This is a genomic window from Methyloversatilis thermotolerans (assembly GCF_000372885.1).
Lineage (GTDB): Bacteria > Pseudomonadota > Gammaproteobacteria > Burkholderiales > Rhodocyclaceae > Methyloversatilis > Methyloversatilis thermotolerans.
In genome coordinates this window covers 2,004,820-2,060,354 of record NZ_KB889967.1, presented here as the reverse complement: position 1 = coordinate 2,060,354, position 55,535 = coordinate 2,004,820, and the positions used below count along the sequence as shown (strand labels likewise).

Sequence of the window (55,535 nt, the reverse complement as noted above, 5' to 3'; positions counted from 1 at the left end):
TCGAGCGCTCGCTGGTCGAGCGCGCGATGCTGCTGGTGGCCAGTCTGGCGCCGGCCTCCGAGTACGGTCTTTTCGCCGGCAGCATAGACATCCTCCAGTCGCTGGCCGATGCTGCGTTGCGCGAGCGCGATGTCGATGGCCTGCTCGTGATGGATGGCGATCGCGTCGTGCTTGCGCGGGCGGGTCGCGTCGACACGACGGCGACTGCAGGGCTGGATGCATTGACCGGCCCGGCGCTGGTCGGCAGCTCCGAGACTCATTACCTGTTCGCTGCGCCGGTCCTCAGCGCGCAGGTGGCGCCGGACCTGCTGCTCGACGACGATACGGCCGGTGCCGGTCCAACCCGGCTGGGTCTCGTGCTGTTGCAGATGTCGCGCCTGGAAACGGTGCGGGCGCGCCGGCAACTGGTGCTCAGCGCGGCCTTCATCACGCTGGGTGGCCTCGTGCTGGCAGCCGTACTGGCGCGATTGCTGTCCGATGGGGTCACGTCGCCGATAAGACAGCTCGCCGACACGGTGCGCCGCATCGAGCAGGGCGATTTCTCGGCCAGGGCACGCACCGGCGCACGCGGCATCCTGCAGGGGCTGGAGGATGGCATCAACCGCATGGCGGTCACGCTCAGTGGCGCGCGCGCCGAACTCGAACAGCGTGTGCAGGTGGCGACCGCCGAACTGCAGGCGCAGAAAGAAAGAGCGGAGCAGGCCAGTCGCGCCAAGACGCAGTTCGTCGATGCGCTGCTGCATGACCTGAGCCAGCCATTGATGGCCATGGGACTGGATATCCGCACCTTGAAGCTCAGGCTGCAAGACGATGAAAGCGCCGGTCTGCTGACTCGGCTCGAACGGTCTTCCCTGAAGCTCGAGAACATGCGCGATGTGCTGCTGGACGTGGCCCGCCTGGAAAGCGGTGCGACCCAGCCGCGTATCGCGGATTTTCCTCTCGGCCGCCTGTTCGACAGCCTGCGTCTGACTTTCGAAGGGCAAGCGGCGGAAAAGGGCCTGAGGCTCGCCTTCCATCCGACATCGGCGTGGTGCCGGTCGGATCCTCTGTTGCTCGAGCGCGTGCTGGCCAACCTGGTGTCCAATGCGCTGCGCTACACGGTGCGTGGCACCGTGCTGGTGGGCGCCCGCCGCATCGCCGTCGATCGCGTGCTCATCGAGGTGCGCGACAGCGGTCAGGGCATTCCGTCGGACCGGATCAACGATGTGTTCGAGGAATTCGTGCGCCTGCCGGGTGTGGATACGGGTGCGGCGGGCCGCGGCATGGGACTGGGGCTGGCCATCGTGAAGCGACTGTGTGCGCTGCTCGGTCATCCGCTTGCGGTCCGCTCGCGTCCCGGTGTGGGATCGACGTTCAGCGTCGGCGTTCCACGCGCCCGGGCACCGGAAGTGGCCCCGGTACAGGACGAGTTGCCGGGGCTGCAACGACTGCGTGGGCGGCGGGTGGCGCTGATCGACGATGACGCCGCACTGCTGCATTCGTTGCGCGGCCTGTTGCAGCAACTGGGCATCGATGTCGTGTCCGGCGAGTCGCCGGACTTCGTGCTGCGCCAGTTGCGCCAGGCCGGCGCGCCCGCGTTCATCCTGAGCGACTATCAGCTCGGCGACGGCAATGACGGTCTGGCGGCGGTGCACTCGCTCAGACGCGAGTTCGGCGAGCACCTGCCGGCAATCATCATGACCGGACTGGCGGCGACCCGGGAGCTTGAAATCAAGCTCGAGACGCACGGCATTCCGCTGGTCGCGAAGCCCGTGCGGCCGGTGGTGCTGGATGCGGTGGTGGGCAGCCTGCTGGATGCCGCAGACCCCCCGTTCTGACGCTGCGCGGCCAAAGTCAGCGGCGCGCAGTGCGGCCGGGCAGGCGCACACCCATCTGCGACAGGGCGAACACGGCCTGGGTGCGGTTCTTCACGCCGAGCAGACGCAATATGGTGGAAATGTGCGTCTTGGCGGTGCCATCGGAAATGCCCAGTTCACGGCAAATGAGCTTGTTCGGCATGCCCTCGATCATCAGCGTGAGCACCTCGATCTGGCGCGGCGTCAGACCGATGTCGGCCGGATCCTGTATCGTCGGGTGTCCGGCCAGTCCGGGGCCGCCATCCTCGAGCACCTGGTGCGGCACGTAGATGCCGCCCTTGAGCACCAGTTGCAGGGCACTGATCAGGATGGCAGTGGTCGAACTTTTCGAAATGAAGCCCATCGCACCCTGGTCGATGGCGGTTGTGATGGTCTGTCTGTCATCCTGGGCGGAAATGACCACCACGGGCACGTCGGGGAATTCCTCGCGCAACTGACCGAGCAGCGAGGTGCCCTCGGCATCCGGAAGATTGAGGTCGAGCATGACGATGTCGGGGCGCAGTCCGGCGCGCAGCATGGCCAGCGCGCGCGCCGCCAGCATCGCGCAGCGGATGTCGGGGTTGTTGTCGATTTCGGTCAAGACGCTGCGCAAGCCCTCGACCACGAGCGGCTGGTCTTCGACGATCATTACCTGCATGGCGGGCGATCCTGCTGATGGGATACGCCCGGGATTCTATCTTCGATGGCACGCGCGGATGCAGGCGCATGCCGGGAGCACTTGCTTTGGATCAGGCACTGATACTGTTCGGACATGGTTCGCGCGATCCCGAATGGGCGCGCCCGCTGCGCGAGGTCGCGGCACGTATTGCGGCGCGTCCGGGCAGCCCTCGCGTGGAACTGGCATTTCTCGAGTTCCTCGAACCCGGCCTCGAGCCGGCCTGCGCCGCGCTCGCGGAGGCGGGGGTGCGACGGATTGTCGTGGTGCCGATGTTCATCGCGCAGAGCGGGCATGTGCGCCGCGACCTGCCGGAACAGATCGAAGCGGTCAGGCGCCGGCATCCGCATCTGCTCGTCGAACTGGCGACCGCGGTCGGCGAGGACGTACGCGTGCAGGAAGCGATGGCCGACGTGGCGCTCGCTGCGCTCACCGCGCCCTGAGCCGGAACTGGCGCGCTCAAGCCGGGTGGCTGCCGCGCCGTTAGCTGAGCCAGAGCAGGACAAGCTCTGCCGGCCACCGGTTTTTCCACATTCAGGCAGCCCCGCGCGAGGTGACCCCCTTCATGCCCTCAGGCCAGTCAACTCCAGTCCGACTGCTCGTTGTCGATGATGAGCCGCTCAATCTGGAAATCATCGTCGAATATCTGGACGGTCAGGGCTACGAACTGACGCTTGCGCATGACGGCGAGGAGGCATGGCGGCTGCTCGAGAATCCGGCCAGCAAGTTCGATCTGCTGGTGCTGGACCGCATGATGCCGCGACTCGATGGCATGGAAGTGATCCGGCGCATGCATCGTGTGCCGCATCTGAGCGGATTGCCGGTCATCATGCAGACGGCGGCCGCCACCCCGGATCAGGTGAGGGAAGGTCTTGAGGCGGGCGTCCGCTACTACCTGACCAAACCTTACGAGCCGGATGCCCTGCTCGCCATCATCAAGTCGGCGCTCGAAGACGTGCGTCGCACGCGGGACGTGCAGTTGCGTGTGTATGGTCTGCGTCAGGCGCTGTGCAGCGTGATCCGGGCCGAATTCGAGTTCTCCACGCTGCAACAGGCGAACGACCTTGCGTCGCTGGCTTCACTGGTTGCACCCGAACCGGAGAATGTGGTGATGGGCTTGAGCGAGTTGCTCATCAACGCCGTGGAGCATGGCAATCTCGGCATCAGCTACGCGGAAAAGTCGCGCCTCAAGCTGGAAGATGGCTGGGAGCGCGAGGTCGAGCGCAGGTTGTGCACTCCGCCGTATGCGGGCCGGCGCGCGCGGCTGGTGGTCGAACGCGATGTGCGCGAACTGCGCTACACGGTGTGCGATCAGGGTGAGGGCTTCGATTTCGAGCGCTACCTGGATTTCGATCCATCGCGTGCCTTCGATCCGAATGGTCGAGGCATCGCCATGGCGCGGCGACTGTGCTTCGGACGGCTGGAATATCGCGGTTGCGGCAATGTCGTCGTCGCGGCCGTGGCGCTGGATGACTGAGCCATGATGCCATCCGACGGACGCGGGACGACGAACCCGGCGCTGACGCGAGAGGGCGCAGCCATGACGGTGCTGGTGGTCGACGACACGCTGGTCGGTCGGGCCACCGTGAGTGCCCTGGTCCGTCGGCTCGGTCATCACAGTCTGGAAGCCTCCGATGGCGCAGAGGCGCTGAAGGTGTTCCTGACCGAGCGACCGGATGTCGTGCTGATGGATGTCGTGATGCCCGGCATGGACGGGCTGGAAGCGACACGCGCCTTGAGGCAGCTCACCGCCGACACCTTGCTGCCCATACTCCTGCTGTCCGCCCGTGGCGATGACCGGGACATGATTGCCGGGCTGGAGGCGGGGGCGGACGATTACCTCACCAAGCCGATCAATTTCTCCATCCTGGCGGCGAAGCTGCGCAACTGTGAACGGCAGTTGTCCATGCACGCGAGGCTGTCCCAGTTCCGCGCCGAACACGAGGCCGAGCTCGAACTGGCCAGACGCGTGATCGACCGGCATGTGCAGGGCAAGGCGGACGAGGACGCGCGGGTGCGCCACACGGTCATTCCGACGGCAAACCTGTCCGGCGACGTGGTGGCGGTTGCCCGCTCGCCCGATGGGGCGCTGTATGCGCTGCTTGCCGACGCCACGGGCCATGGGCTGGCGGCCGCCATCAGCGCACTGCCGGTGCTGCAGGTGTTCTTCGGTGTGGCGCGCAAGGGCTTGCCGCTGGGGCTGATGGCTGCGGAAATGAACCGGCATCTGCTGTCTACGCTTCCGGTCGGGCGTTTTGTTGCCGCCACGCTGTTGCGCGTGAGCAGGGGGGAAGGCGAGATATGGGTGGGTGGCACGCCCGAGGCGCTGCTTCTCGATGAGGATGGCGGCGTCCTGATGCGCTTTACCTCCACCAACCTGCCGCTGGGCATTCTTGACGAGGGACATCAATCGCTGCCGGTGACGCGCGTCGTCTGGCCACCGGGCGCCCAGCTCGTGCTCTGTTCGGATGGTCTGCTCGAGGCCCGCTCCAGGAATGGACTGTGCTTCGGGCGGTCATGCCTGGAGCAGGTGCTCGGCAGCACATCCCGTGCGCAACGCCACGATGCGGTGCGCGAAGCTCTTTCCATGCATCTGCAAGGTGCATGCGCACACGACGACGTGTCGCTCATGACCATAGATCTGGACGGATAGGGCCGCCGCCGCCGCTTGGCGCGTCATGGCACGGTGATTGCGTGACGAGCCTCCGGAATTGTCCTGCCCACTCTTCATGTCCGTACTGACCGTCATTGTTGTCGATGAATCGCGCAAACGTGCCGCAGAAATGTGCGCCGGTCTGGCCTGTGCCGGCTATCAGGTAGCGGCTGTGCTGTCCAGCGCCTACGATCTGCAGACCAAGGTCGAGCAGCTCAAGCCGGATGTCATCCTGATCCAGACCGATTCGCCGTCGCGCGACACGCTGGAGAACATGGCGGTCATGGATCGCACCATGCCGCGACCGGTCGTGGTCTTTTCCAATGACGCCGACACCAAGACGATACGACGCGCGATGAAGGCGGGCGTGTCGGCCTATGTCGTGGACGGGCTGGAAGCCAAGCGACTCAAGCCGGTGATCGACGTCGCGATTGCCCGCTTCGAGGAGCACCAGGAGCTGCGCAAGGCGCGTGACGAAGCGCGTCAGAAGCTCAACGACCGCATCGTGATCGACCGTGCCAAGGGCATCCTGATGAAATTGCGCGGCATTGACGAGGACGCGGCCTATCACACACTGCGCAAGCTGGCGATGGAGCGCGGCAAGACGATTGCGGCGGTGTCCGAGGATTTCATCGCCACCGCCCGCCTGCTCGGCTGAGCATCGCGTCGCGCATCCGGCCGCGGTGCCGGGCCGGGCCGGCCTCCTCATGAAGACGCATTTGCGCGCATGCTGCGCCGGGCCCTCCCCGATATTGTTGTGTCGACTTGGTGCGCTGCACGGCCCGACTCGCACCGCGCGAGTGCGGACGTGGCCGGTCACCGGTCCGTTCTTTCAGTGAACCATCTCGTCAAGTCATTGATGAAAAAGGACTTGAGTGCGTGTGGGTGCGCTTGGCACGGGCTGTGCTAAGCCTTGGTCAAGGCGCAACAACGACGTTGATGCCAGTGAGGCGGGAAGCCTCCCTCAAGGGACAAGGGTGTCCATCCGACCGGCTTCCGGCCGCGGATGACACCCTTTTTTCATTCTGGAACCCCGATCATGAAATTTCGGAGAACACAATGTCCGAGCATACGAAGCCGACTGTCGACGCCGTCGAGCCTGACGCGATGCGTCGCAACCTTCTCAGACAGGGCGCGGCCCTGGGTGTGGGGGCATCGCTGATGAGCATGGTACCTCCTGGCGTGCGCAGCGCCGCCTGGGCTGCGGGATCCGACGCACCCGAGAAGAAGGAAGTGCGGATAGGCTTCATTCCTCTGACCGATTGTTCCAGCGTGGTGATGGCCGCAGTCGAGAAGTTCGACGAGAAGTACGGCATCAAGATCATTCCGTCGAAGGAAGCCTCGTGGGCGGCGGTGCGCGACAAGCTGGTCAACGGTGAGCTGGATGCCGCGCATGTGCTGTACGGATTGATCTACGGCGTGCATCTCGGCATAGGCGGGCCGAAGAAGGACATGGCCAACCTGATGACCATCAACAACAATGGCCAGGGCATATCTCTTTCCGCTCAGATGCGCGAGAAGGGCGCAGTGGACGGCGCGTCGCTGAAGAAGGTGGTGGCGGCCAGCCCGGCCGGTACCTATACCTTCGCGCAGACCTTCCCCACCGGTACCCACGCCATGTGGCTGTACTACTGGCTGGCTGCAAACGACATCAATCCGTTCACCGATGTGAAAAGCATCGTGGTGCCGCCGCCCCAGATGATCGCCAACTGCCGGGTCGGCAACATGCACGGCTTCTGCGTCGGTGAACCGTGGAACCAGCGCGGCATCGTCGACAAGGTGAGCTTTTCGGTGGCGTCCTCGCAGGACGTTTGGGTCGATCATCCGGAGAAGGTGCTGGGGACCACCGCCGAATGGGTGGCGAAGTATCCGAATACCGCGCGTGCCATGACCGCCGCCGTTCTGGAAGCGAGCCGCTGGATCGATGCCTCGCTGGCCAATCGCCGCAAGACGGCCGAAACGGTGGCCGCCAAGTCCTATATCAATACCGACATGGACGTGATTCTCGGCCGCATGCTGGGCCGCTACGAGAACGGTCTGGGCAAGACCTGGGACGACAAGAACTACATGAAGTTCTTCAACGACGGCGCGGTGAACTTCCCCTACCTGTCGGATGGCATGTGGTTCCTCACCCAGCATCGCCGCTGGGGGCTGCTCAAGGGCGACGTGGACTACCTGGCGGTCGCGCGGGCGATCAACCGCATCGACGTGTACAAGCAGGCGGCCGCTGCGGTCGGCGTCGCATTGCCGAAGAGCGAACTGCGCACGTCCACGCTGATGGACGGATCGGTGTGGGACGGCAAGGACCCGAAGAAGTACGCGGCAAGCTTCAGGATTTCCGTCGCGTGAAGGTCCGGGACGCGGCCGCGTGCTGCGTCCGATCGCACTGAAAGGAGCTCCACATGAATGCAGCAAGCATTACCTCGGACAAGATCATGACCATGACGTCCAAGCCAGTTCCCGCCACGCCCGCAGTGGCCAGGAAGATATCCGCTCCCGCGGAACCATCCCGTTCCGGCGGCATCGTCCTGTCGTCGGTGATGCTCACCGTGTTCAAGAGCGTATTCCCGCCGCTCGTCGGCATCTGTCTGCTGCTTGCCGTGTGGGCCTTGCTGGCGGCCGAAGGCGGCAGCATTCCCGGGCCGCTGGCGGTGTGGGAGGCGGCCAAGGTGCTGTTCGCAGATCCGTTCTACAACAACGGACCGAACGACATGGGCATAGGCTGGAACGTGCTGTCGTCGCTGCAGCGCGTCGGCATCGGTTTCGGCTTTGCCGCCCTGGTGGGCATTCCGCTCGGTTTCGTGATCGGCCGCTTCGCCTTCATGAACCGCATGTTCGAACCCATCATTTCGTTGCTGCGCCCGGTCAGCCCGCTGGCCTGGCTGCCCATCGGTCTGCTGGTGTTCAAGCAGGCGGATCCGGCGGCGACGTGGACCATCTTCATCTGCTCGATCTGGCCGATGATCATCAACACCGCGGTCGGCGTGCAGCGCGTGCCGCAGGACTACATGAACGTGGCCCGCGTGCTCGACCTCGACGAGTGGAAGATCGTCACCAGGATCCTGTTTCCTTCGGTGCTGCCCTACATGCTCACCGGCATCCGGCTGTCCATCGGCACCGCCTGGCTGGTCATCGTCGCGGCGGAAATGCTGACCGGCGGCGTGGGCATCGGCTTCTGGGTGTGGGACGAGTGGAACAACCTGAAGGTGGAACACATCATCATCGCCATCTTCGTCATCGGCATCGTCGGCCTGCTGCTCGAACAGGCACTGCTTCTGCTGGCACGCCGCTTCTCGTACGGCAACAGCTGATTCCACGTCGGATTGATGCGACCGGTGCAATGCACCGGTGCGCGAGGGAGAGATTCATGAACAAGACCATGGTCAAGGTGGACAAGGCCGGCATGACCTTCGATACCAAGAAGGGCAAGTTCGTTGCGCTGCGCGACATCGACCTGTCGATATCGGAAGGCGAATTCGTGACGCTGATCGGCCATTCCGGTTGCGGCAAGTCGACGCTGCTCAACCTGATCGCCGGCCTCGCGCTGCCGACCTCGGGCAACCTGATCTGCGACGGTCGCGAAATCGCCGGGCCCGGGCCGGAGCGCGCAGTCGTATTCCAGAATCATTCGCTGTTGCCCTGGCTCACCTGTCTTGAGAACGTACTGCTCGCGGTCGAACGCGTGTTCGGCAAGAAGGAAGGCAAGCCGAAACTGCGTGCCCGCGCCGAGGCGGCGCTGGAAATGGTCCACATGGATCACGCCCTGCACAAGTATCCGCACGAGATTTCAGGCGGCATGAAGCAGCGGGTGGGCATTGCCCGCGCCTTCGCGATGGAGCCGAAGATCCTGCTGATGGACGAGCCCTTCGGCGCACTCGATGCGCTGACCCGCGCCAGCCTTCAGGACGAACTGAATGGCGTCATGGAAAAGACCGGCGCAACCGTGGTGATGGTGACCCACGACGTCGATGAAGCCGTGCTGCTGTCCGACCGCATCGTCATGATGACCAATGGCCCGGCGGCCACGATAGGTGAAATCCTCGACGTGAAGCTGGCGCGCCCGCGCGACCGGCTGGCGCTCGCGCACGACACGGATTTCGTCGAATACCGGGCAGCCCTGCTCGAGTTCCTCTACCAGAAGCAGGTTCGCAAGGCGGCCTGACCGGTCCGCTGTAGCGAGCCTTACGCAGTTCGCTGCGGGACGGCGCTCGTCCCGACAAAGGAATGCGGGCCTGCTCTGGATGGCCCGTATGGATGACTTCAGCACGGAGGGCGGCATGCGATGAACGGCCCCATGCCTGCGGATGACATGGCGACGGACGTAGTCTCCTGTACGCGATCCGGTGCGCGGCTACGGGTGGTGGTCGGCTGCGGACCGGTCGGACTGCGCATGGCGCATGAGCTGTGCGCGCGCGATCCATCGTGTCGCGTCGTGGTGTACGGCGACGAGCTGCATGCGCCCTACAATCGCGTGAAGCTGTCGTCCTGGCTGGCAGGAGAGATCGGCTACGACGCGCTGTCGACCGAGGTCGTGCTGCCACCGCCGGAACTGTGCGAGTTGCGTCTGGGCCGGCGCATTGTGGCGATCGACAGGGCGGCGCGCACGGTGACCGACTCGACCGGCGCCGAGCAGTCCTACGACCGGCTCGTCCTGGCGACCGGTTCCCGTCCACGGGTGCCCGACACGCCGGGCATGAAGTTGCCGGGCGTATTTACCTTCCGCGATTTCGGTGACGCGCAGAGCCTGTTCGCGCGACAGGTGCGCAGTCGTCACACGGTGGTGCTGGGGGGTGGTCTGCTCGGCATCGAAACCGCGCGCGCCATGCGTCGGCTGAATACCGACGTCACCTTGATCGATCACGCTGAAGTGCTCATGTCGCGGCAGCTCGATGCGGCTGCTGCGGGGGTGCTGCGCCAACACGTCGAGCGCGCCGGCATCCGCGTGAAGCTGAACGATCCGGTAATGGAAATCTGCGGCGACAGCCGGGTGAGCGGGGTACGTCTGCTCGGCGGCGAGCGCATCGACTGCGACACCGTGGTACTGGCGACCGGCATCGTGCCGCATATCGAACTTGCGCGCAGCGCCGGTATCGCGGTCGGGCGCGGCATCCGGGTCGACGATGCGCTGCGCACGTCCGATCCGAACGTGTTCGCGGTGGGTGAATGCGCGGAGCACCGCGGCATCGTGTACGGACTGGTGGCGCCCGGTTACGAACAGGCCGCGGTAGCCGCGCACGTGATCGCCGGCGGTGACGCCCGCTACACCGGCAGTGTGTCTACGACACGGCTCAAGGTGCTCGGCATACCGGTGATGAGCGTCGGAACGGTGGCGGCGGACCCGCGCGACTTCAGTCGCCAGGTGCGTTACCGCGCCGGCGATGGCAACAGCGCGCGGACGCTGGTGACGAGGCGCGGTCGCCTCGTCGGCGCGCTGGGTGTCGGACCCTGGCCGCAGGCGCGACGCGTGCAGGAGGCGGTCGGTGCGCAGCGCCGCATCTGGCCCTGGCAACTGTGGCGCTTCCGCCGCGATGGCCATCTGTGGTCTGACGACGGTGCGGACAGCGTTCTGAACTGGCCGCCGGTCGCCGTGGTGTGCAACTGCACCGGCGTCACCCGCGGTCAGCTCGATCGGGCGGTGGCCGGAGGCTGCAGGTCGGTCGGCGAACTTGCCGCCTGTACCGGTGCATCGACGGTGTGCGGGTCCTGCAAGCCGCAACTGGCAGAACTGCTGGGCGGCAGCGCCGCGCTCGAACCGGAGCGCGATGCGCGCGTGCTGTGGGGCGGCGGTTTCGTCGCCCTGATTCTGGCCCTGCTCGTCTGGCTGCCGCTCGACGTACCGTATCCGGACACGGCGCAGCTCACCGTGCACTGGGACCGCCTGTGGCGCGACAGCTTCTACAAGCAGGTGAGCGGCTTCACGCTGCTGGGCATGGCCGTCGTGCTCGCGGTGCTCGGGCTGCGCAAGCGACTTCCCGTGCTCAGGCGTCTCGGCGACTACAGCATCTGGCGCGCCATCCACATCGTATTCGGCGTGGCCGTGCTCGTCGCGCTCGTGGTGCATAGCGGCGGGCGCATGGGCAGCAACCTGAACCTGTGGCTGTCGATGTCCATGGCGGGCGCTGCGGTCGCCGGCACCCTGGCCAGCATGGGCATCGCGCGCAGTCACGAGCGCGCGCATCCGCTGCGCGCCTGGAGGCGCTTGGCGACCTGGGCACACATCCTCCTGCTGTGGCCGCTGCCGGTGCTGCTCGGCTTCCACATCCTCACGAGCTACTGGTACTGACGATGGCAAGGACGTTCACGCGCAACGCATGGCTCTGGCTGCTGTGGTTCGGCCTGAGCGCCCTGTCCACCTGGGCCCTGTGGCTGGGCATGCAGCTGAAAGAAGATGCTCCGCCGCCGCCGGCTGGCTTCCTGCGCACCGCCTTCCTGCCCGGTCAGACTTCGCACGGCCATCACCAGATCGAAATGGCCTGTTCCACCTGTCATGGCAGCGAGGCGTTCTCGGCCGCCGACGTGATGCAGGACGCGTGTACGCAGTGCCATGCGGCGGAACTGAAAGCGGCGGACGATTCTCATCCCCGCAGCAAGTTCACGGATCCGCGCAATGCGGAGCGCGCCGCGCGTCTGGATGCCGCGCACTGCGTCACCTGTCACGTCGAGCACAAACCGGATATCACGCATGCCATGGGGGTGACCCTGCCCAAGGACTTCTGCTCCATCTGCCACGATGACATTGCAGAAGAGCGTCCGAGCCATGCCGGGCTGGGATTCGATACCTGCGCCAGCAGCGGCTGCCACAACTTCCACGACAACCGGGCGCTGTACGAGGACTTTCTGACCAAGCACGCGGGCAAGCCGGATCTGCTGGAAACGCGCACGGTGCCTGAACGCGACTGGAAAACCGTGATCGAGGAGCTGTACGAAAGCTATCCGATCGACCGCTTCCCGAAGCAGGTGCTGACCCAGGCGGACGCGCCGGCCGGCAAGGGCAGCGCACAGGTGCATCGCGACTGGCTTGAAACAGGGCATGCCCAGGCTGGCGTGAACTGTTCCGGCTGCCACATGGTGCCGCCTGCCAAGGGCGAGCCGCCGGCATGGACGGACAAGCCGGATCACACCGTCTGTTCGACCTGCCACAAGCAGGAAGTAAAGACCTTCCTCGAAGGCAAGCATGGCATGCGCCTGGCCGCGGGGATGACGGCCATGACTCCGGCACAGGCACTCATACCGATGAAGTCCGATGCGCAGCAGGAGGGCATCGGCTGCGCCACCTGCCACGGCGCGCACCGCTTCGATCCGGTCAAGGCCGCCACCGCAGGCTGTCTGGCCTGCCATGCGGACAAGCACAGCAAGGCCTTCGCGGCCTCACCGCATGCAGCTCTGGCGAAGAGGGAAGCGGCCGGGGAACTGCCAGCAGGCAGTGGCGTCACCTGCGCCACCTGTCATATGCCGCGACTGGAACATCGCACCGACGATGTGCGCCACATGAGCGTGCAGCACAACCAGAACGACACGCTCAGGCCATCGGAAAAGATGCTGCGGCCGGTGTGCATGAACTGCCACAGCCTGCAGTTCTCGCTCGATGCGCTGGCCGATCCGGCGCTCAAGGACAGCAATTTCAAGGGCAAGCCCTCGGTGCATGTAAGCAGCATCGAGTGGGCGCTGAAGGATGCCGAGCGCGCCGAAGCCGAACGCAGGGCGGCGCGCAGGGAGGGCGACGAGTGAGCACGCTCGCCCACAGCTTTCGTTTCACCCCGTCAACAGCCAAAGGAGCTCTGCCATGAAAGTGATTCCCGTACTTGCCCTCGGCTCTGCCGTCGCGTTCTCCGCCAGCACCGCGTCGGCCCAGGATGCCACCGCGAGCTGGAGCTACAAGGACATTGCCGATGCGCTTCACCTCATCATGGAATCGGATCGCACGGTCTATACCCGCCTGATCGTCAACCGCCTGCAGAACGAGGACAAGGTGATCAAGGCCAGCGAGCACTGGAAGGACGACAAGGCGCTGGTGCTGCCGGCGCAGATGTTCCGCTATGGCTCGGAAATGGTGGCGGAGAAGGGCGCGGCCTTCACCTATTCGCTGCTGTCCGAATGGCCGATCAACAAACAGAATGCGGCCAAGACCGACGTGGAGAAGGCCGGGCTGGCCGAGGTCGGCAAGACCGGCAAACCCTACTACAAGGAAGAGACGCTGGGCGGCAAGAAGTACTTCACCGCGGTCTATCCGGACAAGGCCATCGCCAAGGCCTGTGTGAGCTGCCACAACGATCACAAGGACACGCCGCGTCGCGACTTCAAGATGGGCGACGTGATGGGCGGTGTGGTGCTGCGCCTGCCGATGAAGTAACGCCGTCATGAACGGGGCAATCCGATCCACAGCCGGTCTGCTGTTCGTCGCTGGTGGTACCTGCGCCTTTGCAGCCGGTGGCGCCGGCAACTGGCCCGAGTACGACGACGAACACCTGAAGGCCGGACGCGAGGTGTGGCTGGGCACGTGCAGGGAATGCCACGCCAATTCGATGTCCGATGCCCCCCAGGTGAAGGACCCGCAGGCCTGGAAGCCACGTGTGGCGAAGGGCGCGGCGGTGCTTCACGAACACGCGCTGAACGGATTCGAAGGTCCTTCGGGTACCGAAATGCCCGCGCGTGGAGGAAATACGTCGCTGACCGATGCCGAGGTGAAATCGGCGGTCGATTACATGTTGAGAATGGTCGCGCCCTGAGCGCGATCGATCCGGACAGGGAAGGGGTAAGGAAATGAATGCACAGCAGATCGAACTGTTGAAATCGTCGTGGGCCAAGGTGGTCCCGATCAAGGACACCGCGGCCGAACTTTTCTACGGCAAGCTGTTCGAGATGGACCCGGCGGTAAAGCCGCTGTTCAAGGGCGACATGAAGGAGCAGGGACGCAAGCTCATGGCTGCCATCAATACCGTGGTGAACGGTGTGGATAAACTCGACACCATGGTGCCCATCCTGCAGGACATGGGCCGTCGCCACGTCGCCTATGGCGTCAAGGATGCACACTACGACACGGTCGGTGCGGCGCTGCTGTGGACGCTGGAGAAAGGGCTTGGGGAGGCCTTTACGCCCGAGGTGAAGGACGTATGGGCGGGCGCGTATGGCGTGATCGCCGGCGTGATGAAGGAGGCGGCCGCAAGCGCCTGATGCAGGGGCAAGACGGACATCCGCGCAGGCCGGCGGATGTCCGTCGCTGCACCTCCGCGCTCCGCCATCGCCCGTCGCAATGCGAGGGCGAGAGGGCTACGCAGGCGGTCACTGTTCCTTTCGCCACGGACTCCGCTACCATCCGCCGGGAGATGCGTGTGCCGGCGCACCGATCGCGTGCTGTTCCGATGCGCTCGCGAGGCTTTCTCGGTCACGAGCGCGCGCGTCCCGACACGAACTTCTCTGCGGGGGATACAGGTGCAGATTTCGCGCGTGCTTCTGGTTGACGACGATGACGAGCTGTCATCGATGCTGGGCGACTATGTCGAGCTCGAAGGCTTCGCCGTAGAGCGTGCCGGCGACGGAGAGTCCGCTCTCGCCAGACTGTCCGGCGGGCAGGTGGATATCGTCGTGCTCGACGTGATGATGCCGGGCATGTCCGGTATCGAAGTGCTGCGGCGCCTGCGGACTTTTTCCGGCGTGCCGGTGCTGATGCTGACGGCCCGTGGTGATGACATCGACTGCGTGCTGGCGCTCGAACTCGGTGCGGACGATTACGTGCAGAAGCCATGCACGCCGCGCGAACTGGTGGCCCGGCTCAAGGCCATCCTGCGGCGCATGTCGCCCGCACAGAGGGTGGCCGGCGCAACCGACGACGCGTTGATGGTGGGTGCGCTCGTGGTGTGGCCGCAACGCAGGGTGGCCGAATACGGACACACCGTGCTGGCGCTGACCAGCTCCGAGTACGGCCTGATCGAGGCGCTTGCCCGTCATGCCGGAAACGTGGTGTCCAAGAACGATCTTTCCTTGATGGCGCTCGGACGGCCGATGGGACCTTACGACCGCAATATCGACGTGCATATCAGCGCAATCCGGCAGAAGCTCTCGCCACTCACAGGGGGGCGGCCGCTGATTCAGACCGTGCGCGGCGTGGGTTACCAGCTGGTGCGCGAGTAGGCGCGTGGGCAGGCTGTTCTGGAAGCTGTTCCTGTCCTTCCTGCTGGCGGGCCTGCTGGCAGGTGGCTTGATGGCGCTGGCCTTTTCCTTGTTGCGCGGGCAGGCGGGAGGGCAGGGGCGACCGCCGCCCAGCCCGCGCTTCGCTACCGAGGTGATCCACCAGATCGTGGTGTCCGGAGAGACGGAAGCGGCGGCGCGCGTGCTCGCCGGGTGGCGGGCGCGGGGCGGGGCCGTGCCCCTGGTGCTGGCCCCGGACGGACATGAGTTGCTGGGACGAACCGTGTCCGATGAACAGCGCGCCGACGGCATTCCGGTGCAGCTCGCCGATGGACTGTGGACCGTGGTGTCGCCCTCACGCGATGCACGACCGCCTCGGGCCGATGGCGGACCACCGGTGGAGGGCTTGCCGCCCCCGCCGCGCGGCCTGCCCATGCCCCCCCCGCCGGTGATGGAAATTGTCGGCCTGTTGATCGCTGCACTGGCGACCAGCGCCGGGCTCGCCGCCTATCTGGCGCGACCGGCACGGCATCTGAGCCGGGCATTCGATGCCATCGCCAGCGGTGATCTGTCGGTGCGCACCGCGCCGCTCATGGGGCGGCGGCGGGACGAGATCGCCGACCTCGGTCGTGGCTTCGACCGCATGGCCGAGCGCTTACAGTCTCTGCTCGGCGCCCAGCGCAGCCTGCTGCACGACGTGTCGCACGAACTGCGCTCGCCTCTTGCGCGCATGGCTGCGGCCATCGGTCTTGCGCGCCAGGACCCGGCACGGCGGGATGAAATGTTCGAGCGGGTCGAGCGTGACATGATGCAGCTCGATGCACTGGTGGGCGAACTGCTTGGCCTGTCCCGACTCGAGCACGACGCCGAGCACACCGTGTCGCAGCCAGTATGCGTTGCCGACGTGCTGCGGGAGCGCGTGGACGACGCGCGTTTCGAAGCGGCCGCACGCCTGATCGCCCTGGAGCTTTCGATTGCGCCCGCTGCCTCGACGGGCAGCGTGACCGGACATCGTGCGCTGATCGCTCGCGCCATCGACAATGTGCTGCGCAATGCGATCAAGTTCTCTCCGGATCGGGGCACCGTGACGGTGGCGCTGCTGAGTGCCGGTGACACGCTGCATCTTTCGGTGCGTGACCATGGCCCCGGTGTGCCGACTGTCGCGCTGCAGCGCATATTCGATCCTTTCGTGCGCATCCAGCCCTCGACCCGTGACGGCACGGGTCTGGGCCTGTCCATTTCCCGCCGTGCCGTCGAGGCGCACGGCGGGCGCATCACCGCCTGCCTGCCTGCCGGGGGCGGACTGCAGATCGACATACTGCTGCGCACCGACGCGTGACGCATCTTTACACGCACGCCTGCGGCAGCTTTTGCCTGCACACCCTCGTGCTTCAGCGTAATTCCCGGTGCACCAGGGCATGCGCGCATGCCCCCCACCGGCGAATGCTGCCGCTTCGTATCGCGGTGTTCGGGCCGCGTCCCGGCCGCGCCGGCATGTGTAAAGAAATGGCCGTGCAGCGGACCGGATTCTTTACGTGGATTGCCGAGCTTTTACGTTTTCCGGCCGCGTGGATCGGGCGTGCCGGCCGATAACTTGCCATGTGAGCCAAGGCGTACACAGCCGTGCACGCCCAACCTACTTGGGGAGTGATCTCATGAGCATTTCAGGCATAGGCAGCAGCATCGCGTCGTCGATGTACTCCAGCCAGGCTGCCTCGCGTTCGCAGAAGCCCGATGCAGCGAATATGGCCTCCGAGCTTTTCGCGATGCTGGATACCAGCGGCAAGGGCTATATCGAAGCCAGTGACCTGTCGTCCGCGCTCGAGTCTTCGGACAGCGCGGGTTCGGCGGAATCCCTGTTCAGCACCATGGACGCGGACAGCGACGGCAAGGTGACCGAACAGGAACTGAGCAGCCTGCTGCAGAAGGTGGCCGAGCAGCTCGAGGACAGCTTCGGCGCGGCGCGCGTCGGCGAGGCCATGGGCAACCGTCCGCCGCCGCCACCGCCCGGCGGCATGGGCGGTGCGCAGGGCGAGGACGAAGGTCTGACCGTGGACCAGTTGAGCACCATGGCCGAAGAGGCCGAGGCGTCCGGCAACACGACCATGGCCAGCGAGCTGTCGTCACTGGCGGAATCCTTCGAAGAGGCGGATGCCAATCAGGACGGCAAGGTCACCTTCCAGGAGGCACAGGCCTATCGTGAAAGCCAGAGCAGCGAATCCGGCGATGCCGCATCCAGCCGTCCGGCACCGCCGGACGACGCGCAGCGTGAGGAACGCATGCTGGCACGCGTGCTGGAAATGCTGAAACAGTACAGCGGCAATGAAAGCAGCAACGACAGCAGCGCCGCCACGCTGTCGGTGAGCGCCTGAGCAGGGTGACCGCGTCCCGCGCCGATGGCGGGACGCGGCATGCAGGGCGGTACGGGTGGCGACCGCATGCGCGTGGCCGCCTGAGCGCTCGCGCCATCCATGAACGTTCATCCATATCGCGCATACTGCCGTGCGTAATGGAGGAAGGCGAACGGAAGGGGAGGGATGGATGATTCATTGCGTGCTGGTCGATGACGATGCGCAACTGCGTGAATCGGTCGGCGGATACCTGCGGGACTTTGCAATGCGGGTGACGGTGCTTGCCGACGGGCGCCGTCTGCTTGCGCTGCTGGAGCGTGAGCGCGTCGACGTGGTGCTGCTCGACTGCATGCTGCCCGGCGAGGATGGCTTCAACCTGTGTCGTGCCTTGCGGTCCTCATTCGCGGTGCCGGTCATCATGCTGAGCGCGCGCGGCGATCCGGTGAGCCGCGTGCTCGGTCTGGAACTTGGTGCGGATGACTACATCACGAAGCCATTCGATCCGCGTGAACTGGTGGCACGCATTCATGCGCGCGTTCGCCGGGTTCGCCACGGCACCGGCTCGGCGCTCGACGCCGTGGAACAGCATGTGCGGTTCGCCGGCTGGACCTTCGACCGCATGCGTCGCGAGCTGCGCTCTCCCGCGGGTGTGCAGGTCAGCCTGTCGGCCGCCGAGTTTCGTCTGCTGAGTGCTTTTGTCGAGCGCCCCGGACGCGTGCTGAGTCGCGAACAACTGCTCGAACTGACCCGGGCTCCGGGCATTGATGTCAGTGATCGCAGCATCGATCTGTCGGTATCGCGCCTGCGTCAGAAACTGGGCGATGCGGCGCGCGATGGCGGGCTCATCCGCACCGTGCGCGGCGAGGGGTATCTGTTCGACGGCGCGGGCGGCGCATGAGCTTGAGGGAAAGGCTGCCGGATACGCTCTTCCTGCGCTTCTTCGCCCTGATGTGGCTGGGACTGGCAGGCAGCCATCTTGTTGCCTATGCCGCATTCGACCTGATCCGGCCGGGAAACATGGCGCCGCGTCCTCCTCCATCTGCCGCGGCGACCGATTCGGTCGCCGCACGCCCGGTCCCTCCCGGGCCGGATCGCCCACCCGATGGCGAGCGCATGCGTGCTGCGCATCTGCCGCCCCTGCCGTCGCTGCCGCCCTGGTCGTCGCCTGATGCGGACGAGCACCGCCCGCCTGGTCGCTCAGGTGCGGCGCCGGGTCTTCCGCTCGATGCGCTGCTCACCGATTATGCGATCCGCGTGTTGCTGATCGGTCTCGTGGCCTGGTACGGCGCACGCTGGCTGACACGACCGATGCACGAACTGGCGGCCGCGGCGGATGCGCTGAACGATGAGGGGGCATTGCAGGATGAACTGACGCGACTGGACGAGAGACGAGGCAGTCGCGAGGTAAGACGCGTGGCGCGTGTATTCAATCGCATGGTAGATCGCATCCACAGCCAGCTCAGACAGCGAAGGCTGCTCACCGCGGCGCTATCGCACGATGTAAGGACGCCGCTTGCGCGCATGCGCATGCGCGCCGAACAGTTGCAGGATGCCGACATGGCGGCGCGTTTCGCCGCCGACATCGGCGAGATCGATCGCCTGTTGCAGGATGCGCTGGAGGCCCTTTCGCCTGCGGTCGGTGCCTTTACGGTGGTCGATCTCGATGCGCTCATGCAGGCCGCCTGTGACGACGCGGTCGAACAGGGATTGCCGGTGAGTTGCCGCGGCATTCCGGTGGCCATCTCAAGCGAACCGGTCGCGCTGCGTCGCATCCTCGACAATCTGGTTGGCAATGCGCTGCGCTACGGCCACTGCGCAAGGCTTTCGCTGACGCGCGCAGCCGATGGCGAAGTGGGCCTGCATGTCGATGATGACGGTCCGGGCATACCCGAGGCCGACCTGAAGAGGGTGTGTGAACCCTTCCTGCGCCTGGAGGACTCGCGCAGCCGTGACACCGGCGGCAGCGGGCTCGGTCTGTACATCGCGCGCGAGATGGCGTGCCGCATCGGCGCCCGCCTGTCACTGAGCAACCGGGCGGGTGGCGGGTTGCGAGCCAGCATTCTCTGGGAGCCGCACTCGGCGCGCCCGCATTGACCTCGGGTCACTCAAGGGCGCAGCGTGCCGGCGACCCCGGATCAACGCATCGTCGCCCTTCTCGTCCGTCCGGCGGTCAGTGGGCGGGCAGCGAGCGCTGAGCGCATCAATTCCGGGGGCTTCCCGGCTGCTGCACCCGTGGTTCGCCCGGCCCTGCGTGCCCGGGCGACCGCCTCAGGCCGGCGGCTGTCCGGGTGGCGTGCCGCCTCCGCCAGGTGGCATGTCGCCACCACCGGGCGGCGTGCCACCACCGCCGCCGCTGCCTGTTTCCGTACTGGTGCAGCGAGCGGCACTGTCGATCAGGATGTTGAAGCTGCCGGTGACGTACTTTTCCGCGCGCGTCAGTTTCAGATGCAGCGAATCGCCGGCCAGGGCGCCCGAGGTACAGCTGTTGTCGCCGGTGAATACCTGATCGATGTCATTCGTGTAGCTCGTGGCGCCCTTGGTGGTGTAAGGCGCGAGCGTGGTGTAGATGGTGTTGCTCAGTTCATCGTCAAGTGCGAACTGGGTGGTGAACTCGAGCGTGGTGTCGGTGCCGGAGAACTGGCGAACCTTGGCGTGGATGTGTGGCGCGCGCGGCAGATACCAGCCCGGATAGATGGTCCGGAATTTCACCTTGCCCTGGCGGTCGGTCACCTGGTAGCCGCGCAGGAAGTTCTGGCCGGTGGCATCGGTTCCCTGCTGTGCCGCCGAGACGTCCGAATACACACCCAGCGCGTTGCAGTGCCAGATGTCGACATAGGCACCGGTCAGTGGCTTTACCACCCCGGTGTCGGTATCGAGTTCGGACACCGTGATCGTGAGCAGCATGAGCAGTCCGTCCTGCACCAAGCCGGTCGATGTACTCGAGCGGATGTCGGAGCGGTTCAGCAGTTCGTCGATGAAGTAGGGGCCTTCGGTCACCTCCACGGTCGAGGTGTCTCCGGCTGCAGCCCGTACCAGCGGGCTGGCCATCATCAGTGCGCCGGTGGCGGCGCCGTTGCGCAGCAGCAATCGGCGCGCGGCATCGATCTTGTTCGTCATGTCAGTCCCTTCATGTTTTACCGGAAGCGGCGGCGAGCGACGCCGGCCAGCGTTGTCATGCCGACCAGCATGAGGGCGGCGGAGGAAGGTTCGGGTACGGCGACCGTGCTGACCGCGAAGCGGACCGGGTACAGGCTGCCTTCGGTGAACCAGGTGTCGCCCGCATCGTCGCTGCTTGCCAGCACGCCGTCGTAGCTGCCGTCGGCGGACCATGACCAGTCCGCCGATCCGGGACTGCTCAGCACCAGCCAGTAAGTGGTATGAGCGGAGAGAGATACGCTGGCGAGCGTGAAGTCGGTGCTGTCGTCGTCGCTGGCGCTCAGACTGAAGGTGGCGAGGGCGGAAGACGGGATGAGATCGCTGCCGTAGCTGTCGCCATAGCTCGAATACAGACTCAACTGCGGTGTTCCGCTCACATTGCTCAGCGCGAGCGACGCCAGCAATCCGGTGCCTGCGTACGCGACATCTCCGGTCTGGAAGCTGATGGCCAGCCAGTCGCTGGCACTGACGCTCAAGCTTGCGCCGGACGCCGTGGCATCAAGGGTGTTGGCGAGTGTGTCGGCCTGCGCGGCTTCGGCGCTGGCCATCAGGGCGAATGCACACGCCAGCGCGTTCAGCGCCGGTCGTTTGCGACGATATGGTTCGGGCAGCATGGACTCTCCTTGAGCGGATCGGTTGGAAGAGTCGCGGCGCGCGTCAGCCGGAACGCACCGTGACTGTACGCAAGCCTGGGTCAGCCGTTTGTCCGGGGTGTGCCTGTTTCGTGTCGGCGCCGACACATGCGTAAACCGATGTAGCCGTGCCGCGTGCTGCGCACTCGATGAGCGGTACCTGAAACTGCACCGGCGGACACGGCGCGCGCGGGCGTGGCGGGACGGTATCCCGATTCACGCAGAAATGTCTGCGCCGATGTTGACGCGTACGGCAATAAGATTAGAATGCGAATCGTTCGCATTTGGATGGATGATTGATGCGGGCGGTCATCATCGTCGCGGCCCTGGCTGAAACGATGATGTCATCAAGGATTGCCTCCCAGCGACCAGAAAAGGCCAGGCCGGCACAAGACGACAACACTCATGGGTCTGTTGACAGCCCATGTGCCGGCAGTCCCCGTCGATACGGGGGCGTGCGGGCGCCGGCGCATGCGCTGTCAGCAGATCCCGCGGAGACAACCATGACTCACATTCCTCTCGTACGTTCGCTGCTCGTCACTGCACTGCTCGCGGCTTCCGCCGCGTCACAGGCCAGCACCACCCATGCGCAGTTCATCGATCCGGCATCCTCGCTGTCCTTCGACGGATGGAACGAACTGAACCGCAACCGCACCGGCGGCGCGCTGACCAGCGATGAACTGGCGGCCGGAACCGGTTCCAATGTCGCCGGTTCGGGCGATGCGGTATTCACGCTGGTGAGCGGAGATCACTATCCGGCTGGCTTCGGACTGTATGGCGGGGCATCGACGTTCACCTTCACCGACACGACGGTCGATGCGCTCGCCGGCACGCTGGTGTTCCAGGGCATCATCAACAACTTCAGCGGGACCGATTTCAGCCTCACGCTCAGCTACAACGGTGGCAGCCAGTCCATCGCCGGCACGCTCGCCGAAAGTGTGCTCACCGGTGGCGCGAGCGACTATTTCCGCAATGAGTGGGATCTGTCGTCGCTGGGCGTTGCGGTCACCGATTACACGCTGACTTTCGGTATCGGCTTCTCGCAGATGCTGGCATTCCAGATCGACCAGGTTGCCGCGGTGCCGGAACCTGAAGTGCATGCCCTGATGCTGGCCGGTCTGGCGCTGGTGGCCTACCGCGCACGCCGTCGTTTCATGGTTTGACCCTGCGGCTGGCGGGCTCTGCCGCAGCGGTGCCCGCCGCGGCGCGTTCCGGCGCACGCCGGAGCGCGCACGATGTGCTCACAGACTGCGTATCCTGCGCAGCAGCGCGGTGGTCGAACGTTCATGCTCGAACGCGATGGATTCCACCCGACCGCCGCGCGCCAGCACTTCATGCGCACCGACGATATGCTCGACCGGCCAGTCGCCGCCCTTGACCAGCACATCGGGCGCGCAGGCGACGATGAGATCGAGCGGCGTGTCCGCGTCGAACCAGGTGACCAGACTCACCGATTCCAGAGCCGCTATGACCGCGGCACGGTCCTCCAGCGCATTGACCGGGCGGTCCTCACCCTTGCCCTGGCGTCTGACCGATGCATCGGTGTTCAGCGCGACGATGAGCGAAGCGCCCAGCGCGCGTGCCTGTGCCAGGCAGGTGACGTGACCGCGGTGCAGGATGTCGAAACAGCCATTCGTGAACACCACCGGCCCCGGCAGCGCCGCGCGTCGGGCGGGCAGCTCGTCGGGCGGGCACAGCCTGGATTCGAACGAAGGCGTGCCGCCCCGCATCAGGCGGCACCCGCGTACTGCTTGCGGAAACGGTTCAGGTCGCCCACCGTCTTGAAGGTTTCGCCGAACAGCGAGCTCAGGTTGCGCAGGATGCCACCCACCACGCGCGCCTCGCAGTCCTTGTCGAAGCGGATCTGCTGGTCCAGCCAGTGCTCCAGCCAGTCCGGATCGGGCAGGCGCGACTGCACGGTGTCGCGCGGATAGAGCTGCTTGTTCACATGCAGATTGGTCGGATGCAGGGGCTTGCCGGCACGCCCGCTCGCGGCCATCAGCATGCCGATCTTGCTGAAGGCGGCGCGCGCGGCGTCTCCCGCCTGTTCGATCGCTCGTTTCATGTACTTCAGATACGCACCGCCGTGGCGGGCCTCATCACGCGACAGCAGGTCGTAGATGTGCTTGATCACCGGTTCCGTATGCCATTCCGCCGCGCGGCGGTACCACTGGGTCAGGCGCACCTCGCCGCAGAAATGCAGCATCAGGGTTTCCAGCGCCGGAGCGGGATCGAACTCGAAGCGCACCTCGTGCAACTCGGCTTCGGTGGGGGCCATGTCGGGCCGGAAGCGCTGCAGGTATTCCATCAGCACCAGGGCGTGCTTCTGTTCCTCGTAGAACCAGATGGACATGAAGGCAGAGAAATCCGAGTCATTGCGGTTGTCGCGCAGGAACATTTCGGTGGCGGGCAGCGCCGACCACTCGGTGATGGCATTCATCTTGATGGTGAGTGCCTGTTCGTCGGACAGCAGCGATGCGTCGAAACTGTCCCAGGGCACGTCGCGTGACATGTCCCAGCGTGCGGACTCGAGCGACTTGAACAGTTCTGGGTAGAGCATTGGGGGGCGGCTCCTGAGTAAAGGCGCATTGTACGCATGCGGACGACACGCCGATGACAGGGGAAGAAAAGGTACGGGCGCGATTGGATCACGCTGCGCGCCGATGCGATCGATGGAACAGCGGGGAATTCGTGCGCCTGCTTGCAGCCGGCGGAATCCGGTCAGGTGGCCGCGCCGTTCGCGACGCGCCAGGCGGCGACGGCCGGCACGACATCGTCTATGGAACGGATGATCTGAATGCCGGTTTCGCTGCGCAATTTGTCGCGCGCGCCGGCGCCTCCGACCCAGATCGCGACACTTTCCGGCAGCAACTGGCGCAAAGTGCGCACGCCCGCTATCGCCTGCCGGACCGGGAAGGCCGCACTGAAGGACAGCGCCACGATGTCCGCGCCCACGGTGGCGGCCGAGGTCCTGATGTCGGCAAGGGGCATGCGCGGCCCGAGCGAACAGCACTGTACGCCCTCGGTGAGCAGCATCACCTCGGCCATGATGAGACCGAGCGCATGTTCCTCTTCCGGCAATGTGGTGAGCAGCACGCGCGGCGACCGGACCGGACGGGGATAGCTCGAAAGCGCGCCGCGCAGGAAATTCTGCACCTGCTCGGTGTAGAAGTGTTCGTCCGGTACGCCCAGCTCGCCGCGCATCCAGGCTTCCCCGATATCCACATTCAGTGGTGCGATCAGGCCGGTCACCAGACCCTGCAGCCCCTGGTCGAGCAGGGTGCGCTGGAATACGGCGCGCAGGCCGTCAACGTCGTGGCGGCGGATGGCTTCCAGCGTTTCTCCGGACAGCAGCGCAGGTACCCGTGCGCTCCGCTCGGCATCGACGATGGCCTGAAGTTCCGAGTGGCTCGCCGACAGCAATTTGCCTGGCCGCCAGCCCTGATCGATCAATCTACGGATCAGGCGCAAGCGGTTCACGTCCTCCTGGGTGTACAGACGCTCGCCGGCTTCATCCCGCGCCGGCTTGGGAAAACCATAGCGACGCTCCCAGACGCGCAACGTGTCCTTTGCCAGTCCGGTTTCGCGTTCGACTGCGCTGATGTTGAGGAGACCAAGTCCGGTGACGCTCACCTTTGTTTTGTCCTGGACAAATTGTTGACTTGAACACTTTCGGACTCTAGATTACGGACTTGGTCCTGTTTTGTCCAGGACAAAAGGGGAGTCATCACATGAGTACCCGTTTCCTTCCGCTCGCCTGCCTGAGTCCGGCGCTCACCCTTTCGTGCGTGGTGGCCCACGCCGCCGTATCGTCGTCGGAAGATGCGGTCGACCGCACGCATGCGCCTCCGGCGCTGCAGGCGCCGGCCGCGCCGGCGGCGAGCGGTGCGACAGCCACCCTGATCGCATTGCACCGCGCGGTCACCGGCCCCTATTTCGTCGTTCCGGCTCACGCCTCCGCGTCATCCCGCTGCTGCGAGCCCAGCCGTGCGTCGCGCTGATTGCAGGCAGCTCATCAGCGCCCTTCTGCTGACACTGCTGCCGGTGTCCACGTCCCTGTCCGCCGAGAATTGCCCGGCACTGCTCGACCGCAGCATCCCCGGTCTGCTGGATGGCAAGCCGCGCTCGCTGTGCGAGTACAAGGGCCGCGTGCTGCTGGTGGTGAACACGGCAAGCCGGTGCGGTTTCACCGGGCAGTACGCCGGCCTGGAAAAGCTGCAGGAAACGTACGGGAAGCGCGGCCTCACGGTGCTCGGTTTCCCGTCCAACGACTTTGCAAACCAGGAGCCCGGCAGCGACAGGGAAATCGCCGAGTTCTGCAGCATGACTTATGGCGTGAAGTTTCCGATGTTCAGCAAGACTTCGGTCAGGGGCGCGCAGCGTCACCCCTTTTACGTCGATCTGGTGAAGGCGACCGGTTCCGAGCCGGGGTGGAATTTCCACAAGTATCTGATCGGGCGCGACGGCCGCACGGTCACCGCCTTTTCCAGCATCGTGTCGCCGGATTCGAAGGTGCTGGTGCGCGAGATCGAAGCCGCTCTGGCAGGGAGCTCGCAATGACGCCATGGGCTCAGCGGTCGAGGAAGCGTTCATGAAGATTGCGGTGGTCGGCGCCGGCATTTCCGGTCTGTCCGCGGCCTGGCTGCTGTCACGCGATCACAGCGTGACCCTGTTCGAGCAGGAAGAGCGGCTGGGCGGGCATTCCAACACGCTGGATGTCGAGCTGGACGGTATCGGTCATCCGGTCGACACCGGCTTCATCGCGTTCAACCGGGTGACCTATCCGCATCTGTGCGGGCTGTTCGGCCATCTGGGCATTCCGATCGCCGACAGTGACATGTCATTCGGCGTGAGCCTGCAGCACCCGGACGTCGAATGGGCCGGCACCAATCTCGCCACCGTGTTCGCGCAACCGGCCAATCTGGCGCGTCCGCGGTTCTGGCGCATGCTGCAGGACATCATGCGCTTCAACAGTCAGGTCACTGCGATGGCGGCCGAGGGGCGCGCAGAGGAGGTGTCCCTGGGCGAATTCCTGACCCGGCACGCATACAGCGAGGCATTCCGCGACTGGTATCTGCTGCCTATGGCCGCCGCGATCTGGTCCTGCCCGACCCGCACCATGCTCGCGTATCCGGTCGCCACTTTTGCGCGCTTCTGCCACAACCACGGCCTGTTGCGCGTGAATGACCGGCCGCAATGGCTCACCGTGCGCGGCGGTTCGCGCGAATACGTGAAGCGCATCGCGGCGCAGCTCGCCGATGTCCGCCGCGGCGCACCGGTGCGCGCTGTCCAGCGCGGCGCAGAGGGCGTGCTGGTGGCCGCGGGCGATGAGCGCGAGCGCTTCGACCAGGTGGTGCTCGCCTGCCACTCGGACCAGGCGCTTGCGCTGCTGGCAGACCATGCAACGCACGACGAGCGAGGCATCCTTTCGGCGATCCGCTATCAGCCCAACCACGCGGTGCTGCACACCGATACCGCCTTGCTGCCGCGCAATCGCCGCGTCTGGTCGTCATGGAACTACCTCGCCGGTCGCGGAGCGCCGGATCAGCGACCGGTCAGCGTGTCCTACCTGATGAACAAGCTGCAGCCGCTGCCGTTCAGGCAACCGGTCATCGTGTCGCTGAATCCTTTCATCGAGCCGGCACAGGAGCGCGTGATCGCACGTATGGACTACGATCATCCGGTGTTCGACCGGCCGGCCATCGATGCGCAGGCGCGGCTGGGCGATATCCAGGGACGCGACCGGATATGGTTCTGCGGCGCCTGGACCGGATACGGATTCCACGAGGACGGACTGTCGTCGGCAGTGCGCGTGGCGCAGGCGCTGGGTGCCAGCGTGCCGTGGGGCAGGGCGGCGGAGATGGTCGCGGCATGAACGCCTCCGGCGTGGACATATGCCGGGGTGCGGTGATGCATGCGCGATCCGCGCCGGTACGCACCCGCTTCGCCTACCGGCTGTTCTTCCTGCGCATCAGGCTGGAGCATCTCGGCAGCATGCCTGTGCCGATGCTGGCCGTGAATCGCTGGGCGCCGATGTCCTTCCATTACCGTGATCATGGCGCGCGCGACGGCAGTCACCCGCTGCCCTGGATACGCGGCGTGCTGCAGCGTGAAGGTCTGGCGTGCGCCGACGGCGATGTGGTGCTGCAGACGCTGCCGCGGCTGTTCGGCTATGTGTTCAACCCGGTGAGCTTCTGGTTCTGTCATGACCGTGCCGGCGCACTGCGCGCCGTGCTGTGCGAGGTGAGCAACACCTTCGGCGAGCGGCACAATTATCTGGTTGCTCATCCGGACGGGCGGCCGATCGCGCCGGGCGAATGGATGGAAACCCGCAAGGTGTTCCACGTCTCGCCCTTCTTTCCGGTCAGCGGACGCTATCGATTCCGCTTCCAGCAGAGAGGGGCATTTCATGCCGTGGCGATCGACTACCATGACGGCGAGCAGGCCGGACTGGTCACTCGACTGTCCGGCCGCGCCCGGCCGCTGACCCGTCGCAGCGCCGTCGCAGCTCTGCTCGCGCACCCGCTGATGACGCTTGCTGTCATCGCGCGCATCCATGTGCAGGCTTTCCATCTGTGGCGCGCGCGCGTGCCCTTCTTCCGCAAACCTCATCCACCGCTACAGGATCTGACGCGATGAATCAGCCCGATGCCGTTTCAGTGCTTGAACGACGCAGCCCGCTGCCGGGCGATGCGCGCCACGTGTGCCGGATGCTTGAAGGTCTGACACACGGCTGGCTGCTGCTGTCCCTTCCCAACGGGGAAATGCTGTCCTTCGGTCACCATGGCGAGCCGGTCGAAATGCGTGTGCACGACTGGTCGGTGTTCGAACGGGTGATCGCGCGCGGCGACATCGGACTGGGTGAGGCCTATTTCGACGGACTGTGGGACTGCGACGACCTGGGGCGGGTGCTCACCCTGTTTGCCGCCAACCGCGACGTGCTCGAGCAGGCCGTGCATGGCAATCTGCTGGCACTGGCGCTGGCACGCGTACGCCACATGCTGCGCGCCAATACGCGACGGGGCAGTCGCCGCAACATCATGGCCCATTACGATCTGGGCAATGATTTCTACGCGCAGTGGCTGGACCCGAGCATGACCTATTCCAGTGCGCTGTTCGAAGGCGATGAGCGGCGCGACCTGCAGGCCGCACAGCGTGCCAAGTATCGGCGCATCGCGCGCGCGCTGCGGCTGACATCCTCGCAGCCGGTGATCGAGATCGGGTGTGGCTGGGGCGGGTTCGCCGAAGTGGCGGCCACCGAATTCGGCTCGCCGGTGCACGGCATCACGCTGTCGCCGGCGCAACTCGAATGGGCGCGCGAGCGTGCGCAGCGCGGCGGATTCGCCGACCGCGCGTCGTTCGAACTGTGCGACTACCGCGACCTCAGAGGCCATGTGAGCCGCATCGTGTCGATCGAAATGCTGGAAGCGGTGGGCGAGCGCTGGTGGCCGACCTACTTCCGCAAGCTGCACAATCTTCTGACGGTGGGCGGCGAGGCGATGATACAGACCATCAGCATCGCCGACGGCCTTTTTTCGCGCTATCGGCGGGGCACCGACTTCATCCAGCAGTACATCTTTCCGGGCGGCATGCTGCCCTCGCCATCGGTGTTTTGCGCACAGGCGGAAAAGGCTGGGCTTGCGGTCCGCGAGAACCATCGCTTCGGCATCGACTACGCGATCACGCTGGCCCGATGGCGTGAGCGCTTCGACGCGCGCGGCGACGCATTGCGTGCGCTCGGCTTCGATAGCCCGTTCCAGCGCCTGTGGCGCTTCTATCTGGCCTACTGCGAAGCGGGATTCCGTGCCGGATCCATAGACGTGCACCAATTCCATCTGGTCAAGCCATGAATGCCCTGCGCCGACGTGCGATCGCGATGCTCTGCCTGATGCTCGGCGCGCTGGCTGCGCCGGTGCAGGCCCGGCCGCCTGCCGGGGCGGCGGATCTGCTCGCCGATCTCCGCCAACTCGGCAGTGGTGAAATGCGATGGTTCGGCCTGAAGCTGTATGACGCCACACTGTGGGCGGAGGGCGGGCGCTTCAGCCTGGATGGCGGCTTCGCACTGAGCCTGCGCTACGCGCGCGATTTCGACGGTGTACGGCTTGCTCGCGCGAGTATCGACGAGATCCGCCGCCTTGGCGAGAAGGACGAGGCCCGCATTGCGCGTTGGCTGGAGGTGTTGTCGAGCATCTTTCCGGACGTGAAGGCCGGCGAGGTGATCACCGGCGTGAAGCTGCCCGATGGCAGCGCACGCTTCTTCCATCAGGGCCGCGCGCTGCCGGCCATCGAGGATCGTGCGCTGTCGGACGCCTTCTTTGCGATCTGGCTGGATCCGCGCACCCGCGAGCCCGACCTGCGCGCGCGCCTGCTCGCCGACGCCGCGCAGAGCAAGTGACGCCGCGGCAGATCCTGAGCTACGGCGCACTGGGTGCGCCGTTGTCGGCCGCGGCGCTGCCGATCTATGTGCATATCCCCAAACTGTACGCGGAACATTTCGGTGTCGCGCTCGGTGCGCTGGGCGCGGTGCTGTTCGGCGCGCGTCTGCTCGACGCGCTGGCGGATCCGCTGATCGGCGCCATCAGTGATCGGGCGCGGAGCCGGCGCCTGCTGGTGCTGCTCGGGCTGCTCCCGCTGGCGGCCGGTCTGCTGCTGCTGGTGCGACCGGCGGCGGGCATCGATCCACTGCTGTGGCTGGTCGGGTCCTTGCTGCTGGTCTATGCCGGCTACAGCCTGGCGAGCATCAACTACGCAGCATGGGGAGCCGAGCTGTCGTCCTCGTCATCGCTGGCCACGCGGCTTGCGGCTGCGCGCGAGGGCTGGGGACTGATCGGCGTGATCACCGCTTCCATCGCACCGGGCCTGCTTGCCGCGGACGCGCCCACCGGCTTGTGGCGGGCGGTGCTGTACTGGCTTCCCTGGCTGGCGCTGGCCGCCTTGCTGTCGGCTTCCGGCGTGCCCGATCGGCGACCGGCGCCGGACGGACAGGCGCTCGGCCGCGTGCTCGGCGGGGTGCTCGCGCATCGGCGCTTCCGCCTGCTGGTCGCGGTATTCGCTCTCAACGGCATCGCGTCCGCAGTGCCGGCTACGCTGGTGCTGTTCTTCGTCGCCGATCTGCTGCAGGCGTCGCAGCACGAAGGTCTGTTTCTGGGGCTCTACTTCATCGCCGGCATCTGCGCCTTGCCGCTGTGGACCCGGCTGGCGGACCGCTACGGCCGCGCGCGTGCCTGGCTGGGGTCCATGCTGCTGGCCATCGTCGCCTTCGCCTGGGCCGGCACGCTGGGACCGGGTGATCTGGTCGCGTTCGCGCTCATCTGCATCGGTTCCGGCGTGGCACTGGGCGCCGATCTGGCCTTGCCGCCCGCAATGCTGGCCGGCCTGATAGGCGACCCGAAGGAACGTCTGTCTGCCGGCGGCAGCTTTGGCGTGTGGACTTTCGTGACCAAGCTCAATCTCGCTCTTGCCGCTGGTCTGGCCTTGCCACTGCTGGCGCTGCTCGGCTACGCGCCGGGTTCGCCCGACGCTGCGGGACGCGCGGCGCTGACCGCGGTCTACGCCTTGTTGCCCCTGGTGCTGAAGGGGGCCGCCGCAGCGCTGCTGTGGTGGTGCGCACCCACAATCGAAGGAGAGTCGACATGATGGATGACATGGAAACGCAAGAGTCTTTCGGTGGCTGGAGGAGGGCGCTGTGTCGCTTGCTGTCGGTGATCGGACTCGCTGTGCTGGCCGGGTGCGGAGGCGTGCAGCCGGACCGCTATGCGGCGCAGAAGCCGGCGCTGGACCTGCGCGAGTACTTCAACGGCCGCATCACCGGCTGGGGCATGTTCCAGGATCGCAGCGGCGAAGTGATCAAGCGCTTTGTCGTGCGCATCGATGCGTCCTGGCAGGGCGACACCGGCACGCTGGACGAGCGCTTCGAGTGGAGTGACGGCACGAACAGCCGACGTGTCTGGACGCTGAAGCATCTGGGTGGCGGCCGCTACAGTGGCCGCGCCGACGATGTGGTGGGCGAGGCAGCCGGCGAAGCCAGTGGCAATGCGCTGCGCTGGCGCTATGTGCTGGCCCTGCCGGTGGATGACAAGGTGTACAACGTCGATTTCGACGACTGGATGTATCTGATCGACGACAAGGTGATGCTCAACCGCTCGGCAATGAGCAAGTTTGGCGTTCATCTGGGCGAAGTGACGCTGTCGTTCACGCGCGAGGGTGGATGATGTTCTCGCCGGACAACCCGCCGCTGCATGACTGGGTCGGTCGACGCGTCTGGATCGTCGGCGCATCGACCGGCATAGGTGCCGCGCTGGCACAGCGCCTGATCGCGGCCGGTGCGCGTGTGGCCCTGTCGGCGCGCAGCGCCGACCGCCTGCGCGAGCTTGCCGCGGCGTCGGCGGATGCGACAGTGCTGCCGCTGGATGCTTCCGACCCGGCCGCCTTGCGCGCGGCGGTGCGCACACTGCACGACGCGTGGGGTGGGCTGGATGCGGTGTTCTTCCTCGCCGCCCGCTATGCGCCGGTACGCGCCTGGGAGCTGGACGACGCCGACATCGACGACACGCTGCGGCTGAATATTGGTGCGGTCATGCACGGCTGCGCCGCGCTGCTGCCCGGCATGCTGGAACGGGGCGCCGGCGCGCTGGTCATCGTGTCCAGCGTGGCCGGCTATCGCGGGCTGCCCAAGTCGCTCATCTATGGTGCGAGCAAGGCGGCGCTGATCAATTTCGCCGAGACGCTCTACATGGACGTGCGGCCGCGCGGCCTGGGCGTGCACCTGGTCTGCCCCGGCTTCGTCGAAACACCGCTCACCGCACAGAACGACTTCGCGATGCCGGCGCTCATCAGTCCGGAACAGGCGGCGACGCACATTCTCGGCGGACTGGCCGACGGCCGCTTCCACATCCATTTTCCGAAGCGCTTCACCTTGTGGCTGCGTCTGCTGCGCATCCTGCCCTACCGGCTGTACTTCGCAGCGGTGCGCCGTCTCACCGGACTATAGGGTCGGATGGCCCTTGCATCGTCAGGCGCGTTTGCTGCGCACGTGGCACCGGCAAGGCGTCCGGAGGCCCGTGGTAAACTGCCGGGCTCGCCAAACTGCAGGTCCATCCATGTCCGGCAATACCTTGGGCACGCTTTTCCGTGTCACGTCCTTCGGTGAATCCCATGGCCCGGCCATCGGATGTGTCGTCGATGGCTGCCCGCCCGGGCTCAGGCTGGACGCGGCCGACATTCAGGCCGAACTGGACCGTCGCAAGCCGGGTACGTCGCGCCATGTGACGCAGCGGCGCGAGCCGGATGAGGTCGAGATTCTGTCCGGCGTGTTCGAGGGCATGACCACCGGAACGCCGATCGCGCTGCTCATACGCAACCAGGACCAGCGCTCCAGGGACTACGGCAATATTGCCGACACCTTCCGGCCGGGCCACGCGGACTATGCCTACTGGCAGAAGTACGGCATCCGCGACTACCGCGGCGGCGGCCGTTCGTCGGCGCGCGAGACCGCGGTGCGTGTCGCCGCCGGCGCGATTGCCCGCAAATGGCTGCAGGAATACCACGGTGTGGTCATCCATGGCTGGATGAGCCAGCTCGGACCGATACGCATCGAGTACCGGGACCGCGCGGCCATCGCCGAAAACCCCTTCTTCTGTCCTGACCCCGCGCTGGTACCGGAACTCGAGCTTTTCATGGATACCCTGCGCAAATCCGGCGATTCCTGCGGCGCCCGCATCGACGTGATGGCAAGCGGTGTTCCGGTGGGCTGGGGCGAGCCGGTCTATGACCGGCTGGATGCCGACATCGCCTATGCGATGATGGGCATCAATGCGGTCAAGGGCGTGGAGATCGGGGCCGGATTCGCCAGCATCGAACAGCGCGGCACCGAACATTCCGATGAAATGTCGCCGGAGGGCTTCCTGTCCAACAACGCAGGCGGGGTGCTGGGCGGCATTTCCACCGGCCAGGACATCCGCGTGTCGATCGCCATCAAGCCGACATCCAGCATCCGTCTGGATAGACATTCGATGGACAAGGCCGGGCAACCGGTGATCGTGAACACCCATGGCCGCCACGATCCCTGCGTCGGCATCCGGGCGACGCCGGTGGCCGAAGCCATGCTCGCCCTCGTCTTGATGGACCACGCACTGCGCCACCGCGCCCAGTGCGCCGATGTCCGCACCGATACGCCGCGCATCCCGGCTCAGGCGCCGGACACGCTGATCGACCGCATACGCGCCGCGCGCGAGCAGGCGGTCAGCAACCCGGAACCGGACGAAGCCTGAGCTTCCGGGCCCGACCGGGCAGCCCGCTCGTCGTCTTCTCTTGCGCGGCTTTCTCATGCCCCCGATGAGACGCGCCTCCACCGGTCCGGGGACGGGTCCTTGTCAGCCCGGGACCGGGGCATTCCAGCAGGTCATTCTTGCGATGCATTACGCTTCCGTCGCCTGAAATCCCGCATCCGACTCCTCTATCGCGCTGCAACACGGGGCCGTTTTCCCCGCGAGCTGTCGCCACCTTTGCTGCACATCCAGCCGCAAGGCTGGTTGCATACAACCAATCTGAGTATCGAGGTGGCGCAAGGCTTGCAGCGTGAAATCTATTCCGTTCAACTGAAACGACCATGCGTCGGGCATCTTGCGCCTTGTCGGGAAAATGTCCCGAGCTGAATGAGGTGGGAGTTTTTCCCTGTTTGCTCCTTCATGTAGCCGGTAAAAACCGGTAAAGAATTTGCCCGAGGTTGTGTAGGGCGCAGTCCTACACAAAGAAGAATGAAGAGGCTGCAGAAGAGAGGAGGGACGGCGCTCGCGGTCGTCCTGACCGTGCTCCCCGGTACGGTGTCAGCGCAGGAGGACAAGTCGGTGGAGCTGCCGAAGGTCGAGATCCGCGCGCCGCGCATCGTCACGCCTCTGCCAGGCGTGGTGCTGGATCGCGACCAGATGACGACCAATGCACAGCGGGCGACGGCCGAGGACATAGAACAGGCCCAATCCATAAGCATCACCGACTTCATGAATACCCAGATGCAGTCGGTATCCGTCAATGATTATCAAGGTAATCCATTTCAGCAGGATCTGGTATTCCGGGGCTTTTCCGCTTCTCCGCAGATTGGTACTCCCCAGGGCCTTTCTGTCTATCTCGATGGCGTTCGCGTGAATGAGGCTTTCGGTGAAGTCGTGAATTGGGACATGATTCCCATGAACGCAATTGCCAGTATGGATTTGTTGCCCGGATCAAGTCCGCTGTTCGGATTGAATACCTTGGGCGGCGCGCTGGCACTGAGAACCAAGAATGGATTTGATCACGTCGGTGTCAACGTTGAATCGACGATTGGGGCCTGGGGGCGTCGCCAGTATCAAGGTACATTCGGTACTAACAATGGAACGATGGGGCTGTTTGCTGCTGCAAACATCTTTGACGAGGACGGGTGGCGCAGAAATTCACCTTCAAAAGTGCGGCAGTTTTTTGGGACGGGCTCCATTCGAGGAGACGGTGGTGCAATAAATCTCTCGATCATAAAGGTGGATAACCGTCTCGTCGGTAATGGGCTCGTGCCCATTGATGACTTCCGGCAGGATCCGAGCGGAGTCTTTACCTCCCCGGACGAGGTAAAAAATGATCTCACTCACCTGAATTTGAACGGTAGCTTCGATGTCTCGGAAACGGCGACTATATCGTTGCTCGCATATCGTCGTGACTTGACACAGAGCGCTGTCGGAGCTGATTTTTACGACGAATTTCCGGCGTTGGCCGAAAGAGGTTTCTCATGCACAAACGGTTCGGCGGTTGATGGTGCTATTGACGGCGGGCAAGGCTGCGCCGGAGTTTTGCCAAATGGGCTATTCAACTTTTCGACGCTTGACGGAAAGAGCTACGGCGCAACATTGCAGCTGACTGCGGTATCGGAACGGAATCAGTTTGTTGCCGGTCTGGCTTTCGACAAGAACCGTGTCCGCTTTTCTCAGTCCCAGTTGCTCGGCGAAATTCGGGATGACCGAACGGTCGTTGCCAACCCGGACAAATACTACGACGACTGTCTGGATGACCCCACGACCTGCGATCCCGCGAACCCGTACATCGCGGCTGCCCGTTTCCCCGTGGTTCGTAACAGACTTTCCGGCGGCAGTCAGACACAGTCGTTGTTCTTTCAGAACGCATGGTCGGCAACCGATCGCCTCAACGTAACCTTCGGCGCCCGTTACAGCTTGACCAAGGTTCTGAATGTTCTCGACTCCGATGTCGGCAAGTCTCTTTACAATTTCGATTCTCAGGAACTGGATCCCAAGGATCCGGCCTATTCCGATGCCGATCGTTTCGTAAGAAGCAAGGGCGATTACCGCTACAGAAGTCTCAATCCCGCACTGGGTGTCTCCTGGTCGGCGACTCCTGCCTTAAATCTCTATGCAAACGTCAGTAGAGGATCGCGTGCACCATCCGCCATCGAGCTCGGATGCGCAATCGATCGAACCCAGATCATCAACAGCACCAACTATCAGTATGGATGCTCCATTCCAACCGCCCTCACATCGGATCCCTATCTCAAGCAGGTCAGGTCATTAAGCATGGAGTTGGGTGCTCGTGGGCGGTCGGATGATATCGAATGGAATGCCGGCTTCTTTCGCACAGAACTCACCGATGACATTCTGTTTGTTCCACTCGGACGAAAGAACAGAGGCGTGTTCGACAACTTCGGTCAAACGCTCAGGCAAGGTTTTGAATCCGGTCTGGTTGCCGGTTTCGGCGATGTGAAATTCAGGTTGAACTATACCTACCAGAGGGCGACATTCGAATCTCCGGCGCGGATCGTCAATCCGAACAACAGTAGCAACGAGGTCTCTCCAGTTGATCTTCAGAGTTACGTGATGATCTCTCCCGGCGATTCCTTGCCAGGGGTTCCCAGACAGATATTGCAGGCAAATCTTGATTTTCAGCCGAGTGATCGCTGGAATTTCTCGGTCGGGATGGTGATGCACTCGTGGTCATATGTCCGTGGTAACGAGAACAATGATCACGAAGCACGCGAGGCTACCAATTCTGTAATTGCTGGTGGTAATCGCGATCCCTATGATTATGTCGGTCCGGGGCGGATTCCCGGATATGCGATATTCAATCTTCGTGCACAGTACCGCATAAGCAGTCAGTTGAGCTTTTTTGCTCGCGTCGATAATGTGTTCGATCGTGAATATCTGACGGCGGGTGATCTTGGGCGTACCCCGTTTACGCCTGGATCTGGCGCGCACGACGGCTCCGGATTCAATTATAACTCGAGTCAGTGGCTCAATACGACATTCGTGGGTCCGGGAGCGCCGCGGGCAGTATGGTTTGGAATACGCATTTCTCTAGACGGTGTTTCTGAAAGGAAAGGGTAGGGCAGGCATGTCGATATTCTGTTGGTCCAATCGGAGGGTTTCTATGCTCGATCATTCTCGTACGTTTTTTTTCGCGTGTGCAAGCATGATGTCGGTGAGCGCATACGCGGGTGGCTTCGTCTCTCTTCCCAATGGTGAACTGGGAACTGCTGCGCCTTGCCTAAATAGCGTCCGCTGCAACGGTGTCAACAACGTCAACGTCGATCCGTTCTATATCACTCCCGGTGCCGTAACCGGTACGACGACAGTCACCGTGGGCGTCGGCGCAACAGCCTCTCAGAGAACCGTCAATGTCCATGCCTTCCCGACGCAGTTTACGTTGCTCGAATCAAGGCAGACATCGTTCTCTGACAACTCCGTCGTGGGCGGATTTTCGGGTGTTTTCTTTGATTATGTTTTTCTGGATAACACCACTGATACGCTGGTTTTCGGCTCGCGTCTTCAGATGATCGACCTCTCTGAGGCGAACGATATATTCCGCAGTGGTTTTGCTGACTACGAAACCGAAGTTGCCTGGACTCGAGTCTATTCTTCTACTTCCGGCAACGATCTTCGCTTGTATTCCGCAGCACGTTCGTCGGTTGGTCTCAAGGGGGGGGCGGATCCTTTGCCCGGCAGCGAGGCATATGACAACGATGTCGTTGACCTCAGGTCGGACGTGAATCAGGCGGAGCGTAATCCATTCAGCGGTTTGTATCTCATTCGTACAAATGCGACTGAAGAGCAAGGGTACTCGCTTGTCGATGGTGCAGCGTGGATACGCCAGGCCGGTGAAGAGGGACAGCCGGTATTGACCCGTAGCTTCGCGGCATTCGCGCCCAATCCTGTTGTCGCTGTTCCGGAACCTGAGACTTACGCGATGCTTCTTGCAGGTCTGGCGCTTACCGGTGTAGTTGCGCGACGTCGCAAGTGAATTTCTGATCAAAAAGGAGAGTGCTGTGCATATGAATATTCGAAATCTGGTTTTTGGGGCAAGTATCGCGCTCAGCTCGGTTGCGCACGCTGTGGCTGGTGAGTTCGCGTCTCTGCCCACGAGTGGAAATCTTCGTATCGAGGATTTTGAGTCTTTTCAGATCGATTCAGGTCCGAGCAATGGTGCAAATTCGTATGCACTCCCCGGCTTCCTTACGGTGCTCGATCAACGCGTTACTGAGTTCGAGCACGAGGGCGAGACGGTAGGAAACTTCTTTGATTACGTCTTCTCGGATTCGACCGGGTCCCTGTATTTCGGCTCCCGTCTCGTTCTGAGCACACCGGAAGACGAGGACGACTACTTCGAGATCAATGATCTGTTCCGCACCGGTTATGCTGGTGTTACGGATGTGTCTGTCGCGTGGGCGTTCGTCACGGACTATGACCTGTGGATCTATGCTGCAGCTCGCACTTCGGCCGGTTTCGGCGAAGAGGACACCCTGGATCTCGATTCGGTCGGGTTCCGTTCCGACATCAACTGGGCGGAAGGCAACCCTCAGACCGCGCTTTATCTGATCAAGACCGACGCAACTTCCTACAAGTTGCTCGATGGCGCGGTGCGGCTGCGTCAGGGCGGAGAGGAGGACGAAGGAGATATCGTCAATATTTCGTTTGCAGGTTTTGCGCCGGTGACGGCTCCTGTTCCGGAGCCCTCTGCATATGCGCTGCTGCTCTCCGGCCTCGCGCTGACGGGATTTATGGCCAAGCGCCGCCGGTCCTGAGTTTTATCGCGTCGAGCCGGCGCGGTCACCGTCGGCTGACGCATTCGGATCTTGCGTCCGATATTTGTCCGTGATCTTGAATAATAAATTGTCAGGTATGGAGATTATGCGCGGTCTTTTTCTTAATGCACTTTTCGGGGTAGCCTTTTCCACCGCTTTTGGCGCTGCTCAGGCTGGAGGTTTTGTTGATGTGGTGAACAACGGCGCCCGTACTCCGGGGTCGACCACCAATATCGCAACCGATCCATTTTATATTGATGGTGTTTCTGATCAATGGACGCTGCTTGAAACTCGAACTTCTGCTGTTGTCTTCGATGTTTATGACAGATCCCGGACGACCTTGCTGGGTACCTATACGGTGGGTACGTTCATTGATTCTGTCTGGAGCGATGCGAGCACGGATTCCCTGATTTTCGGATCCTATTTCCAGCTGACAGATAACACGACGGGCATTACCGAGATCAACTCGATTGTCCGTTCCGGTTTTTCGGACTTCGAAACGGTTTCCGCTGCCTGGACGCGCGCGGCAGGAATTTACGACGGTGCGGCGCTTGGTTATCGCTTGAGGGATCCGTCGCGTTCCGATTACGTGGCGACCTACGTTGCTGCGGACGCAGCCAATGGAGCTTACTTCGATGCGGACAAGATCGCGATCCGGACGGACGTCAGCCTGGGTGAGGGCAATCCGAACAGCGGCATCTACTTCCTCCGCGTTTCCGCCAGCGGTTACAGCTATGAACTGCGCGATGATGTAGTCCGTATTGTCCAGGGCGCCTCCTCCTCCGAGGGAGGGCGCATCTTCCAGGATGCCTACCTGGCCGGGTTTGCGGTAGTGCCGGTTCCTGAACCCTCCGAGTACGCGATGTTCCTGGCCGGCCTCGGCATGGTGGGCTTCGTGGCCCGTCGCCGCATGAACCGCGTTTAAGCGTTTCACACCTCGACCCGGGAAACCGGGCGTTTCGATTCGAGCCGGGCTTGCCCGGCTCTTTTTTTGCCGATGTCAGGCGCTCAGGTTGTGCAGTCCATGCGGCGCGCAGCGCAAGTACTGCGGTGCGACCTTCAGTCGTGCGCCCAGCTCGGCGGCGGCGTGCCAGGGCCAGCGCGGGTCGTAGAGCATGGCGCGGGCGAGCGCGATCAGATCGGCCTGCCCGCTCTGCAATATCCGCTCCGCGTGGCGCGCTTCGGTGATCAGGCCGACCGCGATGACCGGCAGACCCGGTACCGCCTTGCGCAGAGCGTCGGCAAACGGGAGCTGGTATCCCGGGCCGGTCGGAATGGTCTGGGCAGTGGACAGCCCGCCGCTCGATACATGAATGTAGGCGGCACCACGCGATTTCAGCGCGCGTGCAAGCTCGATGCTCTGCGCAAGATCCCAGCCGCCGTCCACCCAGTCGGTCGCGGAGATGCGCACGCCCAGGGGCTTACCGGGTGAAAGCACCGCGCGCACTGCATCGAATACCTCGAGCGGAAAGCGCATGCGTGAAGCCAGGTCTCCGCCATACGCGTCGTCGCGCGTGTTTGCCAGCGGTGACAGGAACTGGTGCAGCAGGTAGCCGTGCGCCATGTGCAGTTCCACCGCATCGATGCCGATGGCTTCCGCGCGGCGTGCCGCATCCGCGAAGGCGGCGCGGACGCGCGACAGGCCGCCGGCATCCAGCGCCTGCGGTGGCGTATCGGCGGATGCGTGGCCTTGCGCCGACGGCGCGACGGTCTGCCAGCCTCCGGCTGCGGGTGGAATGTGCGTGCCGCCTTCCCAGGGACGCGCCACGGATGCCTTGCGTCCGGCATGGCCAAGCTGGATGGCCACCGGCATCGCCGAGTGCCGCCTCACCGCCTCGAGCGTGGCGGCGAGCGAGGACGCGTGTTCATCCGACCACAGGCCGAGATCCTCGGCCGAAATGCGCCCCTCCGGTTCGACCGCCGTCGCTTCGATGATGAACAGCCCGGCGCCCGACTGCATCATCTGGCCGAAATGCATCAGATGCCATTCGCTTGCATGGCCGTCGCGCGCAGAGTACTGGCACATCGGCGCGATGACGATACGGTTGTCCAGTGCAAGCTGACCAAGCCGGAAGGGCTGGAAAAGACGACTGTCGGACATCGAGGGCGCTCCGCGTTTGTCGCTTCGCCGCGGATGCGACAAAGGCGTTCAAAGGCCCAGTTCGCTCAGTCCCGGATGGTCGTCCGGGCGACGTCCTTGCGGCCAGCGGAACAGACGCTGCGTTTCGCTGATGGCGAGGTCGTTGATGCTGGCGTGACGGCGGGCCATCAACCCATTCTCGTCGAATTCCCAGTTTTCGTTGCCATAGGACCTGAACCAGTTGCCGCTGTCGTCGTGCCACTCGTAGGCGAAGCGCACCGCGATGCGGTTGCCGGCGGTGCACCACAGTTCCTTGATGAGCCGGTATTCATGTTCCTTCTGCCACTTGCGGGTCAGGAACTGCACGATTTCCTGGCGGCCATGAACGAATTCCGAACGGTTGCGCCAGTGGCTGTCGGGCGTATAGGCCAGCGATACGCGCTGAGGATCGCGGCTGTTCCAGCCATCTTCGGCGGCGCGCACCTTCTGTGCGGCGGTTTCGGCAGTGAAGGGCGGCAGCGGCGGGCGAGGGGCTTCGGACATCGTGGTACTCCTTCGGTGGGTGGAAGACAGATCTGTCTACATCCTTGAACAAGACAGGTCTGTCTGTCAACATGGCGACATGACCACCACGCTGACAGATCTCGCCGGTCCGGGGCCGCTGCCCGATCAGGACGCGCGCACCCGGGTGCTGGAGACCGCCTACCGGCTGTTCTACCGGCACGGCCTGCGCGCCACCGGCATAGACCGCATCATCGCCGAATCAGGCGTGGCGAAGGCATCGCTTTACCGGCACTTTCCGACCAAGCAGGCATTGATAGAGGCCTATCTGGACGTGCGTCATGCGCGCTGGATGGACTGGCTGGAAACACGTCTGGCCGCGCAGGCATCCGCCGCACAGTGGTTGGCGGCGCTGCCCGACGCACTGGACGACTGGTTCCGCGCCCCCGGCTTTCGTGGTTGCGCCTTCATCAACGGGCATGCCGAGGTCGGCAGCGAGGCGCCGCCGATGACCGTTCAGCACAAGCGTGAACTGGCGCAGCGAATCGAGCGCGCCTGCCGCGAGGCAGGTCTGGCCGGGCCAGGCGACCGCGCGGCCGATCTGCTGCTTGCGGTCGAAGGCGCCATCGTCAGGGCGCAGATGGAAGGCGCCGATGCTGCGCGCGCACCGCTGCAGCGGGCCTTTTCCCGGGTACTCGCATGAGCCGCCTGCTTCGCCCTCGATGGGGCCGTGACGCTTGAGCCCGGCTAACGCGTCCAGGACTGCATGATGCGGCCGCTCACCGTGGCGCGTTCGCCGGGCGGATGCAGCGGCCAGTGCCAGGCCGCGCCCGCATGCCAACCGCTCGATGCGAGGCGCTCGGGCAGGCCGGGCAGCAGGATTTCGTCCGGCCGACCTTCAGCGGTCTGCGCATATTCGATCACCAGGAAGGCGTGATCCGCCTTGTTCAGTGCGTCGATGTGCGCGTCCTGGATGGCCCGTCCGTAACGCTCGACGTCCTGTTCGTCCATCCCGCGCGCGAGCTGCGCGGCACAGGGGGCGAGCGGCAGTTGCGACAGCAGGTTCACCGACGCGCACCAGGCCTTGCCGGGCGGCTGGAAAACGGCGCCGTGCGGATCCATGAGTGGCTGGTCAAGCACGCCGCTGACATCCAGCATCACACAGCGGACACGATCGGGGTAACGCCGCGCGGCGGTGCGGGCGGCCGGACCGAAGCAGATGTCGACCAGATCGATGCGTTCGAACAGTGGCAACAGCGCGTCGAGCGGCACGTCGTGCAACTGCCCCGCACCCATGAGGAAGGCGGTGCGCGGTGGCGCGGCGGAGGCCAGCGCCTGACGGGCGGAAGCGAGCATCGCAGTGCGCGTTTCCTGCAGATGGCTGGCCCAGTGAGCGCGCAGGCGCCGGTGGCGCACGGTCAGGGCGGCCGCCTCCCGACGCAGGCCCATTCGCTGAGCGGCCGGCAGGCAATCCAGCCGGGCCCATTCGATCAGTTCCTCGATCATGCTGCGGGCGGATATAGTGCCCGCGCGCGTGGCGCAGGATCCAGCCGATAGAACAGCGACAACTGCCGGTAGAGATCGGGCCAGGTCTGCTCGATCAGATCGGGAATCTCGAAGAAGCATTCCGACATGACCGCGAAGAATTCGGCGGGGTTTTCCGCGGCGTAGTCGTCAATGCCGGTATCGATGCCGGCGTCTACGTCGGCGCAGAAGCGGGCATAGGCATCCGACCACACCTTGGCCCAGCGCTCGACGCTCATGCCCTCGTGCAGCGGCGGCAGGCCATCGGCCTCACCGTTGCGCATGTCCAGCTTGTGTGCGAATTCGTGGATGACGACATTGATGCCTTCGGCCGCAAGCTGATCCGGCTGCCAGGACAGCAGCACCGGCCCGCCGGCCCATGCCTCACCCACCAGCGTGTCGTCGTATTCGTGCACCACGCCCGCCTCGTCGGTGATCTGGCGCGGCACGATGAAGTCGCCCGGGTAGATGACGATGCCCACCCAGTCGTCGTACCAGTCCAGCCCGAGCTTGAGCACCGGCAGGCAGGCCTGAAGCGCGATTTCCAGCAGCATGTCGTCGTCGAGCTGGAGTTCATGCGCGCCATGGAACTGCTTGGTCGCGATGAAGGTTCGCGCCAGCTCGCGCAAGGCGGGGCGATCCTCGGGCGCGAGGAAATCGAGATAGGGCAGGCGTGCCTCGACGCGGATCCACTGGTCCGCCGGCACATCGGGCAGATCGGGTCCGGTCGGCGCGAAAGTGCGCCGCAACCAATGCAGCATCTGGCGACAATCCTCGCTTGATTCGGTCAGTGACAGCGCCTATCGTAAAGGCTTCCTAACCACGAAAGGAGGTGATCCGTGATGAAACGTCTCGCGATCCTGCTGGGGCTGGCGATGTTTGCGTCGTCCAGCGCTGTTCTTGCCTGCCCGGGCGAAAAGCACGGCGACGCCAAACCCCAGAGCTCCCAGGCGGAAAAGCCGAAGACCTGATTGCCGCACAACTGTCGTGAGACAGATGTGCGAGGGGCGACTGCGAGAGCGGTCGCCCTTTTTGTTTGTGGCTGCGCCACAAACAAAAGCCTCATGGATTTCCGGGGCGGCGTTCGTGGCGCAGCCACGAACAAAAGCCCTTGATGAGTTCCGGGGCGGTGTTCGTGGCGCAGCCACGAACAAAAGCCCTTGATGAGTTCCGGGGCGGTGTTCGTGGCGCAGCCACGAACAAAAGCCCTTGATGAGTTCCGGGGCGGCGTTCGTGGCGCAGCCACGAACAAAAGCCCTTGGGGAGTACCGGGGCGGCGTTCGTGGCGCAGCCACGAACAAAAGCCCTTGGGGAGTACCGGGGCGGCGTTCGTGGCGCAGCCACGAACAAAAGCCCTTGAGGAGTACCGGGGCGGCGTTCGTGGCGCAGCCACGAACAAAAGCCCTTGAGGATTTCCGGGGCGGCGTTCGTGGCGCAGCCACGAACAAAAGCCCTTGAGGAGTACCGGGGCGGTGTTCGTGGCACAGCCACGAACAAAAGCCCTTGATGAGTTCCGGGGCGGTGTTCGTGGCGCAGCCACGAACAAAAGCTCCTCGATGACGCGGCGTGGTTTGAGGCGCAGCCACGCACTGACAGGGGCACGCCGAACGCTGCGAGGACCCTCACGAGAATGGCACTGTTCCCCCCTGACCCTAGCCCTTCCTTGGGCCCCGGTCCCTTCAAACGCCCGCGAGCGATCGCTTCAGTGTCTGCGAGGGCAATTCGCCGAACAGTTCGCGGTAGTCATGCGAGAAGTGTCCCAGGTGCCAGAAGCCCCAGTGCATGGCGATGTCGTGCACGCAGCGGGCCGGATCGCAGCCATGCTGCAGCTCGCGCCGGACCGCATTCAGGCGGACGCGCTTCAGGTAGTCCTTGGGCGACATGCCCACCACGCTGTTGAAGTGGTTCTGCAGCGTTCGGCGCGTGACGTGCAGGCGTTCGCACAACTGATCCACGCCATCCACTGCGATATCCGGATGCAGCGCCAGCCGGCGCGCCTGCATCACGACGTCGAAACGCCGTTGCTCGAGCACGGTGCGCGCAGAGGGCTGGGGTTGATCGCCCAGACTGTCCAGCAGGAGGTCTACGAGCTCGGTGCACAGATCGCCGGTCTCGCTGCGGACGCCGGCGGGATCGAGCAGCCCCTCGATCAGGAAGCACAATTCACTGTGCCGGGCGGGGCTGAGTGCGCGGCTGGCGACCGAACCGTGGGTCAGCAACTGCTCCAGTCGCCGGCCGTGACGCCCGTCCAGTCGCGAGGCCAGCCAGCCTTCGTCCGCGACGATGCCATAGATGCCGAAGTCGCGCGGCGTGCGCAGCGTGAAGCCGCTGCTCGCGCGCGCCATCATCAGATGCACACCATCGTTGTGCGGTCGACCGCAGAAGCGCACTTCGCCGGTGCGCGAAAGATCGGGCAGCCCCATCCAGACCGATCCGGACCAGGGGCCGCACTGCTGGCTTGTTTCCTGTTCGGTGTATTCGTGGAACACCTGCAGCCGCGGACCTTCTTCGCTCAGCATTTCCCGTATGCAGCCGGCGAACACCCCCCCCGACAATTGCTCGTATTCCTGATGCCAGCGCGAAATGTTGTCCGCGTGTTCGGCGACATCGTCGCTGCGGCAGACGCGGATACCGGCGTCCGGTCCGCTTCTGCGAGCATGATCACCGGACGTGGCTGGCGCGAAGTCTTGTCCCATTATGGTCCTTCTCCTCCTGTCGCTCGCGCGAACAGGAATGTACCGTGATTGCAGGCACTTAGCATCCGCCGTGCCAGGCCGCTCCGGATCGATTTTCCGATTCCGGATAGTGCGCTGCGGCGGGTTTTCCGATTCCGGATAGTCCGGTGGAGGCCGAGGATGATCGAATGACTGGCAGGTTCCGCGATCTGCGGGACGGTACAGGGAGAGCACTCACCATGTCATTGATACAAGAGGCCACGGGCAGCGGCAGCCCGCATGCGCTGAAAAAGGTTCTGGGGCCGCTGCAACTGTGGGGCATCGCCGTCGGCCTGGTGATTTCGGGCGAGTACTTCGGCTGGAGCTATGGCTGGAACACCGCCGGCACCCTCGGCTTTCTCGTTGCGACGGTTCTGGTCGCCGCGATGTACGCCACCTTCATCTTCAGTTTCACCGAACTGTCGACGGCGATTCCTCATGCCGGCGGGCCGTTCGCCTATGCGCGACGCGCCTTCGGGCCCTTTGGCGGCTTCGTGGCGGGGTTTGCCACACTGGTCGAATTCGTGTTCGCACCGCCGGCCATCGCGCTCGCCATCGGTGCCTACCTGAACGTCCAGTTTCCCAGCCTGGATCCAAAGATGGTCGCGCTGGGCGCCTATGTCGTGTTCATCGGGCTGAACTGGCTGGGCGTGAGCATCGCCGCGACCTTCGAGCTGTTCGTGACGGTGCTCGCCATCTTCGAATTGCTGCTGTTCATGGGCATCGTCGCTCCCGGCTGGAGCCTGACGAACTTCGTCGCCAATGGCTGGGCCGGTCAGAACGAATTTTCAGGTGTCGCGCTGGCGGGCATCTTTGCGTCGGTGCCGTTCGCGATCTGGTTTTTCCTTGCGATCGAGGGGGCAGCCATGGCGGCCGAGGAAGCGCGCGACCCCAAGCGCACCATTCCGATCGCCTATATTGCCGGCATCCTCACGCTGCTCACGCTGGCTTTCGGCGTGATGATATTCGCCGGCGGCGTGGGCGACTGGCGCACCATCGCCAACATCAACGATCCGCTGCCGCAGGCCATGAAGATGGTCGTGGGCGAGAACAGCGGCTGGCTGCACATGCTGGTGTGGATCGGTCTGTTCGGGCTCATCGCGTCCTTCCACGGCATCATCATGGGCTACTCGCGGCAGATATTCGCGCTGGCGCGCGCCGGCTACCTGCCGGGCTATTTCGCCGCACTCAGCCCGCGCTTCAAGACGCCGCATCGCGCGCTGCTCGCCGGTGGCGTAGTCGGGGTGGCCGCCATATTCAGCGACTCCTGGATCACTTTCGGGGGCCAGACGCTGACGGCGAACATCGTGACCATGTCGGTATTCGGCGCCATCGTCATGTACATCATGTCCATGGCGTCCCTGTTCAAGCTGCGTGCCGCCGAGCCCAAGCTCGAACGGCCATATCGCGCACCGTTCTATCCGCTGTTCCCGGCCATTGCGCTGGCGCTCGGCGTGTTCTGCCTCGGTGCCATGGTGTGGTTCAACACGCTGCTTGCGGCGGTGTTCCTTGGCCTGTTCGCGATCGCTGCCGCGTATTATTTCCTGACCGGCCAGCAACGTGCCGACGCACCGGAAGATGCCATGCTGGCGGGTAGCCGCTGAGGAGGGATGACATGGCCTATCGCGTGATGGTGGGCGGGGAAAGTTTCAGCTTCCCCGACCTGAAGACGGTCATGGCCTGCGCCAGTCCGCCGCGTTCCGGCGACGTGCTGGCCGGTGTGGCGGCCGGCTCGGCGCTGCGCCGGGTCGCCGCCCGCCACGCGCTGGCCGACATTCCGCTCGCCACTTTTCTGACCGAGGCACTGGTGCCCTACGAGGAAGACGAGATCACCCGCCTCATCATCGACAGCCACGACCGCGACGCCTTCGCGCCGGTATCCCACCTCACCGTGGGGGGCTTCAGGGAGTGGCTGCTCGACGATGCGACCGATGCCGATGCGCTGGCTGCGCTGTCACCCGGCATCACGCCGGAAATGGCGGCGGCGGTGAGCAAGCTCATGCGCAATCAGGACCTCATCGCCGTCGCGCGCAAGTGCCGTGTCGTGACCCGCTTCCGCAACACCATAGGGCTGCCCGGCCACCTGGCGGTGCGTCTGCAGCCCAACCATCCGACGGACGACCTGCGCGGCGTTGCGGCGTCCACGCTGGATGGCCTGCTGTGCGGCGCGGGTGATGCGGTGATCGGCATCAATCCGGCGTCGGACAGTCTGCCGGCCATCGCCAACCTGCTCGCCATGCTGGATGAGCTGATACAGCGCTTCGACATTCCGACCCAGAGCTGTGTGCTGACCCATGTGACGAACACGGTCAAGCTGATCGAACAGGGGGCGCCGGTTGACCTGGTTTTCCAGTCGGTCGGTGGAACCGAGAAGACCAACAGCTCCTTCGGCGTCAGCCTGTCGATACTCGATGAGGCGCATGATGCCGCGCGGTCGCTCAAGCGCGGCACGGTCGGCGACAATGTCATGTATTTCGAGACCGGCCAGGGAAGCGCGCTGTCGGCCAATGCGCATCACGGCGTGGACCAGCAGACCTGCGAGGCGCGCGCCTACGCAGTGGCCCGCCGCTACCTGCCGCTGCTGATCAACACGGTGGTCGGCTTCATCGGGCCGGAGTACCTCTATGACGGCAAGCAGATCATCCGTGCCGGGCTCGAGGATCACTTCTGCGGCAAGCTGCTCGGCCTGCCGCTCGGCTGCGATGTCTGCTATACCAATCATGCGGAAGCGGACCAGGATGACATGGACACGCTGCTGGTGCTGCTCGGGGCGGCAGGCATTCCGTTCGTGATCGGGGTACCCGGCGCGGACGACATCATGCTGAATTACCAGAGCACCTCATTCCATGACGCACTGTTCCTGCGCCGCACGCTGGGACTGAAGCGTGCGCCCGAATTCGAGCGCTGGCTGCAGTCCATGGGCCTGACCGATGCCGCTGGCGAGCTTCTTGCTGGAAGTGGCCGCCAGCTGGTCGATGGCTTCAGCCGCCTCGCTGCGCTGCCGTCATACAAGGCGGCATGAAAACGTTTCTTACCCCTTCAATCCATCAGGAGAACTTCATGAAGAAAAATACCGCCCTCTCCATGCTGGCGGCCGGACTGCTGGTCCTGCCCGCCGCTCACGCAGCGGAACCCGAGTCCGACTGGACGGTGCCGATGAGCATCGGCCTGGTCAGCGACTACATCTTCCGCGGCCAGTCGCAGACCTGGGGCGGTCCGGCGCTGCAGTTCAGCATCGAGGCAGCGCACAAGTCGGGGTTCTATGCCGGCTTCTTCGTGTCCAATGTGTCCGACGAGTGGCTGCCGGGCGCGTCGGTGGAAACCGACTTCTATGGCGGTTATCGCTTTACGGTAGCCGAGAAGTTCAATATCGATGTCGGTGCCATTTACTATGTTTATCCGGGCGCCAACTGGAACGACTCATCCTTTGCCGGAACTCCCAGCAATCGCCTCGACACCGCGGAGGCCTATATTGCGCTGAACTACGAATGGCTTACCTTCAAGACCGGTCGTACGCTGACCGAGTATTTCGGGTGGGACACGGACAACTCACCGGTCAACGGCGGATTCGCAGGGGATTTAACGGCAGGGGTCACCGGCAACACGCGCGGCTCGCATTACTACGAACTGAACGCGAGCTACGACATCGCCGAGGGCTGGAACCTGAGTGGCCAGATCGGTCGCCAGATCGTGCGCAACTCGACCGGCCTCGACATCACCTACTACAAGGTCGGTGTGACCAAGGCGCTGCCGCAGGGCTGGTCGGCCGGCCTGTTCTATTCGGCCACCAACGAACCGAATGCCTACAAGGACTTCCTGAGTCTGGGCAAGAGCAGCGGAGATTCAGACATCGCGCGTGACATTGTCTTCGCGAACATCACCAAGGCATTCTGATCGGGCACATCGCGGGCGCAATGAAGCGCCCGCATGTACCGGAACGGATAGACAGATGGCGAAAGCAGACAATACGCGCACAGCGGTCAAGGATGCAGACACCTGGGCGCTGTGGCGCACCTGGACTTCGGCGCGCATCGGTCTCGGACGTGTCGGTGCGTCGGTGCCCACATCGGAAACCCTGGGCTTCGGTCTGGCTCATGCCCTGGCGCGCGATGCCATCCACACACCGCTGGATGTCGGGGCGCTGGCAGCGGAGCTGAATGCGCAGGGCTGGCCCGCCTTGCCTGTGAAAAGTCGGGCCGACAACCGGGAAACCTATCTCAGGCGTCCTGACCTTGGACGACGGCTCGATCCGGACGACCGGCAGAGGCTGGAAAGTCTGCGCGATCAGGGATGCGATCTGGCCATCGTGATCGGTGACGGCCTGTCATCCGCTGCGGTGGCGCGGCATGCCGTGCCGTTATTGAGTGCGCTCTACCCGATGCTGCCCGGCCACTGGTGCATTGCTCCGGTGGTGATCGCGACACAGGCGCGCGTGGCGCTGGCTGACGAGGTCGGCGAGGCGCTGGGCGCGCGCATGGTCGCCATGCTGATCGGCGAACGGCCGGGACTCAGTTCGCCCGACAGCCTTGGCATCTACCTGACCTGGGCGCCTCGCGTCGGGCGCTCGGACGCTGAACGCAACTGCATTTCGAACGTGAGGCCGGAAGGGCAGCCCTATGGCGCGGCCGCCTATCGCCTGAACTGGCTCATGCAGCAGGCCGACATCCTGCAACTGACCGGGGTCGGACTGAAGGACGAAAGTGACCGTACGCTGCCTCTGATAGACGGCGAGGGTCGCCCGCGGCTGGGGTGAATGTCCACCTTCGTCTGCGGACATCAGAAAAGAAAAAGGGCGATGCCTTCGCATCGCCCTGAAGCCTGATTCCTGCATCTCGAATCAGGAGGAGGGTTGGTGCCGCTCAGCGCTTCAACTTCTTCATGCGCTCGGAAGGCGTGATGATGTCGGTAAGGCGGATGCCGAACTTGTCGTTCACCACCACGACCTCACCCTGTGCAATCAGTGTCCCATTGACCAGCACGTCCATCGGCTCGCCCGCCATGCCATCGAGTTCGACGACCGAACCATGGCCGAGCTGAAGCAGGTTGCGGATTGAGATCCGGGTGCGGCCCAGTTCGACCGTGAGCTGGACCGGAATGTCCAGGATCATTTCGAAGTCGCGCAGACCTTCGTCGCTCTTGTTCGCGCTCTCCCCGAATTGCTGGAATATATTCGCCGGCTGTGCGTCCGGCTGAGCCTGCGACGAGTCGAGTTCGGCCAGCGCCTCGTCCGCGGTGGTCTGTTCGGCCATGGCGGCCGCCCAGTCGTCCTCGCTGATCGGCTCCTCGGTTGCGGCAGCGGCTTCGCTCATGATTCTTCCTCACCCTGTGCTGCGCCCCGTATGTTCAGGGCGTGTTCGATCAGTTCCTCCTCGCCTGCCATGAAGCGTTCGATGCGCAGTGCGTAATGCCCGTTCTGGATGCCGTAGTGGCATTCGAGCACGTCTATCCCATCGACAGAGGCCTTGACCGTCTCTGGAATGGTTATCGGAACAATGTCGCCGACCTTTAGATTGTTCAGGCCGCCCAGCGTGAGGGAGCCTTCGCCGAGGTTGATCGTGAGCTCGACCGACGCGTCCTGGACCTGGCGCGTCAGCAGCTTTATCCAGCGGTTGTCCGAATTGACGCTTTCGCTCTGCATCGAGGAATTCAGGGTGTCGCGCAGGGGTTCAACCATGGAATAGGGGAGGCAGATATGCATCTCCGCGGACACGCCGCCCAGTTCCACGGTGAAGGTCGATGCCACGACGATTTCCGACGGTGTCGCGATGTTCGCGAACTGCGAGTTCATTTCCGACCGGACGTATTCGAACTTGATCGCGAACACCGGCTCCCATGACCGTTCGTACTCGGCAAAGAACACATCCAGCATGCCGTGGATGATGCGCTGTTCGGTGGCGGTGAAGTCCCGCCCTTCGACGCGGGTATGAAAGCGTCCGTCTCCGCCGAACATGTTGTCGATCACCAGGAACACCAGATTGGGGTCGAACACCACGAGACCGGTACCGCGCAAGGGTTTGACCTGCACCAGATTCAGATTGGTCGGCACCACCAGATTGCGGATGAATTCGGAGTATTTCTGTACGCGTATCGGGCCGATGGATACCTCGGCGCTGCGCTGCATGAAATTGAACAGGCCGATGCGGAGATACCGCGCGAAGCGCTCGTGTATCAGTTCCAGCGTCGGCATCCGGCCGCGGACGATGCGCTCCTGGGTGCCGATGTTGTACGAGCGTATGCCGCCTGAATCCTCTTCCTGCGGTGCCTCATCGGTTTCACCGGTCACGCCCTTGAGCAGGGCATCCACCTCTTCCTGCGACAGAAAGTCCGACATGATCTTATTCTCCGGCCGTGTTCCCGGGCATTACTGGACGATGAAGGAGGTAAACAGCACCGCCTCGACCGGACCTATGGGTTTTTCCGGCTCGCCTTTGCGATTCTTCGGTATCTCGCCGACGATCGCGTTGATGGTATCCACCATGTTCTCGGCAAGGTCTTCGCGACCCTGCGGGGTATTCAGTTCCGAGGCCTTCTTGCTGGAAAGCAGCAACAGCACCCGGTGGCGGATTTCCGGCATATAGGCCTTGAGTTGATCCGCTGCGTGCTGTTCATCGACACGCACGGAGGCCTTCACTTGCAGATACTGATCCATCGCCGTCTCCTGCTGCAGGTTCACGGTGAATGGATCCAGTTCGACAAATACCGGTGGCAACCCCTTCGCATCGGCTTCCTTCTTCTTCTTCAGCTTGGCTTTGCGCGCTTCCTTCGCCGCCGCGTCGTGATCTTCCTCGGCCACCACTTCGTCGTCGTGCGCGTCCGCGTCCTCCGCGTCGTGATTGCCGCCCATCATGAAGAAGGCGGCTGCGCCACCAATGATCACCACCAGCAGCAGGGCGATGATGATGATGAGCATCTTGTTGCTCTTCTTGGGTGCTTCGGTACCGGCGTCGTCAGCGGTCGCGGCGGCTTTGGCCATGATGGTCTGCTCCTGTTTCGCTATCGGAATTCTGGCGGGCAGTGATGCCTTTCAATGTCCGAATAACGGCGGAAACTCCGTTTTTTTTAGAGCAGACGTACATTTTTGGCCGGATGGTGACCATCGGCCTTCATGGTGAGGGGCGCGCGTGCAGGCCGGCCGCAGCGCGGATAGCTCCGCGCGGTGCCGGTGGAGAGGAGGCTGCGGGTGTCAGGCGAACAGGTCGACCAGACCCACTCCGCGGCGGGCGCTGGCGCTCGGGGCGGCCTCGGCGGTATCGCGCGAGCGCTGACCCTGTTGATGGCCGCCCTGGCCGTCACGCGAGGGCTGGTCGCTGCTCACATTCGCCTCGCCGAGGGAAATGCCGCCCTGAGCCAGCATTTCGCGCAATTTCGGCATGGCCTGTTCCAGCGCTTCCCGCACCTGCGGGCTGGCGGACACGAACTGCGCGGAGCTCAGATCGCTGCCGACTTCGATCGAAATCTCGATACGGCCGAGATGAGGCGGCGTCAGTACAAGTTCCGCCTTGCTGATGCCCTGATCGGCCAGCCAGGTGATCTGGTGCCCGACATCCTCGGCCCACCCGGGCTGATTGACCGGTGTGGCCACCGCCAGTTCGTTTCTTGCCTGATGTGCCGCGCTCATGTGGGCGCGGAAGTCGGCCTGGTGCGCCTGTTGCAGCGTGGCCTGAGCCGTGTCGGCGAGCATGTCGCCCATCTGTTCGCGCGTGATATCGAGGTCCGGCAGATTCTTGCCGGCGTCCTCCGCCAACATGCCGGCAATCGCTGCCGGATCGACTGTGGCCCCCGGATTTCTCGCATTGCCCGGCAGTGTGCCGGTGATCGGGTCGCTCGCTGCGTCCGCCGTTGCGCGCGGGGTATCCGCGCCCCTCTTGAGCAGGTCGGCAATCGGTAGCGTAGTCGGCAGCAGCAAGCCTGCGGCGAGTGGATCGAACGCGCTGTCGTCCGCGGGCAAGAGGTCCGTGGTGACTTCCTCATCGCTATCGCCGGTGACGCCGGTAAGCAGGCTGGCCAGCAGTGCAGCGGGTTCTTCGCCGTTCTGTGCGGCAGTCAGGCGATCCTTGAACAGGCTAGCGAAGCTTGCGGCCGCTTCGCCGCCGATTTCGGCATTCGCGTCGCCAGCCAGACCCCGGATTTCTCCGACGGGTCCGGAGGTCGATGCGGCATTAGAGGTCGAGGCGGGCAGATTCAGTGAAATGTCCGGCATGGTGTGATGTCCTCCTGAGACGCGGACATCACAGCACTATCCATGCCAGATTCCACGATGCCGGGGCAGGGGCTTCAGTCGTCGACCGGCCGGCGCCCGGAGCGATCGTCGTTGACCCGCTGTTCCGCTCGCGCCTGTTTGCGCACCACCTGGGCCTGATGGCGGTCGGAAAGCGTTTCGAAGGCCTTCACGCGTGTGCGCGTATCCAGCCATTCGCGCTGGCCGGCCTGCGTCAGATCGCGCGAACGCTCGACCTGGCGTTGCTGCATCACGATGGCGTCATCGATGCGAGCCAGGAATGCACGGTAATTGGCCCATTGATTGGGCGTGAGGCCGCTGCGCGCGGCTTCCATGAACTGGTTCTGGTACTCGTTGCGATACTGTTCGAGCATGTCCAGCCGGCGGCTGTGATCCTTCTCGTTTGCCATCAGCGTGGCCAGTGCGCGCGCCGCTTCGTCCATGCGGGTGACGCTCAGATCAAGGATCGATTGCAGTCGGAACTGATCGGCCATGGCGTGTCAGCAATATCCGGATGGATGAGGAGTCGGGAATCTAACCTTGTCGGTCTGCAGGGAAGTGATCTGCATCACGGAGTGTGCGCCTGTCACGGTTATTTGCAATCAGGGCGTCAGGCCGAATATCTGATGCAGCTTGAGCACGGCATCCTCGTAACCTTCGCGCTCGTCCATTCGCTGCTGCAGGAAGCCTTCCAGGACCGGGAACATATTCACCGCTTCGTCGAGCTGAGGATCAGCGCCGGGCGCATAGGCACCCACTGCGATCAGGTCGCGCGCGCGCTGATAGCGCGACCACAGACCCTTGAATCGTCGCACCAGATCGAAGTGGCTGGGCTTCACCAGTCCGTGCATGGCGCGCGATACGGATTGTTCGATGTCGATGGCGGGGTAGTGACCGGAATCGGCGAGCTGGCGGGTCAGCACGAAATGGCCATCCAGGATGGCGCGCGCCGAGTCGGCGATCGGATCCTGCTGATCGTCGCCCTCTGCCAGCACCGTGTAGAAGGCAGTGATCGAGCCGCCACCTTCGGGCCCGTTACCCGCACGTTCCACCAGTTGCGGCAGGCGGGCGAACACGCTCGGCGGGTAGCCGCGGGTGACCGGCGGTTCGCCGATCGCAAGGGCGATCTCGCGTTGCGCCATCGCATAGCGCGTCAGCGAATCCATGATGAGCAGCACGTGCCTGCCCTGGTCGCGGAACCACTCGGCCACTGTGGTGGCATAGGCTGCGCCCTGCAGCCTCATCAGCGGGCTGGTGTCGGCCGGCGCGGCCACTACGACCGAGCGCTTCAGCCCGGCCTCGCCGAGTATCTGCTCGATGAATTCCTTCACCTCGCGACCCCGCTCGCCGATCAGCCCCACCACCACCACCTCGGCCGAGGTGAAGCGCGCCATCATCCCCAGCAGCACCGACTTGCCTACACCTGACCCGGCGAACAGGCCGATGCGCTGGCCGCGGCCGACGGTGAGCAGAGAGTTGATGGCGCGGATTCCGGTATCCATGGAGCGCCGTATCGGTTCGCGCAGCAAGGGATTGACCGCGCGGCTGGCGACCGAGCGCGAATGCCGGGTGACGATGGGTCCCATGCCGTCGAGAGGGCGACCCGCACCATCCACCACGCGGCCGAGCAGGGCGTCTCCCACAGGAAGATGCTTGGCGCGATCCGATGCGCGTCGCCTGGGCTCCAGCCTTTCCGTAGGCGTTGGCCTTTGCGGCGCCGTTTCCAGCGGGATCACCTGGGCGCCGGGTGCCAGTCCTACCACATCGTCAGTCGGCATCATGAACAGCTTTTCGCCGTTGAAACCCACCACCTCGGCCTCGCAGCTGTTGCCCCCCGGAACCATGATGCGGCAGCCCGATCCGAGCGGCAACTTCAGACCCGCCGCTTCCATGACCAGTCCGTTGATGCGGGTAAGGCGTCCGGAATGAAGATAGGGGCTGACGCGCCCGGCCAGCGTGCCACAGTCGCTCAGGAAGCCGGACCACTTGTCGAGATGACTGTTGGGCGCCGCGGTCTCGCCGG

Annotated in this window: 56 protein-coding genes (2 of these 56 only partly in view); 39 read left to right on the top strand and 17 right to left on the bottom strand. The window is 64.2% G+C overall.

Annotated features, from left to right (window positions below; translation table 11 throughout):
- Positions 1-1,817, top strand: the 3' portion of a protein-coding gene (locus tag A3Q7_RS0109085) for an ATP-binding protein (RefSeq protein WP_018411555.1). 127 nt of this gene lie to the left of the window's left edge; 1,817 of the gene's 1,944 nt are visible here — the last part of the coding sequence; the start codon falls outside the window, past its left edge; it ends in the stop codon at positions 1,815-1,817.
- 16 nt (positions 1,818-1,833) lie between these two features.
- On the opposite strand, the gene A3Q7_RS0109080 is transcribed toward A3Q7_RS0109085, so the two are convergent.
- Positions 1,834-2,493, bottom strand: coding sequence for a response regulator (locus A3Q7_RS0109080; RefSeq protein WP_026224651.1), 660 nt, complete (start codon positions 2,491-2,493; stop codon positions 1,834-1,836).
- A 68-nt stretch (positions 2,494-2,561) separates the two neighbouring features.
- Between A3Q7_RS0109080 and A3Q7_RS0109075 the strand changes: the two genes are divergently transcribed.
- From A3Q7_RS0109075 to A3Q7_RS19680, 17 genes are all read left to right on the top strand, one after another.
- Positions 2,562-2,954 carry a sirohydrochlorin chelatase gene (locus A3Q7_RS0109075; RefSeq protein ID WP_026224650.1) on the top strand — a complete coding sequence of 131 codons (393 nt, stop codon included), beginning with the start codon at positions 2,562-2,564 and terminating at the stop codon, positions 2,952-2,954.
- Positions 2,955-3,076: 122 nt separating this feature from the next.
- Complete coding sequence (locus tag A3Q7_RS0109070; protein ID WP_018411552.1) at positions 3,077-3,988, top strand: response regulator; 912 nt, start codon at positions 3,077-3,079, stop codon at positions 3,986-3,988.
- Between the two features lie 3 nt (positions 3,989-3,991).
- Complete coding sequence (locus A3Q7_RS0109065) at positions 3,992-5,164, top strand: PP2C family protein-serine/threonine phosphatase (protein ID WP_157278148.1); 1,173 nt, start codon at positions 3,992-3,994, stop codon at positions 5,162-5,164.
- A 76-nt stretch (positions 5,165-5,240) separates the two neighbouring features.
- Positions 5,241-5,822 carry an ANTAR domain-containing response regulator gene (locus A3Q7_RS0109060; protein WP_018411550.1) on the top strand — a complete coding sequence of 194 codons (582 nt, stop codon included), beginning with the start codon at positions 5,241-5,243 and terminating at the stop codon, positions 5,820-5,822.
- Between the two features lie 401 nt (positions 5,823-6,223).
- Complete coding sequence (locus tag A3Q7_RS0109055; RefSeq protein WP_018411549.1) at positions 6,224-7,513, top strand: CmpA/NrtA family ABC transporter substrate-binding protein; 1,290 nt, start codon at positions 6,224-6,226, stop codon at positions 7,511-7,513.
- A 53-nt stretch (positions 7,514-7,566) separates the two neighbouring features.
- Positions 7,567-8,475, top strand: coding sequence for a nitrate ABC transporter permease (gene ntrB, locus A3Q7_RS0109050; protein ID WP_026224649.1), 909 nt, complete (start codon positions 7,567-7,569; stop codon positions 8,473-8,475).
- A gap of 56 nt (positions 8,476-8,531) precedes the next feature.
- Positions 8,532-9,326 carry an ABC transporter ATP-binding protein gene (locus A3Q7_RS0109045; RefSeq protein ID WP_018411546.1) on the top strand — a complete coding sequence of 265 codons (795 nt, stop codon included), beginning with the start codon at positions 8,532-8,534 and terminating at the stop codon, positions 9,324-9,326.
- 132 nt (positions 9,327-9,458) lie between these two features.
- Entirely contained in the window at positions 9,459-11,447 is a 1,989-nt protein-coding gene (locus A3Q7_RS19695) for an FAD-dependent oxidoreductase (protein ID WP_198289168.1), read from the top strand.
- A gap of 2 nt (positions 11,448-11,449) precedes the next feature.
- A complete protein-coding gene (locus A3Q7_RS19690) occupies positions 11,450-12,892 on the top strand; it encodes a cytochrome c3 family protein (protein WP_018411545.1) in 1,443 nt (480 codons plus the stop codon).
- 55 nt (positions 12,893-12,947) lie between these two features.
- The gene (locus A3Q7_RS0109030) at positions 12,948-13,514 is read left to right on the top strand and encodes a Tll0287-like domain-containing protein (protein ID WP_018411544.1); all 567 of its coding nucleotides are present in this window, start codon (positions 12,948-12,950) and stop codon (positions 13,512-13,514) included.
- A 7-nt stretch (positions 13,515-13,521) separates the two neighbouring features.
- The gene (locus A3Q7_RS19685) at positions 13,522-13,890 is read left to right on the top strand and encodes a c-type cytochrome (RefSeq protein WP_051079121.1); all 369 of its coding nucleotides are present in this window, start codon (positions 13,522-13,524) and stop codon (positions 13,888-13,890) included.
- Positions 13,891-13,924: 34 nt separating this feature from the next.
- A complete protein-coding gene (locus A3Q7_RS0109020) occupies positions 13,925-14,335 on the top strand; it encodes a globin family protein (protein ID WP_018411543.1) in 411 nt (136 codons plus the stop codon).
- Between the two features lie 264 nt (positions 14,336-14,599).
- Positions 14,600-15,292 (top strand): response regulator transcription factor, encoded by a 693-nt coding sequence (locus A3Q7_RS0109015; RefSeq protein WP_026224648.1) that lies wholly within the window; start codon positions 14,600-14,602, stop codon positions 15,290-15,292.
- A 4-nt stretch (positions 15,293-15,296) separates the two neighbouring features.
- Positions 15,297-16,628 carry a HAMP domain-containing sensor histidine kinase gene (locus A3Q7_RS0109010; RefSeq protein WP_018411541.1) on the top strand — a complete coding sequence of 444 codons (1,332 nt, stop codon included), beginning with the start codon at positions 15,297-15,299 and terminating at the stop codon, positions 16,626-16,628.
- 316 nt (positions 16,629-16,944) lie between these two features.
- Complete coding sequence (locus tag A3Q7_RS0109005; protein ID WP_018411540.1) at positions 16,945-17,661, top strand: EF-hand domain-containing protein; 717 nt, start codon at positions 16,945-16,947, stop codon at positions 17,659-17,661.
- A 169-nt stretch (positions 17,662-17,830) separates the two neighbouring features.
- Complete coding sequence (locus tag A3Q7_RS0109000) at positions 17,831-18,538, top strand: response regulator transcription factor (protein WP_026224647.1); 708 nt, start codon at positions 17,831-17,833, stop codon at positions 18,536-18,538.
- Entirely contained in the window at positions 18,535-19,734 is a 1,200-nt protein-coding gene (locus A3Q7_RS19680) for an ATP-binding protein (RefSeq protein ID WP_018411538.1), read from the top strand. Before A3Q7_RS0109000 ends, A3Q7_RS19680 begins: the two co-directional genes overlap by 4 nt.
- A gap of 174 nt (positions 19,735-19,908) precedes the next feature.
- Here the strand turns inward: A3Q7_RS19680 and A3Q7_RS19675 are convergent, their stop codons facing one another.
- Complete coding sequence (locus tag A3Q7_RS19675) at positions 19,909-20,757, bottom strand: dioxygenase family protein (RefSeq protein ID WP_018411537.1); 849 nt, start codon at positions 20,755-20,757, stop codon at positions 19,909-19,911.
- A 17-nt stretch (positions 20,758-20,774) separates the two neighbouring features.
- Positions 20,775-21,410, bottom strand: coding sequence for a choice-of-anchor R domain-containing protein (locus A3Q7_RS0108985; protein ID WP_018411536.1), 636 nt, complete (start codon positions 21,408-21,410; stop codon positions 20,775-20,777).
- A 521-nt stretch (positions 21,411-21,931) separates the two neighbouring features.
- Here A3Q7_RS0108985 and A3Q7_RS0108980 point away from each other — a divergent pair.
- Positions 21,932-22,591, top strand: coding sequence for a PEP-CTERM sorting domain-containing protein (locus A3Q7_RS0108980; RefSeq protein ID WP_018411535.1), 660 nt, complete (start codon positions 21,932-21,934; stop codon positions 22,589-22,591).
- 78 nt (positions 22,592-22,669) lie between these two features.
- Here A3Q7_RS0108980 and A3Q7_RS0108975 read toward each other — a convergent pair whose 3' ends face one another.
- From A3Q7_RS0108975 to A3Q7_RS0108965, 3 genes are all read right to left on the bottom strand, one after another.
- Positions 22,670-23,158, bottom strand: a complete 489-nt coding sequence (locus A3Q7_RS0108975) for an adenylyltransferase/cytidyltransferase family protein (protein ID WP_018411534.1) — start codon at positions 23,156-23,158, stop codon at positions 22,670-22,672.
- Entirely contained in the window at positions 23,158-23,988 is an 831-nt protein-coding gene (locus A3Q7_RS0108970; protein ID WP_018411533.1) for a ferritin family protein, read from the bottom strand. Before A3Q7_RS0108970 ends, A3Q7_RS0108975 begins: the two co-directional genes overlap by 1 nt.
- 161 nt (positions 23,989-24,149) lie before the next feature.
- Positions 24,150-25,061 (bottom strand): MerR family transcriptional regulator, encoded by a 912-nt coding sequence (locus tag A3Q7_RS0108965; protein ID WP_018411532.1) that lies wholly within the window; start codon positions 25,059-25,061, stop codon positions 24,150-24,152.
- A 98-nt stretch (positions 25,062-25,159) separates the two neighbouring features.
- Between A3Q7_RS0108965 and A3Q7_RS0108960 the strand changes: the two genes are divergently transcribed.
- From A3Q7_RS0108960 to A3Q7_RS0108895, 14 genes are all read left to right on the top strand, one after another.
- Positions 25,160-25,429, top strand: a complete 270-nt coding sequence (locus A3Q7_RS0108960; protein ID WP_018411531.1) for a hypothetical protein — start codon at positions 25,160-25,162, stop codon at positions 25,427-25,429.
- The gene (locus A3Q7_RS0108955; RefSeq protein WP_018411530.1) at positions 25,416-25,988 is read left to right on the top strand and encodes a glutathione peroxidase; all 573 of its coding nucleotides are present in this window, start codon (positions 25,416-25,418) and stop codon (positions 25,986-25,988) included. The genes A3Q7_RS0108960 and A3Q7_RS0108955 overlap by 14 nt, the downstream gene beginning before the upstream one ends.
- A gap of 31 nt (positions 25,989-26,019) precedes the next feature.
- Complete coding sequence (locus A3Q7_RS0108950; RefSeq protein ID WP_051079185.1) at positions 26,020-27,303, top strand: NAD(P)/FAD-dependent oxidoreductase; 1,284 nt, start codon at positions 26,020-26,022, stop codon at positions 27,301-27,303.
- Complete coding sequence (locus A3Q7_RS0108945; protein WP_026224645.1) at positions 27,300-28,067, top strand: DUF1365 domain-containing protein; 768 nt, start codon at positions 27,300-27,302, stop codon at positions 28,065-28,067. The genes A3Q7_RS0108950 and A3Q7_RS0108945 overlap by 4 nt, the downstream gene beginning before the upstream one ends.
- Positions 28,064-29,278, top strand: a complete 1,215-nt coding sequence (locus A3Q7_RS0108940) for an SAM-dependent methyltransferase (RefSeq protein ID WP_018411527.1) — start codon at positions 28,064-28,066, stop codon at positions 29,276-29,278. The genes A3Q7_RS0108945 and A3Q7_RS0108940 overlap by 4 nt, the downstream gene beginning before the upstream one ends.
- Positions 29,275-29,823 (top strand): chalcone isomerase family protein, encoded by a 549-nt coding sequence (locus A3Q7_RS0108935; RefSeq protein WP_018411526.1) that lies wholly within the window; start codon positions 29,275-29,277, stop codon positions 29,821-29,823. Before A3Q7_RS0108940 ends, A3Q7_RS0108935 begins: the two co-directional genes overlap by 4 nt.
- Entirely contained in the window at positions 29,820-31,064 is a 1,245-nt protein-coding gene (locus A3Q7_RS0108930) for an MFS transporter (RefSeq protein ID WP_018411525.1), read from the top strand. The genes A3Q7_RS0108935 and A3Q7_RS0108930 overlap by 4 nt, the downstream gene beginning before the upstream one ends.
- Positions 31,061-31,639 carry a DUF3833 domain-containing protein gene (locus tag A3Q7_RS0108925; protein WP_232417883.1) on the top strand — a complete coding sequence of 193 codons (579 nt, stop codon included), beginning with the start codon at positions 31,061-31,063 and terminating at the stop codon, positions 31,637-31,639. The genes A3Q7_RS0108930 and A3Q7_RS0108925 overlap by 4 nt, the downstream gene beginning before the upstream one ends.
- Positions 31,639-32,418, top strand: coding sequence for an SDR family NAD(P)-dependent oxidoreductase (locus A3Q7_RS0108920; protein WP_026224644.1), 780 nt, complete (start codon positions 31,639-31,641; stop codon positions 32,416-32,418). Before A3Q7_RS0108925 ends, A3Q7_RS0108920 begins: the two co-directional genes overlap by 1 nt.
- Before the next feature lie 109 nt (positions 32,419-32,527).
- Complete coding sequence (aroC, locus tag A3Q7_RS0108915; protein WP_018411522.1) at positions 32,528-33,697, top strand: chorismate synthase; 1,170 nt, start codon at positions 32,528-32,530, stop codon at positions 33,695-33,697.
- A gap of 486 nt (positions 33,698-34,183) precedes the next feature.
- The gene (locus A3Q7_RS19670; protein WP_018411520.1) at positions 34,184-36,781 is read left to right on the top strand and encodes a TonB-dependent receptor; all 2,598 of its coding nucleotides are present in this window, start codon (positions 34,184-34,186) and stop codon (positions 36,779-36,781) included.
- Positions 36,782-36,824: 43 nt separating this feature from the next.
- Complete coding sequence (locus A3Q7_RS20520; RefSeq protein WP_157278146.1) at positions 36,825-37,694, top strand: PEP-CTERM sorting domain-containing protein; 870 nt, start codon at positions 36,825-36,827, stop codon at positions 37,692-37,694.
- Positions 37,695-37,725: 31 nt separating this feature from the next.
- Positions 37,726-38,475, top strand: coding sequence for a PEP-CTERM sorting domain-containing protein (locus A3Q7_RS19665; protein WP_157278144.1), 750 nt, complete (start codon positions 37,726-37,728; stop codon positions 38,473-38,475).
- Between the two features lie 70 nt (positions 38,476-38,545).
- A complete protein-coding gene (locus tag A3Q7_RS0108895) occupies positions 38,546-39,400 on the top strand; it encodes an FxDxF family PEP-CTERM protein (RefSeq protein WP_232417880.1) in 855 nt (284 codons plus the stop codon).
- A 75-nt stretch (positions 39,401-39,475) separates the two neighbouring features.
- On the opposite strand, the gene A3Q7_RS0108890 is transcribed toward A3Q7_RS0108895, so the two are convergent.
- Complete coding sequence (locus A3Q7_RS0108890) at positions 39,476-40,576, bottom strand: NADH:flavin oxidoreductase/NADH oxidase (RefSeq protein WP_018411517.1); 1,101 nt, start codon at positions 40,574-40,576, stop codon at positions 39,476-39,478.
- A gap of 48 nt (positions 40,577-40,624) precedes the next feature.
- Positions 40,625-41,098 (bottom strand): nuclear transport factor 2 family protein, encoded by a 474-nt coding sequence (locus A3Q7_RS0108885; RefSeq protein WP_018411516.1) that lies wholly within the window; start codon positions 41,096-41,098, stop codon positions 40,625-40,627.
- Between the two features lie 79 nt (positions 41,099-41,177).
- Between A3Q7_RS0108885 and A3Q7_RS0108880 the strand changes: the two genes are divergently transcribed.
- Positions 41,178-41,759 (top strand): TetR/AcrR family transcriptional regulator, encoded by a 582-nt coding sequence (locus A3Q7_RS0108880; RefSeq protein WP_018411515.1) that lies wholly within the window; start codon positions 41,178-41,180, stop codon positions 41,757-41,759.
- Between the two features lie 44 nt (positions 41,760-41,803).
- On the opposite strand, the gene A3Q7_RS0108875 is transcribed toward A3Q7_RS0108880, so the two are convergent.
- Together A3Q7_RS0108875 and A3Q7_RS0108870 are read right to left on the bottom strand one after the other, a co-directional pair.
- Positions 41,804-42,562 carry a hypothetical protein gene (locus tag A3Q7_RS0108875; RefSeq protein ID WP_018411514.1) on the bottom strand — a complete coding sequence of 253 codons (759 nt, stop codon included), beginning with the start codon at positions 42,560-42,562 and terminating at the stop codon, positions 41,804-41,806.
- Positions 42,559-43,341 (bottom strand): M90 family metallopeptidase, encoded by a 783-nt coding sequence (locus A3Q7_RS0108870; RefSeq protein WP_018411513.1) that lies wholly within the window; start codon positions 43,339-43,341, stop codon positions 42,559-42,561. Before A3Q7_RS0108870 ends, A3Q7_RS0108875 begins: the two co-directional genes overlap by 4 nt.
- A gap of 78 nt (positions 43,342-43,419) precedes the next feature.
- Here A3Q7_RS0108870 and A3Q7_RS21270 point away from each other — a divergent pair, with 78 nt between their 5' ends.
- A complete protein-coding gene (locus tag A3Q7_RS21270) occupies positions 43,420-43,551 on the top strand; it encodes a hypothetical protein (protein ID WP_269745085.1) in 132 nt (43 codons plus the stop codon).
- Between the two features lie 708 nt (positions 43,552-44,259).
- Here A3Q7_RS21270 and A3Q7_RS0108860 read toward each other — a convergent pair.
- A complete protein-coding gene (locus A3Q7_RS0108860; protein WP_018411511.1) occupies positions 44,260-45,276 on the bottom strand; it encodes a helix-turn-helix domain-containing protein in 1,017 nt (338 codons plus the stop codon).
- Positions 45,277-45,494: 218 nt separating this feature from the next.
- Between A3Q7_RS0108860 and eat the strand changes: the two genes are divergently transcribed.
- From eat to eutC, 4 genes are read left to right on the top strand one after another with little or no spacing between them, the layout of a single operon-like run.
- Positions 45,495-46,898 carry an ethanolamine permease gene (eat, locus tag A3Q7_RS0108855; RefSeq protein ID WP_018411510.1) on the top strand — a complete coding sequence of 468 codons (1,404 nt, stop codon included), beginning with the start codon at positions 45,495-45,497 and terminating at the stop codon, positions 46,896-46,898.
- Positions 46,899-46,909: 11 nt separating this feature from the next.
- Positions 46,910-48,316, top strand: a complete 1,407-nt coding sequence (locus A3Q7_RS0108850; protein ID WP_018411509.1) for an ethanolamine ammonia-lyase subunit EutB — start codon at positions 46,910-46,912, stop codon at positions 48,314-48,316.
- 38 nt (positions 48,317-48,354) lie between these two features.
- Positions 48,355-49,188, top strand: a complete 834-nt coding sequence (locus A3Q7_RS0108845) for a TorF family putative porin (protein ID WP_018411508.1) — start codon at positions 48,355-48,357, stop codon at positions 49,186-49,188.
- A gap of 55 nt (positions 49,189-49,243) precedes the next feature.
- Positions 49,244-50,047: an ethanolamine ammonia-lyase subunit EutC gene (gene eutC / locus A3Q7_RS0108840; protein ID WP_018411507.1), complete on the top strand. Its 804-nt coding sequence runs from the start codon at positions 49,244-49,246 to the stop codon at positions 50,045-50,047.
- Between the two features lie 106 nt (positions 50,048-50,153).
- Here eutC and fliN read toward each other — a convergent pair whose 3' ends face one another.
- The 6 genes from fliN to fliI all read right to left on the bottom strand — a co-directional run.
- On the bottom strand, positions 50,154-50,603 hold the full coding sequence (gene fliN / locus A3Q7_RS0108835) for a flagellar motor switch protein FliN (RefSeq protein WP_018411506.1): 450 nt from the start codon (positions 50,601-50,603) through the stop codon (positions 50,154-50,156).
- Positions 50,600-51,625 carry a flagellar motor switch protein FliM gene (gene fliM / locus A3Q7_RS0108830; RefSeq protein ID WP_018411505.1) on the bottom strand — a complete coding sequence of 342 codons (1,026 nt, stop codon included), beginning with the start codon at positions 51,623-51,625 and terminating at the stop codon, positions 50,600-50,602. Before fliM ends, fliN begins: the two co-directional genes overlap by 4 nt.
- Positions 51,626-51,655: 30 nt before the next feature.
- Positions 51,656-52,267 carry a flagellar basal body-associated FliL family protein gene (locus tag A3Q7_RS0108825; protein WP_018411504.1) on the bottom strand — a complete coding sequence of 204 codons (612 nt, stop codon included), beginning with the start codon at positions 52,265-52,267 and terminating at the stop codon, positions 51,656-51,658.
- A gap of 210 nt (positions 52,268-52,477) precedes the next feature.
- On the bottom strand, positions 52,478-53,494 hold the full coding sequence (locus A3Q7_RS0108820; RefSeq protein ID WP_018411503.1) for a flagellar hook-length control protein FliK: 1,017 nt from the start codon (positions 53,492-53,494) through the stop codon (positions 52,478-52,480).
- A 74-nt stretch (positions 53,495-53,568) separates the two neighbouring features.
- Positions 53,569-54,006, bottom strand: a complete 438-nt coding sequence (gene fliJ / locus A3Q7_RS0108815; protein ID WP_018411502.1) for a flagellar export protein FliJ — start codon at positions 54,004-54,006, stop codon at positions 53,569-53,571.
- Between the two features lie 108 nt (positions 54,007-54,114).
- A protein-coding gene (gene fliI, locus A3Q7_RS0108810; protein ID WP_018411501.1) for a flagellar protein export ATPase FliI crosses the window boundary here: on the bottom strand, positions 54,115-55,535 show its 3' portion. Its footprint extends 31 nt past the window's final position; only the last 1,421 of its 1,452 coding nucleotides appear in the window; its start codon lies off the right edge, out of view — the gene reads right to left on this strand; it ends in the stop codon at positions 54,115-54,117.

Excerpts from the sequence above, each read along its gene's own strand:
- A3Q7_RS0109080 (WP_026224651.1), bottom strand. The coding sequence starts at position 2,493 with ATGCAGGTAATGATCGTCGAAGACCAGCCGCTCGTGGTCGAGGGCTTG.
- A3Q7_RS0109075 (WP_026224650.1), top strand. The coding sequence starts at position 2,562 with ATGCCGGGAGCACTTGCTTTGGATCAGGCACTGATACTGTTCGGACAT.
- A3Q7_RS0109070 (WP_018411552.1), top strand. The coding sequence starts at position 3,077 with ATGCCCTCAGGCCAGTCAACTCCAGTCCGACTGCTCGTTGTCGATGAT.
- A3Q7_RS0109065 (WP_157278148.1), top strand. The coding sequence starts at position 3,992 with ATGATGCCATCCGACGGACGCGGGACGACGAACCCGGCGCTGACGCGA.
- A3Q7_RS0109060 (WP_018411550.1), top strand. The coding sequence starts at position 5,241 with ATGTCCGTACTGACCGTCATTGTTGTCGATGAATCGCGCAAACGTGCC.
- A3Q7_RS0109055 (WP_018411549.1), top strand. The coding sequence starts at position 6,224 with ATGTCCGAGCATACGAAGCCGACTGTCGACGCCGTCGAGCCTGACGCG.
- ntrB (WP_026224649.1), top strand. The coding sequence starts at position 7,567 with ATGAATGCAGCAAGCATTACCTCGGACAAGATCATGACCATGACGTCC.
- A3Q7_RS0109045 (WP_018411546.1), top strand. The coding sequence starts at position 8,532 with ATGAACAAGACCATGGTCAAGGTGGACAAGGCCGGCATGACCTTCGAT.
- A3Q7_RS19695 (WP_198289168.1), top strand. The coding sequence starts at position 9,459 with ATGCCTGCGGATGACATGGCGACGGACGTAGTCTCCTGTACGCGATCC.
- A3Q7_RS19690 (WP_018411545.1), top strand. The coding sequence starts at position 11,450 with ATGGCAAGGACGTTCACGCGCAACGCATGGCTCTGGCTGCTGTGGTTC.
- A3Q7_RS0109030 (WP_018411544.1), top strand. The coding sequence starts at position 12,948 with ATGAAAGTGATTCCCGTACTTGCCCTCGGCTCTGCCGTCGCGTTCTCC.
- A3Q7_RS19685 (WP_051079121.1), top strand. The coding sequence starts at position 13,522 with ATGAACGGGGCAATCCGATCCACAGCCGGTCTGCTGTTCGTCGCTGGT.
- A3Q7_RS0109020 (WP_018411543.1), top strand. The coding sequence starts at position 13,925 with ATGAATGCACAGCAGATCGAACTGTTGAAATCGTCGTGGGCCAAGGTG.
- A3Q7_RS0109005 (WP_018411540.1), top strand. The coding sequence starts at position 16,945 with ATGAGCATTTCAGGCATAGGCAGCAGCATCGCGTCGTCGATGTACTCC.
- A3Q7_RS0109000 (WP_026224647.1), top strand. The coding sequence starts at position 17,831 with ATGATTCATTGCGTGCTGGTCGATGACGATGCGCAACTGCGTGAATCG.
- A3Q7_RS19680 (WP_018411538.1), top strand. The coding sequence starts at position 18,535 with ATGAGCTTGAGGGAAAGGCTGCCGGATACGCTCTTCCTGCGCTTCTTC.
- A3Q7_RS19675 (WP_018411537.1), bottom strand. The coding sequence starts at position 20,757 with ATGACGAACAAGATCGATGCCGCGCGCCGATTGCTGCTGCGCAACGGC.
- A3Q7_RS0108985 (WP_018411536.1), bottom strand. The coding sequence starts at position 21,410 with ATGCTGCCCGAACCATATCGTCGCAAACGACCGGCGCTGAACGCGCTG.
- A3Q7_RS0108980 (WP_018411535.1), top strand. The coding sequence starts at position 21,932 with ATGACTCACATTCCTCTCGTACGTTCGCTGCTCGTCACTGCACTGCTC.
- A3Q7_RS0108975 (WP_018411534.1), bottom strand. The coding sequence starts at position 23,158 with ATGCGGGGCGGCACGCCTTCGTTCGAATCCAGGCTGTGCCCGCCCGAC.
- A3Q7_RS0108970 (WP_018411533.1), bottom strand. The coding sequence starts at position 23,988 with ATGCTCTACCCAGAACTGTTCAAGTCGCTCGAGTCCGCACGCTGGGAC.
- A3Q7_RS0108960 (WP_018411531.1), top strand. The coding sequence starts at position 25,160 with ATGAGTACCCGTTTCCTTCCGCTCGCCTGCCTGAGTCCGGCGCTCACC.
- A3Q7_RS0108950 (WP_051079185.1), top strand. The coding sequence starts at position 26,020 with ATGAAGATTGCGGTGGTCGGCGCCGGCATTTCCGGTCTGTCCGCGGCC.
- A3Q7_RS0108945 (WP_026224645.1), top strand. The coding sequence starts at position 27,300 with ATGAACGCCTCCGGCGTGGACATATGCCGGGGTGCGGTGATGCATGCG.
- A3Q7_RS0108940 (WP_018411527.1), top strand. The coding sequence starts at position 28,064 with ATGAATCAGCCCGATGCCGTTTCAGTGCTTGAACGACGCAGCCCGCTG.
- A3Q7_RS0108935 (WP_018411526.1), top strand. The coding sequence starts at position 29,275 with ATGAATGCCCTGCGCCGACGTGCGATCGCGATGCTCTGCCTGATGCTC.
- A3Q7_RS0108925 (WP_232417883.1), top strand. The coding sequence starts at position 31,061 with ATGATGGATGACATGGAAACGCAAGAGTCTTTCGGTGGCTGGAGGAGG.
- A3Q7_RS0108920 (WP_026224644.1), top strand. The coding sequence starts at position 31,639 with ATGTTCTCGCCGGACAACCCGCCGCTGCATGACTGGGTCGGTCGACGC.
- aroC (WP_018411522.1), top strand. The coding sequence starts at position 32,528 with ATGTCCGGCAATACCTTGGGCACGCTTTTCCGTGTCACGTCCTTCGGT.
- A3Q7_RS19670 (WP_018411520.1), top strand. The coding sequence starts at position 34,184 with ATGAAGAGGCTGCAGAAGAGAGGAGGGACGGCGCTCGCGGTCGTCCTG.
- A3Q7_RS20520 (WP_157278146.1), top strand. The coding sequence starts at position 36,825 with ATGCTCGATCATTCTCGTACGTTTTTTTTCGCGTGTGCAAGCATGATG.
- A3Q7_RS19665 (WP_157278144.1), top strand. The coding sequence starts at position 37,726 with ATGAATATTCGAAATCTGGTTTTTGGGGCAAGTATCGCGCTCAGCTCG.
- A3Q7_RS0108890 (WP_018411517.1), bottom strand. The coding sequence starts at position 40,576 with ATGTCCGACAGTCGTCTTTTCCAGCCCTTCCGGCTTGGTCAGCTTGCA.
- A3Q7_RS0108885 (WP_018411516.1), bottom strand. The coding sequence starts at position 41,098 with ATGTCCGAAGCCCCTCGCCCGCCGCTGCCGCCCTTCACTGCCGAAACC.
- A3Q7_RS0108880 (WP_018411515.1), top strand. The coding sequence starts at position 41,178 with ATGACCACCACGCTGACAGATCTCGCCGGTCCGGGGCCGCTGCCCGAT.
- A3Q7_RS0108875 (WP_018411514.1), bottom strand. The coding sequence starts at position 42,562 with ATGATCGAGGAACTGATCGAATGGGCCCGGCTGGATTGCCTGCCGGCC.
- A3Q7_RS0108870 (WP_018411513.1), bottom strand. The coding sequence starts at position 43,341 with ATGCTGCATTGGTTGCGGCGCACTTTCGCGCCGACCGGACCCGATCTG.
- A3Q7_RS0108860 (WP_018411511.1), bottom strand. The coding sequence starts at position 45,276 with ATGGGACAAGACTTCGCGCCAGCCACGTCCGGTGATCATGCTCGCAGA.
- eat (WP_018411510.1), top strand. The coding sequence starts at position 45,495 with ATGTCATTGATACAAGAGGCCACGGGCAGCGGCAGCCCGCATGCGCTG.
- A3Q7_RS0108850 (WP_018411509.1), top strand. The coding sequence starts at position 46,910 with ATGGCCTATCGCGTGATGGTGGGCGGGGAAAGTTTCAGCTTCCCCGAC.
- A3Q7_RS0108845 (WP_018411508.1), top strand. The coding sequence starts at position 48,355 with ATGAAGAAAAATACCGCCCTCTCCATGCTGGCGGCCGGACTGCTGGTC.
- eutC (WP_018411507.1), top strand. The coding sequence starts at position 49,244 with ATGGCGAAAGCAGACAATACGCGCACAGCGGTCAAGGATGCAGACACC.
- fliN (WP_018411506.1), bottom strand. The coding sequence starts at position 50,603 with ATGAGCGAAGCCGCTGCCGCAACCGAGGAGCCGATCAGCGAGGACGAC.
- fliM (WP_018411505.1), bottom strand. The coding sequence starts at position 51,625 with ATGTCGGACTTTCTGTCGCAGGAAGAGGTGGATGCCCTGCTCAAGGGC.
- A3Q7_RS0108825 (WP_018411504.1), bottom strand. The coding sequence starts at position 52,267 with ATGGCCAAAGCCGCCGCGACCGCTGACGACGCCGGTACCGAAGCACCC.
- A3Q7_RS0108820 (WP_018411503.1), bottom strand. The coding sequence starts at position 53,494 with ATGCCGGACATTTCACTGAATCTGCCCGCCTCGACCTCTAATGCCGCA.
- fliJ (WP_018411502.1), bottom strand. The coding sequence starts at position 54,006 with ATGGCCGATCAGTTCCGACTGCAATCGATCCTTGATCTGAGCGTCACC.